Genomic DNA, 56,681 nt, shown 5'->3' on the forward strand with positions numbered 1-56,681 from the left:
GACCAGATCTTGGCTGAAACGGGCCACACGGTGGGCCTGAAAGAGATCGATCTGCACATCAACAAAGGTGAGATCTTTGTAATTATGGGGCTGTCTGGCTCCGGGAAGTCGACCCTGATCCGTCACTTTAACCGCCTAATCGAGCCCAGCGAGGGCGAGATCTGGGTGGATGGCACCGACGTGATGAAGCTTAGCCAAGGTCAGCTGCAGGAGTTTCGCCGACATAAGATGTCGATGGTATTCCAGCGCTTTGGCCTGCTGCCACACCGTAACGTGCTGGATAACGTGGCCTATGGCTTGGAGATCCAAGGCATTGAAAAGGCCCATCGACAGAAAGTCGCGGGAGAGTGGCTGGAAACGGTGGGGCTCAATGGTTATGCCGCCCAGTACCCATCCCAGCTCTCCGGTGGTCAGCAACAGCGGGTGGGCTTGGCTCGCGCCCTAGCAACCGATGCTGAAATCCTGCTGATGGATGAGGCCTTCTCGGCGCTAGATCCACTGATCCGCAGTGAGATGCAGGACCAGCTGATTGAGCTGCAAAGTAGCCTGCACAAAACCATCATCTTTATCACCCATGATCTCGACGAAGCGCTGCGCTTGGGCGATCGCATCGCCATCCTCAAAGATGGCGCCTTGGTGCAACAGGGTACTCCCGACGAGATCTTGCTACACCCGGCCGATGACTATGTGGAGGCCTTCGTCAAAGACGTAAACCGGGCCCGGGCGCTGACGGTGGAAACCGTAATGAAGCCGCCGGTTAGCCGGATCACCGCCGAAACCTTGGGCGAAGCCTTGAGTCAGATGAAGCGTCTGAAGGATGACTATGCCTATCATGTGACCGAGGAAGGCTATCAGGGGGTACTGACCCAAGAGGGGCTGGAGCAGGTGAACAAGTCGCTGCATCAGCAGGAGATCTCTGAAGAGGTCTACGAAGATGTGCCAGTGGTATCACCCGATACGCCGATTGAGCAGATCGTTGGCGATACCATCGAGAGTGATTATTCGCTGCCTGTGGTGGATGATGACGGTAACCTAAAAGGCTTGGTGGCGGCTGAGAATGTGGCAGAGGTGTTTGCTGAGCCAGAGTCCAGCGATATCGAGCCTACTGAGGCAGCCAACGAGGAGGAGCCGGAGCCAAAAGCTTCCTAAGCGTGTTGTCTTCAACCTGTTTATGCCTAGCGTAAACAGGTTGATTGCTAACGTTGTTATCAGTAATTGACCACTCTCACCCCTTCTCCAATCTTGTTTAGATTCTTTACTCAAAATAATCGACGATCACGCACACATGCTTGGGAATATCACTCTATAATCGGTGCCAGCTTCAGCTATAGTTGATGCTCTTTTGATGGAGGCAGTAATGGAAAAGTGGTGCATTGGCTTGATGCTCGCGGTACTGGCTGGTACGGCACAGGCATGTGAAAAAGTAACAATTGCGGAAATGGGGTGGAGCTCGGCCAGTGTAGTCGCGCATATCGATCAATATGTCTTAGAACATGGCTTCGGCTGCGAGGTGGAGTTAGTCGATGGCGATACCTTGCCCACCGCGGTGTCAATGCTGACCCAAGGCTTCCCGGATATTGCCCCGGAATACTGGTTGGGCTCGATGAAAACCGCCATCAATAAGGCGGTGATGGACCAGCGGCTACGCTATGCAGGCGACACCCTATCGGATGGCGGTGAGGAAGGCTTCTGGGTACCAGCCTACCTGGTTGAAAAGCACCCGGAACTGGCCACCATCGACGGGGTTATCAAGCATGCCAAGCTGTTTAGACCTGATGAGGACGCCAATCCCACCTTCCATAACTGCCCGTCTGGGTGGAACTGCCAGGTCAGCGGCGCCAACCTGTTCAAAGCGCTACAGCTTGAGCAAGCCGGGTTCGAGTTGGTTGAAGCTGCCTCGGGCACCTTGCTTGCCGACTCTATCTCTTCGGCCTATCAAGAGCAGCGTGGTTGGTTGGGTGTCTATTGGGCGCCGACCGCGGTATTGGGCGAGTATCCGATGGTAAAGGTCGACTTTGGCAGCGGTATCGATGAGAAACACTTCCAGGATTGCATTAGTCGCAGTATTTGTAATGAGGCGAAGCCGACCATGTATCCGCCCACGCCAGTGCTTACTTTAACAACCGGCAGTTTTGCCGAGCGTGAACCGGCTGCGTTCACCTATCTTGAGCAACGCAGCTACAGCAACCCCCAGATGAACCAGTTACTGGCATGGATGGAGCGCAATCAAGCCAGCAGTGAGCAGGCCAGCCGCTACTTCCTCGAGACCAACCCAGAGCTGTGGCAGGCGTGGTTACCCGCCGAGGTGGCTGATGCACTGCGGGCAAGCTTCAATTAAGCCAGAGCGGGTGCTATGTTGAGGCTTTAATCGTCACCATCCTTATCTGAGATGCTGAAATCGAGGTTTGCTAAAGCTATTGGCGTGGTCGTGCTGTTGCTAATTGCCGCAGTTTTGCTCGGCCCGAGGGTTGATCTCGCTACAACAAGCTCGCGCCCAGCTCTGCCGGTTGACTTAGCCACCCACATTGCCGAGTCGGAAGGCCGCTATCACGATATCGTTGCAGGCACGGAAAAATACCTACATTGGCACGGCGAGTCACACGCCCAACCCCCGCTGAGTGTGGTCTACCTGTATGGCTTTTCCGCCTCTCGCCAAGAGACTGCGCCACTGAGCGAGAACCTTGCCAAGCAACTTGCTGCCAACCTGTTTGCTACCCGCTTCACTGGCCATGGGCGCGAACATCCTGATGCTATGAGCGAGAGCAGTGTGCAGCGCTGGCTGGAAGATGGCTATGAAGCGCTCGCCATTGGTGAGGCGATTGGCGAGGGCGTGGTGCTGCTGGGGGTATCCACTGGCGCTACCATCGCCACTTGGCTTGCCACGCAAGCGCCCGAGCAACTGGCCGCCTTGGTGCTGATCTCGCCCAACTTCGGTCCCGCTGACCCCGGTGCACGTGCCTTGCTGTGGCCCTGGGGCGAGCAGTTGGCCAAATTAGCGACTGGCGAGCGGCGCAGCTGGCAGGCGCAGAATGCCTTACAGCATCGCTACTGGACCACCTCTTACCCCACCGAGAGCCTGTTGCCGATGATGGGGCTGGTAGAGCTGATAACGCCTGAGCTGCTTGCCAGCGTCGAGGTACCAGTGCTGGTTATCTACTCGCCGTTGGATCAGGTGGTGGACCCGCAAGCCACTGAGCGAGCCTTTCAGCAACTGGGCTCGCCAATTAAACAGCTAACCGCTTATACCGATGCACGCGATCCCGGGCAGCATGTGTTAGCGGGCAGGGTGCTCTCACCCGACTCAACCGAAGCGGTTGAACAGATCATTGAACAGTTTCTTCACCAAAAGGTAAGCTTGGTAACCGCCCTTAACGCCGATTAGGACTCATTGAATGGCAGAGATAACCCTTAGCCCGCAGCGTCGTGCGGCCCTGCTTGAGAAGATAAGCAATTACATGGATCAGGAACTGGAGCGCCCAGTCGGCCAGTTTGAAGCGGAGTTTTTGCTCGATTTTATTAGTCGTGAGTTGGGCCCTAGCTACTACAACCAAGGCCTGCACGATGCCCAAGCGGTGGTGCGACAGCGGATCGAGCTGGTGTTGGAAGATATTGAAGCCCAAGAAGTGTATCCGGACTAAAGGAGCAACGATGAAAACCATAGGCATACTCGGTGGAATGAGCTGGGAGTCGACAGTCACGTACTACCAAGGACTCAACCGCGCGGTTAAACAGCGTTTGGGCGGGCTTCACTCGGCCAAGTTGGTGCTGCTCAGTGTCGACTTTGCTGAGATTGAAAGGCTGCAGCATCAAGGCGAGTGGCAACAACTCGGCGAGTTGCTGGCAGCCAATGCTCGTCAGGTGGAAGCGGCCGGTGCCGAGGGCCTATTGATTGCCACCAACACCATGCACAAGGTTGCAGAGCCCGTCGCTGCAGCTATCGGCATTCCCTTGCTGCACTTGGCAGACGCCACCGCCGAGCATCTGTTGACGCAGGGTATCCGCCGCGTTGGGCTGCTCGGCACTCGCTTTACCATGGAACAAGCCTTTTACCGTGAGCGGATCGAGGCCCGTGGCATCGAGGTCGTGGTGCCGGATGCGGCCGAGCGCGAACTGGTGCATCGGGTGATCTATGACGAGCTATGTCATGGGCAGATTGTTGATAGCTCCCGCCAAGGCTATCTGCGGATTATCGATAACCTGGCCAAGCAGGGCGCACAGGGCGTGATTCTGGGCTGTACCGAAATAGGCTTGCTGGTGGATGCTCAGCACACCGCCGTGCCGCTGTTTGACACCACGGCCATCCATATCGAACAAGCAGTGAACTGGGCGTTGGCCTAGTGTCAGCGGCTATGGTGTGACGGCCACAAGAAAGAGAATACGAAAGATGCATCAATCACCCACCCGCATTGCGGCGCTCTTGCTGGCTTTGCTGGCATTTGCTGGCAACTCTTTACTCACCCGTGCAGCCTTGCTGGAGACCCCCATCGATCCGCTCAGCTTTAGCCTGCTTCGCTTGTATTCCGGTTGTATCACCTTGTTGGTGCTGGCAAGGCTGCGTAGAGGGCGTTCTTTACCAGAGCAGTCCCATGCTGGAAGCCGCTTGGGCGGTGTTGGGCTAATCGCTTACATGCTGTTATTTACCTTTGCTTATCGGGAGATGTCGACCGCGGTGGGCGCGCTACTGCTGTTCGCTAGCGTACAGATAAGCCTGTGGTTTTGGAGCCGCCTGCAAGGCGAGGGCTACACTCGCCGGGAGGTTGACGGGGTGATCATCGCCTTTGCCGGGCTAGTGCTGTTACTCGCAAAGGGTTGGAGCACCCCTGCGGTGATACCAGCTCTGCAAATGGTGGTGGCGGGGATTGCTTGGGCAGGTTATACCCTTGCGGGAAAAGGAGCGGGCGAGCCGTTGCTGATGAGCAGCGGCAACTTTATTTTGGCCTCGCTGCTCAGTTTGCTCGCATTGCCGCTCTATCTGGTGACACCGATGCAACTGGATACCTTGGCGGTCGGCTATGCCTTGCTATCCGGTATGCTCTGCTCGGCGATTGGCTATGCCCTGTGGTACTTTGCGATTGCGCCGATGCGCGCATCTCTGGCCGGAGTGCTGCAGTTAAGTGTACCGCTGATTGCCGCGCTGATGGGCGCGGCCTACCTGCAAGAAGCCTTGTCGCTTGAGTTGTTGCTGTCGATGCTGGTGGTGCTATTGGGGATCTTGTTGGTTATGAATCCGCGATTAAAGCGCGGGTGAGCGAAGCACGAGAGGCCCCTAGGTGGTGGCCTCTGTGCTGGCTTGCTTGAACATCGCTATCGCATCTAGGCGCGCTTGTTTGTGATCGACAATCGGCTGCGGGTAGGGGTTCTCGGGCTGCTGAGCGGCTAACCACTCATGGGGTTGATGAATGTGTTTCGCTGGTACCTCCGCCAGCTCCTCAACCCAGGCCTTGATAAACGCACCTTCAGGATCGAAGCGCTGTCCTTGGGTGGTTGGGTTAAACACCCGAAAGTAGGGCGCGGCATCCGCACCTGTACTGGCCGCCCATTGCCAACCTCCGTTATTCGCTGCCAAGTCGTAGTCAATGAGCAACTGGCTGAACCAGCTCTCGCCCACCCGCCAATCGATGTGAAGATCTTTAGTCAGGAAGCTGGCAACAATCATCCGTAATCGGTTGTGCATCCAGCCGCTGCGTTTCAGGCAGCGCATTGCGGCATCGACGATGGGGTAGCCGGTCATCCCTTCTTGCCATGCGCTCAAACCTTGCGGGTTTTGCTTCCAGCGCACTTTTTCGGTGTCTGGCTTAAAGGCCTGACGGGCACCCAGTCGCGGATACTCGTAAAGCAAGTGGCGGTAGAACTCGCGCCAGATTAGCTCGTTTAACCAAGCAAAGCCGGGTTGGCTGCGCTCAGTTGGCAGTTGTCCTAGGTGCTGACTGAGTGCTTGTAAACACTGGTTAGGACTTAAGCTGCCCACCGCAAGGTAGGGTGAGAGTTGACTGGTTGCGCTGACACTGGGGAAATCGCGAGCCCGTTCATAGTCCTCTAAGTACTCAATGCAGAAGCGTTCCAAGCGCTGCTGTGCCGCGGCTTCGCCTGCGGGCCAGTCAATCTGTTCGGCCACACTGGGGAAGGGAGGCGTACTGGCTTGCTGTTCATCGCACGCTTCGGGGGCGGGGAAGCAACTGTAGCCGCACAGGCGCAGTTGCTGTATCCAGGCGCGGCTAAACGGCGTGTACACGTGGTACATCGAGCCGTTAGCGGTGCGAATACTGCCATGTGGTAGCACGCAATCGCCATTAAACCGTTGCAGCGGGACGGAGAGGTGCTGCTCCACGTCGTGGTCACTTCGGCGGCTCTCTATGTCTATCGCATAGTTGGCGAAGTAACCATTAATCATATTCAGCTGGGCGTGCTGCTCCATAACTTCGGGCAAGCGTTGCTTGGTTTCGCAGGTGAGTACCGAGAACGGTATGCCGCGCACCGCCAATGAGTAGGCCAGTTGATTGACACTCTCTTGGACAAAACGTTGTTGGTTGTTGCTGGGAGAGCGCAGCTCCTGACAATCGACGTAGACAGCGCTGATGCGGTCCGCGTGTTGAAGGGCTTGATAGAGTGCTGGGTTGTCAGTAACTCGCAGGTCTTTCCTGAACCAAACTGTGCCGTGCTTCATCTTGCTACTCCTTAGTGTATGAGTGCACTACGTATCCCTATGCCCGGTTGGTTTACTCAAACGTCTCACGATAGCGAGACTGTTCAAAGAGTATACAACCGCTCTACTCCTTTAGTGTGATTCCAAAATGACAGAGTGCCAGTGTTGACGGCTGTTTGCAGCGAGCAGCGCACTAAATAACTCCACACATTTGGTGGACCAGACCTGCAAAAAGCGAAACTGCTTACTAACAGTAGAACGATCATGCTGTTGCAGATAATTAACTAGTGAATCACTCTGAATTTAGCCCTTTCAATAATTGTTATCCACTTGGATATTTTGGTTAATCAATTACCTAAATGGTATGACCATTAAACATATTAAATAATCTCTCGACCAGTGTTTTTAATAACCATTCATTATATTGATTGAAATATTACTAATGTAGCGAGTAGAGTGTATTTTAATTTCAATAGATAATTTTAAAACCAAAAAATAATAAGAAACCAGTTTCATTAAAGGGTTTCGTTTAGCAGCTATAACTCTATCTTATTGAATTATAAGTTTTTAGATAAATGTTAATGGCTGTGGTGCTCTAGAGTGGCGCTTCATATCGGTGCAGGGCCCGTCAACTAGATTAGCTGTTCTATCGAGCTAGGGTGTCATTGAATGATCTCCGCCTCGCAACATATCGGTAACATAAGGTAGTTAGCTTCTGAACTTCAAGGTATTGACAATATGTGAAATAGATCATATTGATTTATATCTCACCAGAAAGGGAAAATATCTGGTGGGTGTTGTAAGTGACATTAAATAATAACTAGCGACATGGAGTGGACGAATGGATAGCAAACGAGTGGCGGTTATTACCGGTGCCCTGGGTGGCATTGGTAGCGCAACCTGCAAAGCCCTGGTCGAAAGTGGTTTTTTCGTGGTAGCTCTTAGCCGAGGGCGCACTGAGCAACAAATCAACGATTGGTTAGATGAACAGCAAATTGATCGAGCCAGCGTTAGCTTCAAATTTCTCGATATCACCGATAGCCAAGCCTCCGCAGAAGTCATCAAAGAGATCTTCTCAGAGTTCGGTAGTGTCGAATTGCTAGTCAATAACGCAGGCATCACCCGTGATGGCCTGTTTCGCAAGATGAACTTCGATAGCTGGTATCAAGTACTGAATACCAACCTGATTAGTCTGTACAGCGTTACGCAGCCTGTGTTTAAGGCGATGTGCGAGCAGGGCCATGGTCGAATTATCAATATTTCGTCCATTAATGGCCTGAAAGGCCAGTTTGGTCAGGTGAACTACTCTGCAGCTAAGGCCGGTATTATCGGCTTCACCAAGGCGTTGGCCCTGGAAGGGGCGGGCAAAGGGGTAACGGTTAATGCCATCGCCCCGGGATACACCGCGACACCGATGGTGACAGCCATCAAGGATGAGGTGTTGGAGCAGATTACCTCTCAGGTGCCGATGAAGCGCCTGGCCTTGCCGGAAGAGATCGCTGGTGCGGTCACCTATTTGGCGAGTGGGCCTGCTGCCTATATCACTGGTGAAACCTTGTCGCTTAACGGCGGCCAATACATGCATTAGTTACAGGAAGGACTATGAAGAAAGTACTGATCGTTGCTGCGAAACGTACCCCCATCGGAAGCTTTGGTGGCGCTCTTAAGTCGGTTGCTGCACCTAAGCTGGGCGCGGCCGCTATTCAGGCTGCCTTGGAGCAAGCGGGCCTCAGTGGCAAAGATGTCGATGAAGTCATACTGGGAAATGTTATTGCCGCCGGCCAGGGCATGGGCCCCGGTCGCCAAGCGTCGATCCTTGCAGGCGTGCCCCAAGAAATTCCGGCTTACACCGTGAACATGATTTGTGGCAGTGGCATGAAGGTGGTGATGGACGCGGCCGCTCACATCAAAGCGGGTGACGCGGAGGTGGTAGTAGCTGCGGGTGCAGAAAACATGTCGCAGATCCCCTACTTGATGAGTGCCAAGCTACGCGATGGCCACAAGATGGGGAGCCTGGAGATGGAAGACGCGCTGATCAAAGACGGCCTCACCGATGCCTTTGGCAAGAAGCACATGGGCCTGCTCACCGAGCAGATCCCCCAGACCTTGGGTATCACCCGTGAACAGCAAGATGCTTTCGCGCTGAACAGTCAACAACGGGCGGTAGCTGCAGTGGAGTCTGGTCGTTTTGCCGATGAGATTGTGCCAGTGGAAGTGGTGAGCAGACGGCAAACCAAAGTGGTGGATACCGATGAGTATCCGAAAGCCGATGCCACTATCGAAAAACTGGCAGGTTTGCGCGCAGCCTTCACCAAAGAAGGCACCATCACCGCCGGTAATGCCTCGGGTCTTAATGACAGTGGCAGTGCGGTGATTCTGGCCTCAGAAGAGGCGGTTGAGCGACTCGGCCTTACTCCGATTGCTGAGCTGGTGAGTTACGCCCAAGCCGGTGTCGACCCTGAGTTTATGGGGCTAGGTCCGGTTCCTGCTATTCGCAAGGCACTGCAAAAAGCTGAGCTAAGTTTGGCAGATATGCAGCTGCTGGAGATTAACGAAGCCTTTGCTGGTCAGGCGCTTGGAGTGCTCAAGCAACTGGAAGAGGAACATGGCCAGTCACAGCAAGAGATGATGGAGCGCTGCAACATGAATGGCGGCGCCATCGCGCTAGGTCATCCTCTTGGGGCGTCAGGAAACCGCATCTTAGTTACCTTGTTGCATGAGATGCAAAAGCAGGGAAGTCGCTTGGGGTTGGCTTCTTTGTGTGTAGGGGGTGGTATGGGTACCGCCGTAGTAGTGAAACGTGTGTGATGTAACGGAAGCTGCGACTTCCACCTTTAAAACTTAAATGGAGTTAGACCATGTATAGCGAACTATTTAAAACCTTTACCGAGCAAGGCGAGAAAGCTTTCGCTCCAATCACCAACTATAACAAGCTGGTAGTGAAAAACATTGAAGAGCTGACTGCCCTGCAGCTAGCCGCAATGAAAAGCTACTCTGATGCAGGTGTTGAGCAGCTGAAAGCTGCCTCTGAGATCGCTGACGTACAAGGCCTGGTTGATTTCAACGTGAAGCAAGTTGAAGCCATGACTAGCCTTGGTCAGCAAATGATCGAAGACGGTAAGAAGCTGGCTAAACTGGGTCAAGACTTCAAGAGTGAGCTAGACGAAATGGCTAGCGAAAACCTAGAGAAGGCTTCTCCAGTAGTATAAATAGCATTAGGCTCCATCCGGTATGGCTTCCCGACTTCCCCTTTACTGAGTTAGTCGGGAGCCTCTATCTGTTGGGGCCTTCTTGATTTGAGGGACCAACTAGTAGGAGGCGCGCATGCCGTCAACGGAAAAATCATACGGCGAGTTCTTCGAAAAGCTCTGCGAATGTAATGCTCAGCTATTTAAGACCTTTCAAGAAAAATCAACCGTAGATAACCCTTTACACAAAGCCATGCTGCAGGTGAACGCCAAGGATCTGGGCGCCTTTATGGACGAGGCTTCACGCCAGCCAACCAAGGTGATGCAAACCCAGATGAAGTGGTGGCAAGACCAAATGCAGATCTGGCAAAGCTCATTTCTAAAAGCATCAGACCCCGAAATCGGCGACGTTATTAAGCCCGAGAAAGGTGACAAGCGCTTCAAAGACCCAATGTGGAGTGAAGACGCGATGTTTGATGTGATCAAGCAATCCTACTTGCTGCTGGCCAACAATATGTTGGACATGATTAAAAACACCGCAGGTTTGGATGATGATGTTAAAGCTCGCTTGACCTTCTTCACTCGCCAAATGGTTAACGCCGTTGCGCCGACCAACTTTATTGCAACTAACCCAGAGCTGTTGCGACTGACCATGGAGCAAAACGGTGCCAACCTGATTAAGGGAATGGAACAGTTGCAGGAAGACCTGCAGACCAGCGCTGAAGTGCTGCGGGTGCGAATGACCAACAAAGATGCCTTCGATGTCGGTAAAGACCTAGCCAGTACGCCCGGTGAGGTGGTGTTCCGCAATGAGCTATTAGAGCTTATCCAATACCACCCGAAAACTGATAAGGTGAAGCTACGGCCGATGCTGATCGTGCCGCCCTTCATCAACAAGTACTACATTCTGGACCTGCGCCAGAAGAACTCATTGGTGAATTGGTTGGTCGAGCAGGGCCACACAGTGTTCTTGATCTCCTGGCGTAACCCGGATGTATCAATGGCCGAGGTGGGCTTCGAAGATTATGTGACTCAGGGGATTATCGAGCCTCTAGAGAAAATCGAGCAGTTGACCGGCGAAGCCCACGTTAATGCCTTGGGCTACTGCATTGGCGGTACGCTATTATCGATTGCCATGGCTTACATGGTCAGCAAGCGTATGAAGCAGCGGATCAAGAGCGCCACCTTGCTAACCACCATTTTGGACTTCTCGCAGCCGGGTGAGATCGGTGTGTTCATTAACGAGCCGATCGTCAGTGCCCTCGAGATGCAAAATAATGCCATGGGCTTTATGGATGGCCGGGCACTAGGCGTGAGCTTTAGCTTCTTGCGGGAGAATAGCCTCTACTGGAATTACTATGTAGATAACTACCTCAAGGGCTTGAGTCCGGTGGACTTTGATTTGCTGCACTGGAACAACGATTCCACCAATGTGACCGCAGCTTGCCACAACTTCATCATCCGTGAGCTGTATCTGGAAAACAAACTGACCACGCCAAAAGAGATCAAGATCCATGGCACCGGCATTGACCTAAGTAAGGTCAAAACACCGTGTTATTTCTTGTCGACCCGCGAAGATCATATTGCGGAGTGGAAGACCACCTACAAAGGTAGCCACCTACTCTCTGCAAACGTTACCTTTGTGCTAGGCGAGTCAGGCCATGTGGCAGGCGTTGTTAACCCTCCTGCAAAAGAAAAATATGGCTACTGGGAAGGTGGCAAGCGCGTGCTGGACTCCGATGAGTGGTTCAACACCGCTGAACACCATGATGGTTCGTGGTGGTTGCACTGGGCCGAGTGGTTGAATAAGCAAGATGAGAAGTCTGAAGATGTCGAGGCTCGACAGATTGATAAGGCGAACTCCTTGCAAGCCGCGCCAGGTAGCTATGTGCTGCAGCAACTGCCGATTATGCCGGTAACCGCTGACGCAGAAGAAGCCGAAACGGCTTAGATAGTTAGTTGCAAAGAAACAGAAAGGGGCTTTGCGCCCCTTTCTTATTATGTAGTGATTGCTTAAAACGGCTTATAGCACCAAACCACCGTCGATTTTGAGCGTTTGTCCGGTGATAAAGCTGCTTTCATCGCCAGCCAAGAAGGCTACACCGTTAGCGATATCTTCCGGTTGACCCAAGCGCTTCAGGGGGGTTTTGGAAACAATGGCATCGAGGATCTTTTCAGGTACCTCTTTCGCCATAGGCGTTTCAACAAAGCCGGGCGCGACACAGTTGGCGCGAACTTTGGCGCCTTTGCGGGCGAACTCTTTTGCCCAGCCTTTGGTCATCGAAATCACTCCGCCCTTAGTGGCGGCGTAGTTTGACTGGCCGACGTTACCATCAGTACCGACAATCGATGCGATGGTGATAATTGAGCCAGCATCGTTTTCCATCATCAGTGGTGCGACCGCGCGGGTCATAAAGAACACGCCTTTCAGGTTCACGTCCAATACCAAATCCCACTCTTCTTCGCTCATGTTTTGAATCAAGTTGTCGCGGGTGATACCAGCGTTGTTGACCAACACATCTACTCGGCCGTAACGCTGTTTTACAGTTGCGATGAAGTCGTTGATGGCACCTGCGTCGGTGACGTTAAGCTGAATGGGGTGCACGTTGGTGAAACGTTGTTCCAGCGCTTTAGCGCCGTCAATGTTCATGTCTACGGCGAAAACGGCTTCGGCCTGCTGAGTGGCGAACTTGGTGACGATGGCCTCTCCGATTCCTCTTGAGCCGCCGGTGACGATACAGATTTTGTTGTGCATGAATACCTCTACTGCCTACTACCAGAATGCTTGCGTAATCCCTCGATTGAAGGAGGTGAAAATCAGGGCTGAGTCTAGTTGATAAACTTTTGACTTAGACAGGGAAAGCGAAGTATTCGAGTGAAAAATGCTGGTTAACTAGCGATTTTGAGTAAAAGCACAAAAATAATTTGCAGAATAACGTGTTCTAAGCACATTGTGCGGAGCTATATTTTAATGCATTGAAATATAAAGAAAAAACCCAGGCTGTTGGCCTGGGTTTTAGAGAGGGGTTAGTCTTCCAGACTATCGAGGCGCTCTAGCACTTGATCTAATAGTTCGCTTAACTCGTCGACTTTGTCATTATCGATATCAGCGCGCATCTTGTCATAGCACTTTTCCACCTCTGGGCTGAGGTCGTCGAATAGATCCCGTGCTGGCGCTGTCATACCAACCACAAAGCGGCGTCGATCCTCTGAGCCCTTGCGCTTGTAGATGTGCCCGGCTTGCTCCAGCCGGTTTAGAATGCCGGTCATACTTGGGGTCAGGATATTACAGTACTCGGCGAGTTGAGAAGGCTCTAGCTCTTTATATTCGTAGAGTGCTCGCAGAACTCGCCACTGTTGTTCGGTCAATTCATACTGTAAAAACAGCGGACGAAAATAGCCCATTAGCTTGTCGCGGGTACGTAACAGCTTGAGCGGTAACGAGTCGTTAAACTTTCTCATGGGTTGGGATTGTCTCTTCGGTACATACATTAAATATACTTAAGTTCTGGCGTACTGTTTAGTTATTGTTGCTGATTCTGTAACCAGATCATGTAAATGAAGCCCCATTCTACCAACTATAGTAGAGTAAGCAGTTGATTTAATGCAGATATTAAGTAGAGATCTGAGCGGCTAGTGGCAAACCGTTCGACCGCAATCGCTGAACATCGACGTTATCCACTTAGTCCCTACCTAATGCGCATGACCGAACAGGTGCCGGTTGAGGTTGGGCCGCTGTGCAATAGGGCTGCGTAGCAACTTGGCTTGATCGGAGAAGCGAAACGAGCCGTTGATTAGCAGCTCTTGCAGAGATGGCCATTGATCGGCGCTAAAGCATTGCGAGGGGATCCGATAGCCGCCGTCTATTTCGCTTTCCGCCAGATCGATGTACAGATGCTCAACGCTATCTAAGCGACAGGAAAGCAGGTTACTCACCGTGAGCTGGCTAAGGCAGACATCGGTAATGCCGCCTTCGTCGCATAGCGCCACACTTAACTCGCGTAGCTGGGGCAGATGGCAGGGGCGCGCCAGTTCGAAGTGTCCGTGTATCGCAAGAGCCTGCAAGTTGGCCAACTGTTCCAGTAGCGCGCTGAGCTCACCGAGTTGGCCAAACTCGCCCACCGTGTTTTGAAAGTGTTCCACTTCGCCAAGGCTGAGGCCTACCAAGGCTGGCCACTCTCTCTGCTGCATGGCCTGTACAAAAGCGGCGTAGTTGCGGCCGCCACCCAAGGCGTCAGTAGAGCTGCCAAAGCGCAGCCAGGCTATCTGTTTAGCCCAAGGACTGCGGCAGAATGCTTGAAAGATCCCCAAACCCTGCTCGCCCAACCAAAAAGCAACGTGGCGGACATTATCGAGTTGCGAGAGGGTGGGTGGTTGATAGCCGTCGCGCAGCTGAGTTCCAATAATCAGCTCCCCATCCGGCGAAACACAGCACGCGTTTTGCTCGAGTAAAACGCTAAGTTGCTGGTCAAAACTCAGGCTTGAATTGGGGATTTCGACTGCAGCCACTGACTACTCCTTGGATAAAGTTCTGGCGGGGCCATTCCAGTTGGCGCTTCGTTCCCGCTTGGCTTTGCCTACTGTGCCATCACCCAAGGGGGAACTGCAAGTCGCGCTGGCATTTCAGTGACAGAATAATCATTTTTCTTGGTAGTCGCTGATTTTTGTCGGACGTTTAGCGGAGTTAGCCGCACGATCGGGGGAAAATCAATCAGCAGCACAAACCACTTGTTGCAACAATGCACGCAGCCAGCGGCTTTTCTCGTTGGCGACCTTGTGGTTCAGGGTGATGGCGGCAATGGCGAAGTCACTGACCGGGATGGGGGGCGCAGCATACTCCAGAGCGCGCGTTTGTTGGGCCATTAGTCGTGGGATTATGCAGATTAAGTGACGCCCCTTAATCAGCCGGGCCAAAGTCAGGAAGTTGCTGGCTGTTGCCACCACATGTCGTGTCAGCCCCAGTGATGCTAATTCTCGATCTACCTGTGAGCTAAAATCGCCCGCGGGGCTAAGTAGTACTTGCTCGATGCCAGCAAAGTCCTGTGGTGACATCGAACCTGATAGCGATAGCATTTCGGGGTCGTACAGGCAGACATGCTGCTCGGTGTAGAGGTGCTCAGAGCTATAGCCTTTGGCCAGTGGCGAGATGCTGCCGATGACCACATCGAGCTTGTGCGCTTCAAACTGCTGTTGGTAGTTGCTGCGGTTAACATTGATAAAGCTTACCCGACAGTGAGGCGCCTGCAGGCGCAGTTGATCGTAGATCATCGGCGCAAACACCTGCTCGGCGTAGTCGGTCAGGCCAACCCTGACTACTCCTTGGTAGCTGGCGGGCTCAAAGCGCTCTTGTTGCAACACATCATTGCTGATCTGCTGAAGAATCTGCTCGATAACTGGCGCTAACTGATCGGCCTTGTCGGTGGGTTGCATTCGATAGCCGCGCCGTTCAAACAGCGGATCGGCAAATAGCTTGCGTAGCTTTTGCAGAGTATGGCTCATCGCCGACTGGCTCACATAGCTCTTGGTTGCAGCACTGCTGACACTGCGGGTGCGGTAGAGGGTGGTAAATGCGACCAACAGGTTCAAGTCGACCTTTCGCCAATCGATTTTGCTCACAATTAATCCTGTTTCACTAATAGTAGTAATTAAAACTACCAATTTGATTCATGAGTGTCGATTCGCCAAGATCGCCAGCATAGTCATCCATGTTGGTGTTGTTATGTTTACCCTGTTTAAAACCTTCTTTTTGCTCGGCTGGTTCAGTTTCGGTGGCCCGGCGGCGCATATCGGCTATTTTCGCCAAACCTTCGTGCAGAAACTGGGCTGGTTGAGCGATGAAGAGTACGCCCAATTGGTCGCGCTCAGTCAGTTTTTGCCGGGGCCGGGCTCAAGTCAGGTCGGCTTTGCCATCGGCTACCGCAAGGGCGGTATGTTGGGGGCGTGGTTGGCGTTCCTCGGCTTTACCCTGCCTTCGATTATCATCATGTTGCTGCTGTCGGTACTGAGTCATCAGATCGCCGGCGCGCCGCTGTTCGAAGCCGTGGTTCATGGCTTGAAGCTGCTTGCTGTGGTGGTAGTGGCTGATGCCACCTTGGGGATGTTCCGCAGTTTTTGCCAACAGCGTCTGGCGGTGGTGTTGTGCGTGTCGACGGCCGTTGTCCTGTTGGTGTTCCCCTCACTATGGGCGCAGATGGGGGTATTGCTGGTGGCTGCGCTGGTTGGGTGGATTATGCTGCAATCTGACTCCACAGCGTCTTCCGAGCAAGCTAAGTTCAAGCTAAGCGCGCTGCTGCTGTTTGTCGCCTTGCTGTTGGGTATGCCGCTGTTGGCCAGTTTGCATCCCGGGGTAGAGCTGTTCAGTGAATTCTATCAAGCCGGTTCGATGGTGTTTGGTGGTGGTCACGTGGTGCTGCCATTGCTGCAGAATCTGGTGGGCGATCAGATCTCCCAAGACGCGTTTTTAACCGGTTACGCCGCCGCCCAGGCCGTTCCCGGGCCAATGTTTACCTTTGCTACCTACATTGGTTACGAGTTGTTGCCAGCGGCTCCGCTAGCCGGTGCTCTGATCGCCACCTTTGCGGTATTCCTGCCGGGGTTCTTACTGGTGATTGGCGTGATCGGCAACTGGCAGAGCCTGGCGCAGAAACCGCGCGTGGCCGGAGCACTGAAAGGTGTAAACGCCTCGGTAGTTGGTCTGCTGCTGGCTGCACTATACACCCCGGTGTTTGATAGTGCGGTAAGCTCAAACCTGGATATGGCTCTGATCGTGGTTGGGATGTTTATGCTCAAACAGTTGAAGTTGCATATCGCGTGGGTGATAGCCTTTTTTGCACTATGCGGTGGGGTATTGTTCTAGTCAACGCGCTTCGGCAATCGACAGTTAGTCAAAAGCCCATGTAGTCTCAGAGACCGCCCGGGCTTTTGTTTTTGTGTCAGCAAGTGCGTTTATCCTCGCACTATCAACCTTATGTTAAGGCGCTATTCACAGGCTTATCCACATTTATAGAGGTGTTAGCAAGCCAGGCCCGCAGCCATTCCTGAGGCCCAGGCCCATTGGAAGTTGTAGCCACCGAGCCAGCCCGTTACATCCATCACCTCACCAATAAAGTACAGCCCCGCTACTTGGGTGGATTCCATGGTTTTTGAGCTGATTTGGGCGGTATCGACCCCGCCGAGCGTAACCTCGGCGGTGCGGTAGCCCTCGGTGCCATTCATCACCAGCTGCCAGTTATTCAGCGTGGCGGCAATCTCATCGCGCTCGCCATGGCCAAGCTGATTGAGGGCTTTGCCTAGCTGGGTCTCATCAAACAAGGCTTCCACTAAGCGCTTGGGCAGCCACTGGGCGATGGTGTTGCGCAGGCTTTGTTTGGGGTGCTGGCTGAGAACCTGCTCCAGCAGAGCGGGGGCATCTTGGCCGGGAAGCAGGTTGATATGAATGGCTTCGCCGGGCTTCCAGTAGTTGGAGATCTGTAACACTGCGGGGCCAGACAGGCCGCGATGGGTGAACAGCAGTGCTTCGCTAAACTGCTTGCCATTCTCGGCGGTGATAGTGGCCGGGACTGCGATACCCGATAAGGCCTCGAAGCGCAGCTTGGTGTCGGCATGCCAGGTGAACGGCACCAGACCGGCGCGGGTTGTGGTAACCGTGTGGCCAAACTGCTCGGCGAGTTGATAGCCAAACGGGGTCGCGCCAAGTTTAGGCATTGATAGCCCGCCGGTTGCCACTACCAGCGAGTCACATTGCAGATCGCCGCTGCTGGTTTTCAGGGCAAACCCTTGCTCATCTCGTGCGCTTATCTCAAGTAACTCACAGCGCATCCTCAGCTTAGCACCAGCCCACTCACACTCAGTCAACAGCATATCCACAATCTGTTTGGCGCTGTCGTCGCAAAACAATTGGCCGTGGTCGCGCTCGTGATAGTCGATGCCATGGCGCTCAACCAGTTCAATGAAATCGCTGGAGGGGTAGCGAGCTAGCGCCGATTTTACAAAGTGGGGATTGCCACACAGGTAGTTCTCTGGGCCGACACTGAGGTTGGTGAAGTTGCAACGGCCACCACCGCTAATCAAGATCTTGCGGCCAGGCTTTTTGGCGTTATCGAACACCAACACCGAGCGGCCCCGGTAACCGGCTTGTGCGGCACACATTAGCCCTGCGGCGCCAGCGCCAATGATGATTACGTCAAAGTGTTCAGTCATATCTACCCCCAAAATCAGGCGCCATTGTAATGACTATACTGAGTTGTGTCACCGCTGGTTACTGTCGCAACAAAGAGGCACGGAAATGCTCAATACCCCTTCAGCTAAACCTTGGTTGTTAACCTTACTGCTATTCGTCTCACACTCTACCTTGGCTTTTGCGGAGCGCTTGGTGCTGGTTGGCTCGGATACGGTATATGCCTACCTGCAACCACATACTTGGGAGATCGAGCAAGAACTGGGCATCGATATTGTAATCCGAGCCGGTGGCGAGCATGTCGGGATGGCAAAGCTGGATAGCCACTCTCAAGATGTGTTGGCAATGCTATCGCGTCCCCTGACTGAGGAAGAGTTGGCCAATGGCTTTCTGCAACATCACTTTGCCGAAGATGATGTCGCTGTGGTTGTTAGTGATATTAATCCGGTGGGGCAGGTAAGTTTGCGAGAGCTGCAGTCACTATACCAAGGGCAGATAACGTGGCATGCATTAGGCCATACAGTTCCGGTTTCGTGGATGAGTTTAGGGGAGCAAGATAGCACTTCGCAGTTTATGCATCGGTATCTAGGCGGTGAGGCATCTTTGTCAAATCATCACGCCGTATTCGCAGGGGTTGAGCAGCTTGTTCAGCAGGTGTCGCGAGTATCCGGAGGCGTGACGTGGATGGCACATGCCCAAGTCGTTTTTCGTCGCGATGAGAACGTAAAGATGTTGTCGGTTGAAGGGCATAAGCCGGGTTACCAGGATTATCAGCTGCGGCGTCCTTTGCAGCTGGTGAGCCGTCAGCCTTTGACGCCGAAACAGCAACAATTGGTGGAGTGGCTGCGTAGTCACCCACTACTCGAGCACCATATTCAATCTCATGGCGATTCTGCTAAAGGTGTAACGGAACTCCATAACGCTGACCATCATGAGGCGCATGGTGATCACCACCACTGAGGGGCTCTCGTTCAATAAAGGCGCTGACCTACCCCTTGAGCAAACGGCCGGGCGCGCAAGCTGACACCACTGTAGGGAAAAGGCTGACTGAGTCGTGGCTGGATTGATGGATTGAGTGGATAGCTAAAGCCATCGTAGCGCAGCGCCACGATTCCCGGGTTGGCACCACCCCCAGATACCTGAAGCAACAGATCTTGCCAGCCGTTGTGGCTGTTCGCCGAGATCATCAGCGGGCTGTGTACCAAGGTGGTTCGGCTAACAAAGCGGTGATGGTCGTCTTGTTGCTCGAAGGTCAATAAGGTGCAGCCGCCGCTGCCGCACCAGTTGATATACACCAGCAATTCGGCCACCCCGTTGCCGCTGAGATCATACTCCCACCACTGATAACGCTCACCCTTGGGCGTGGTTCGGTGCAGTTCAAAGTAGCGCTGCAAGGCCGCCTCCACCTTGGGGTTGGCTGCACTGCTGGCATCAAGCGTGGTAAGGCTGTCAGCCTTGGCCTGTACCGGCAGTGCAGGATGGGCGGGTAAGGAGGCCGGCGCTTGTGGCTCGGTGGCGAAGGGCAGCAGCGCACAGCCGTTTAGCTCGCGCTCAGGTGTTTGCAGGGTGGCTTGGTAGGCAAAGTAAGCGCCGTCCATGGTGCCACGACAGGCCCCTTGGCTAATCTGTAGCTGATACTGCTGGCCGCGCCAGTACATGCCCTGTTGGCTAACGCCTTGGTCGAGTAAGGGATCGCTTGATTCGCCGTTGATGCTGGTTAAGCGAAGTTGTGACGGGTCAACCGTGACTCGCCAGCCCGGCTCATTGCCCATGGCGGTAATACGGCTTCGCTGTTGTTGGCAGCCGCGGCTTTCTGGGGCGATATGCTGCCAGCTTAACGCCCTGAGCTGCTGCTCCTGCCATACGCCCTGTACTTCCACATAGGGGTGAGTAAAGCGCGGAAACTCCGCTAGTAACTGTTTATCTTGGAGGGTTAGCGCCAATAAGTAGCGCTGCTCATCACACCCTTTGACGACAAAATCGCTACCTTGCTCGACCAAGATGCCCCTGACCAAGGTTTGATCATTGCTGCTCACCGTCTCAGTGGCCAGTGCTGAGGAAGCTAGAATAAGTAGGGCTGCGTTGAGCGATAGCAGCAAACGAGGCAGTTGAGGCAGCATGGTCATTCCCTTAATCCGTTAAAGGTTGAACGTGGCCTCCAAGTAGTTGGCCACACCATCATTATGGTTACTCGTGGTTTGCGGGAGATGCGGCAGGCGCTGCTTTAAGCGTTCAGAGGCATTTGCCATAACCACTCCGGTACCCACAACTTGCAGCAGCTCGACATCGTTCATGCCATCGCCAAAGGCGATGCAGTCTTGAGCGCCTAGCTGTTGTTGCTCTAACAAGAACTGCAAGGCGGCGCCTTTGCTGACCTCTGGCGACATCACCTCGAGACAGTTGCTCATCGACGCGGTGACACTGATAAGATTGCCAAACTGCTGCTTAAGTGCTTGTTCTAATGATAGCAATTGTTCTGCTTCGGCAACGAAAAACAGCTTACTGATATGATTGCCGGGGTGGGATGTCAGCGCGCAGAGTCGATAGACGAAGCCCGACTCTTCGGTGTAGGCCAGCGCCAAAGGATTCTCTTGCTCGACCAGCCACTCATCCTCACAGTAGGCGTTGCGTAGTACCGGGAAATCCGCGCTAAAGGTCAGTAGTTCGTGGAACAGCGAAGGCGCGAGATCGGCGCGATGGATGATCTCGCCTTGAGGGTTATGCACCCGCGCTCCATTGGCGGTGATTAAGTACATTGGAAAGCCGATTTGCGCGGCAATATGCTGTACATCGCAGTGATGGCGGCCGGTGGCAATGGCAAAGTGATGGCCCTGCTGGTGCAGGCGGCGGATGGTGTCGCGATTGCGCGCGCTGAGTTGGTGGTGTTGGTTTAGCAGCGTGCCGTCAAGGTCGCTGACAATAAGACGTTGCATCGAGATCTCCAAACAGACATCAGCGGCTTGGGGGATCGGCAAAGAACTGGCTGACTCTCTCCAAGGCGTGGTTTCGTAGTTCGTCACGTTCGAACAGTATCTCATGGCGGGCTTGCTTGATCACCACCACTTGCTCGCCACGGGCGGCGCAAAAGGCGTCTTGCTCGGCGGCGGTGACGACGCTATCCAGCTCTGCCTGTAAGACCAGCAAGGGGATCTGGATCTGGTCGGCCTGCTTGATGGCCTGACTCATCGTCTCAAAGCTTTGCGCTAGCCAGCGGCTGCTTGGCCCACCTAAGCGGATCAGCGGGTTCTGCTGATACTGCGAGTACATATTGTGATAGCGCTCAGGGCAGCGGCTCAGTTCGTTGTTCTGGTAAGGCTTCTCTTTATAGGCGCCTTGCCCCGGGGCGTAACGTGGCTTTTGCTTAAACAGGCGACCCAGTGTAGACAAGGTCTTGGCCAGTACTTTGGCAATGGGTTGTGGCACACCGCCAGTATTGATCCCAAACATCGGTGCGCACAGCACTGCCGCCTCGATATGACCGGGGTAGAGCTGTAGATAGCGGGCGGCAATACAGCCTCCCATTGAGTGAGCGAGCAGCACTTGCTGTTGATAGGCGACGCGCTTGCTCTGCTGCTGGATGATCTGGTGTAGGTCGTCGGCGTAGTAATCGAATTTGGCGACGTCGCCGAGTTCTTGCTGGTCAGATTCTCGCTCTGAGAAGCCTTGGCCACGATGGTCGACAATCAAACAGTCGTAGCCTTGCTGAGCAAAGTCGAAGGCCAGCTCTTGATATTTGATGGCGGCTTCACTGCGCCCCGGTGAGATCACCATTAACTGCTGGCTGGGGAAGGGGGCACTGAGCAGGTAGTAGTTGATGCTAAGGCCAGCTTGTCCTTCGATCTGGTATTGCTGACTGTGTTGCTGCCAGTAGGGAAGAATCGAGGTTTCATAGGCCTCGGGCAATGCGCTGGCTTGGGTAAACGGCTGGGCGCTCAAGGTTAGCTACCCATCCGCGATAATGCCACCAACATCGGGATCACCAACAGTGAACATAACTCCATTCGGATCAACCAGATAACCGCGCCGTGTTGGCGGTAAGAGATCATCGATGGACTGCCCTGACGGATGGCTTTACGCCAGCGATAGAAGGTGGTGGTGGGATAGAGCGACAGCAAAACTACCACAAAAAACACCAACATCTTCAGGCCGAAATAAGGGTTATCCAGGTAGTTGGCGGAGACTTCTTCAAAGATCACGATGCGCATCGCGCCGGTGATGAAAATCATGATGGTGGAAAAGGCGTGCAGAAAGTCCGCCATAAGCAGCTTTTCGACATCGTCTTCACGCATTCCCTGGCGAAACAGAAACGCTTCAGAGCATAGAGCACCGGCAAGCAATACGATGGCTATCACGTGAAGTCCGGCATTGATCGCTTGAAGCAGCATTATTCAGCAGCTCTCATCGGTGGGGGGTGTCCTTTGCAAGCGTTGTCAGCGAAAACGCGATGTTACTGCAATTCACACTATCATGCCATAGGCGAGCTTGGTAGCCTACAAGTAGTTGAAAAGGAAAGCTTATGCAGGGAAAAAACGGGGCCTATTGGTTGTTGCTGTTACCGCCATTGTTCTGGGCCGGAAACTTTATCGCTGGGCGGCTGGTGGCTGACTCAGTGCCTCCCATGGCGCTGTCGTACTGGCGTTGGGTGCTGGGCATGTTACTGGCGCTGCCCTGGGTGGCCGGCGGGATGTGGCGCCAACGTAGGGTTATTGCTAAGCATTGGGGCATCTTGTTACTGCTGGGCACCTTGGGCGTTGCCAGTTTTAACTCTTTGGTTTACTTAGGATTGCAGAACACCACCGCGACCAATGCCTTGATTATCAACTCCACCATTCCGATGTTTATCCTGCTGTTTAATTGGGCCTTGCTCAAGGGCGGTTTGGATAAGCGTCAGTTGCTGGGGATGCTGCTGTCCTTCCTTGGGGTGTTGGCGCTGTTGGTAAAAGGCGATTGGCGTTCGCTCAGCAGCTTGCAGATTAATGCTGGCGACCCCTGGATCGTGCTGTCCTCGATGGTGTGGGCGGGCTACTCGTTGGGACTACGTTTTAAACCGGCTGCGCTAAGTGGTGGGAGTTTTCTCGGGGTTACCTTAATCATTGGCGTGCTAGTGCTCAGCCCGCTCTACTGGTGGTGGATACCGCGCACACCATTCGCGCTGAGCCCACTGAATATCGGCGCGCTCAGCTACGTGGCGGTTTTTCCTTCGCTACTGGCCTACATGGCATGGAATCAAGGGGTGAAGGTGCTTGGCGCGGCCACCGCCGGGCAATACATCCACCTGATGCCCTTGTTTGGCGCAGGGCTGTCGCTAACCATCCTCGACGAGCAGCTGGCATGGTTCCACGCCCAAGGCGCGGGCCTGATTGCCCTTGGTTTGGTGATGGCCTTGTATCGTTCGGCGCGCTAGGTGTGGAATATCAGGCAGTTAGCCAGATAGTGATTTACTTCGGGTGAAAACTCACAAACTGGGTGCCTTGCACGGTGAGCTCTCCCTGTGCGCCCTTTTCTAGCTCGCGGAATATCCCGCGTTGGATCTCGAAGCGGCGAACCGGGCGTTCCTCCAGCTCGGTAATGGTGGCATCGAGCTTGTGGAGCGGTTGTTGTTGGTTCCAGCGATTGAGTTGGGCCTTTCGCCAAAACTGGAACGCTGACAAGGATAAGATCACGATAAGCGCTAACAGCCACCACCACGGCATAACAATTCTCCTGTTAAAAATTCATCCATAGTATAGTTGTCATTAAGGAACTGTCTGAGTGACCACAAGCTACCGATTTAGCAAGATTTTTTAGGTTTCTCGGGGAATACAGAATGTCTGGCTGAAAGTCCTCAGCAGGGAGCGTTGGATGTGGCAAGCGAGTAGCAAATCGAAGTGGTTGATCGTGCCGTTGGCCTCGCTGTATTTTTTTTCCTTCCAGCTTCAAGCATCGGTGACAGCGGGCTGGCAGGCTCTCAGTTGGGGAGGTTGCCCACAGCTAAGGGTAGGCGAGTTCGTTCTGGATCAATCGAATTGGACGCTCTCCTCACTGGATATTGACCTGAGCTGCAGTCAAGATAGCGCCTCCGATAGCGCCCCTCCGTCCCCCGAGCAGCTCGATGCGCAGCTGCAGCAGGCCATCGCCACCCTCGCGCAGTTGCCACTGCCCAAGCAACTCAATGTGGTTGTTAGCGATTGGCAGGTTACCAGCCCGGGCCTTCCACTACTTTCAGGCACTGCCACGCTGCAGCGGGACCACGACAGCTGGTCCCTGCAGCTAGCCGAAGATAGCGGTAGCCATCTTGAACTCACCCTGCAAGCGCCCACACCGCCAATGTTGCGCGCTACGTTCTCTAGCTCCCTGTTAAACGCGCTTGGTATTGCTGAAATCATCGATCAACACTATCCCGCCGTACACTCACAGCCTTTGCAGCTAAATGCCAGTTTGGCAGAAGGACTGTGGCAAGCGGAGCTGGCGCTGGGTGATCTCAGCGCGCAGCTCGAACTGGAGATGACCGCACCTTGGCTGATGCACACCCGGCTCTCGGCTGTCACTTTGCCGAATGACGTGCTGCTACCTGCCAGCCAATGGCAATTCACTCCCGATCTTTGGCAGCTCGGGATAACGGATTGGAGCATCGAGGCGCAAGGGCGCTGGCAGCTGGCTCCACTGGCACTGAGTGGGCGTTTTGCGGCGAAGCAACTGCAGCTACCACTGGCTGATTTGGTGCCGGGGGCCAGTGACTTTCGTTGGCTTAGCGGGCAGGCCAATGGCCAGTTCGCCTATCAGCCTGAGTCGCTCACACTCTCCACCGATGTCACGGCGCTCAACGCGTTATTGGGCGATAAGCCCATCAAGGACGCTGCACTCAGCGGCTATCTTGAGTACCAATCCGCTCAAGGCTGGCAGCATCAAGGAGAGTGGTGGGTTGACGAGATAGATATTGGCCTGAGCCTACGCTCGCTGCAGGGGAGCTGGCAGCAGCCTTGGCAAGCAGAACCTCTGGCGATCGAGGCCCTGCAGCTCAGCCCGCTGGCGTTTCAGTTGCTCGGTGGTGAGGCGGTGGTGAATTTGCTCTCGTTGGTGCCGACCTATAAAGGACAGTTGGTGTTCAGCGGTGTTTCGCTGCCGAGTCTGAGTGGCTTGTACCCGGATATCGGCTTGCTGGTGGAGGGGGAGCTGGCGGGCAGTTTGCCGTGGCAGTGGCAAGGGCAGGGCGTGTCGGTGGAAGGCGGGAAGTTGTTCGTTGAGCGCCCGCCGGGGCGGATTAAGATCAACCACGCTGCCTTGGCGAGCCTTAAGCAGCAGCATCCCGGGCTGGACTTCTCGCTGAGCTTGTTAGAGGATTTTAATTACAGTCAGTTAGGGGCCGAAGTGGACTTCAGCCCAGAGGGCGATCTGGATATGCGGGTGAACCTTTATGGCCGCAATCAACAGGTGTCGCCAAGGCCGGTAGAACTCAACTACCATCATCAAGAGAATATGTACCAGTTGCTGCGCAGCTTGCGTATTGGCGACCAACTATCAGGACAGGTGCAACAATGGATAGATACCGTAACAGGTTCTGCTTCCTCGCCCTCACCGTGATGTTGTTTGCGTGCACCCCCCGCGTGGAGGTGGCCGTCGACAAACCGATCACAGTGAATTTAAACGTGAAGATCGACCACGAGATCCGGGTCAAGGTCGATCAACAGCTGGACGAACTGTTCAGCGAAGACAGCGGACTATTTTAGGAGAGCATGATGACGTGGAATAAGTGGTTAATTGCATTACTGCTGAGTGTCAGCTTCTCAAGTATGGCGCTGGATTTGGCCGATGCGAAACAGCAAGGCTGGGTGGGCGAGCAGCGTAACGGTATGCTGGCGGTGCTCAGCAATCAGAGCGGCGTAGCTGCCTTGGTGGCTGATGTGAACAAGAAACGCGAGAGCCGTTATAAGAAGATTGCCGCCGACAACAACCTCAGTGTTGAGCAGGTTGGTCAGCTAGCGGGCAAGAAAGCGATAGAGCGCAGTGACCGCGGGCATATGGTGGAAGCCGCCGACGGCCGCTTTATCGCTAAGCCCTGAGTTAACTCGACTCGCGCAACACAAAGCTGGGGGAAACCATTACGCCTTCAGCTTGTTCCTGGCAGACTCGCTGCGCGCCCAGCTCTCCCATCTCGTTGAGCGGCTGGGCCACAGTAGATAGCGCTGGGTGCGATAGCTGCGCATAGTAGTTGTCATCGTAGCCCACTATCGCCAGTTGCTCGGGCACCTTAATACCTAATTGGTTGGCAGCGCGAATCGCGCCTGCCGCCATATTATCGTTACAGCAGAACAGCGCGTCGGGGGCAAACTTGGGCAGAAACTCCAAGGCCTGCTGATAGGCGAGTTGCTCTTGCATCTCGGCGTTGAGGATTGCGCCTTGCTCCAGGCTGACTCCCTTACCGCTTAACTCATCCAGAAAGCCCGCCATGCGCTCATTCACATCGGGAATATGCTCCGCGCCGCGCAAGCAGGCGAGCTTCTTATAGCCGCGCTCCAGCAGATGACGCGCTACCATGCGGCCGCCTAGATCCTCATCCACCCAGATGCACTGGGATTCCAGCTCAGGAATGCGGCGACCCAGCACCACCATGTTCTTGATCTTGCCATTAAGCTCCAGCAGCATCTCGGTGTTAAGCCGTGAGGTAAGCACGAGTAAGCCGTCGATCTGGCGGCACTGCAGGAAGTTAATGGCTTCCAAGGTTTCATCGTTGGAGTGGCCGCCAGCGGTGACAATCAAGTGCTTACCTAGTCTGCGCAGCTCATGCTGTACCGCATGGATGATCTCGCTATGGTAAGGGCCAGATAGGGTCTCAACCACCATCCCAATACAGTTGGAATGACGTCGCGCCAAGGATTGGGCAACTGCATTGGGATGATAGTCGAGCTCGTCGATGGCGGCTTGGATCTTACGCTTGGCCTTGTCGGAAACGTTGGGGCTGCCATTGAGGTAGCGCGAAACCGTACTGCGCGAAACGCCAGCATGCTCAGCAACTTTGTAGATGTTTACCACGTATTTTCCTTGACTGTCTGCCTTGGGCAGGCGCTGTTATGGTTATCGTTGTGTGTCGGGCGGTAAGCAAAGCTCCGCTAAACAGGTGGAACTGCAATCACCTAACTATGCAGATTGGTATACCACCGCTGTTGTGAAAAAGCATCCGTTGCTCTGGCGGTTTCATCGGCACCATCGCGAAATTGAGAGGGCTCTCACTGCTGCTGCAGGTAGCTCTGCAACTCATGCTTAATGGCGGTCAAGCATGCCTGGCACTGCGCGATCAGTTCGGGATGCTGCGCCGGGTCGCTGTGTTTGCTTTGCTCTAACAGATAAGTGAGGCGGGGGCTGCATACCACCGCGGCCAAACCTTGCAGTTGGATCCGTTGGGCCACCTGAATCTCACCCAGGTCGCTGGCCTGATTGAGTAGCTGCTGCTCTTGGGCGAGCCCCTCTAACACTTGGGCCAACCAGTCGGCCAGCAGGGCCGGTTGTGAGTATTGCGCGAACAGCTTGGGCCAGTCGAGCAGGGTATCGGAATGACTCATGACTGACTCGGGGTGTAGATCGGTCCGGGAAATGGCGTGACCGAGCCCTGCTCTTGGATCTTGGCTGGTCCGGCTTTTTCTACCGCATCAATGCGCAGGATGCTGTGCATCGGCACAAAGGTGCGCTGCACCTTGGAGAACTCGCTTTTGAGTTTTTCTTCGCTGGGGTCGACCAACAGTTGGGCGTGGTTGTCGAAGACGAAGTCGGCCAGTTCAATAAAGCCGAACAAGCTGCTCTGGGTGACTTCTTTTACGTAGACCTCGTAGCGTTTATCGCCGAGGTTGAACAATACTCGATAGACCTGATCCATGGTTACCACTTGTGGACTAAACGTTATCTGACGGGGGCGTTGGTGCATTGTATACAGGTGGGGGTGGGGAGAGCAGCAAATTTTGGTCAGTGTGAACAAAAAAGGCAGCCGAGGCTGCCTTTTTCTCTATTCTTCATCTTCGTGGTTGGGATCGCGATACTGTGACATTTCTTGTGGATCGATCCCAAGCTCTTCACAGGCATCGATAAACGAAGCACCGGTGTGGCACATCAGGATTTCGATTGCAGGTAAGAGCGAATGAGCATCTGCCATATTGCTTTCCTTTGCACTAATTGTTGACCGAATTCCCTCTGTTGAGGGCCGTACACTTTGCCATAGCAAACTGCGTTTGTTTAGTGAGTTCTATCACAATATAGCAGAAGAGCTACCCGACTTTAGTGGCAGAGCCGCTCCGGGAAAACTTTGTAAGTCGGCGTCTCAATCGATACACTGCATTAAATACAATCACTTAAAAACAACAGTAATGGCTAATCTTTACCCCATGCTTAAACACTTGCATATGACGTTTGCTTTGTTAAGTGTGATCGGCTTCACGTTTCGCTGGGTGCTGGTGTTATGTAACTCGCCCATGCGCCAACAGCGTTGGCTGAAGGTGGCACCGCACATCATCGATACGGTGTTGTTGGTTTCGGCCCTGATGTTGTGCTGGATCCTCCGCCAGTATCCCTTTGTCAGCCTATGGCTAAGCGCCAAAGTAGGCTTCTTGGTGCTTTATATCTGGCTGGGTTTGGCGGCGCTGAAGTGGGCCAAGACTCGCGCTAAGCAGCTACTTTATGGCTTGGCTGCGCTGCTGTGCTTTGCCCAGATCTTGGCGATCGCCTTCTCTCGCTCACCGATGGGGCTGTTGGCCGGTGTTTGAGTTACTGCTACGCCCCTTATTGCATAACCTGTGGCGGCTTTCCTCGCTACTGAGCTTCCCGTTGATCGCCTACCTCTACTGTCAGGTAAATGAGCTGAGCTTTGCCGATCTCGACCAAGGCAGTAACTGGCACAAAGGCGCAGTGGTGGGCTTGTATCTGCTGTACTTGCTGGTGTGGTGGAAGCTCAATCCTCGTGTCGGACGGGTAAGTCAGCAAAAGCTCTAGCTCAAGCCCAAACCCAAGCAAGTGCTGGCCTAGCTGTAGCGCCAATAACGCGGCAGCAGCAGTACTACAAAGGTCAGCACTTCCAAGCGGCCGAGCAACATGCCAAAAGACAACAACCACTTGGCCAAATCGGGCAACTCATGGAAGTTATGGTCTGGACCAATCACTCGCCCAAGCCCTGGGCCAACGTTGGCCACGGCAGTAACCGCGCCGGAGATGGCGGTCACCGGATCAAGCCCAATCAGCGCTAGGCCGGCCGCCAATAAGATAATGGTAAAACCAAAGGCCATCAAAAACGCAATTACCGAACGAATCGTATCCTCGCTGACAATCCGTCCGTTATAGCGCTGAGGGTAGCAAGCGCGTGGGTGGATCAATTGATTCAATTGGCGCTGTAAGATCCCCCAGGCAATCTGAAAGCGGAACAGCTTAACCCCGCCCGAGGTGGAGCCGGAGCAAGCGCCGCAGACCATCAAGAAGGCAAACAGCACCGTGGTAAAGCTGCCCCAGTGGCTGAAGTCGGTCAGACCAAAGCCGGTGGTGGTGACGATGGAGATAATATTGAACACGCTGATGCGGATCGCCGCTTCCAGTGGAAACTTGCCTTCCAGCCAAAGCCACAAGCTCATCATGGTGCCGACCACCACGACCAACCAGATAAAGCCTCGCACCTGAGTGTCGTTAAAGATCTTACTGATTTGTCGCTGACGAAGCCCGGCGATAATCAGCAAGAACGGCATGCCGCCAAGGAACATAAACAGGCTACCGACCCAGTGACTAGCATGGGAGAAGTGGGCCATCGACTCGTCCGAGGTGGAATAGCCACCTGTGGAGAGGGTGGTCATGGCGTGGTTAGTGGCGTGAAACCAGCTCATGCCGCTGAATTTATAGGCGAGGGTACAGGCTAAGGTCAGGCCCAGGTAGAGCCAAACCATATTGGCTGCGACGTGCTTGGTTTTGGGGTTGCCTTTGTCTGACCAATCGGAGGATTCGGTTTGGAACAGGCGCATCCCGCCGACGTTTAAGAACGGCAGAATTGCCACACTCAGCACGATAAAGCCAATCCCGCCGAGCCACTGCAGCATCGAGCGCCAAAGCAAGATGGTGTAGGGCATATCATCGAGCCCCTGCAGCACGGTGGAGCCAGTGGTGGTTAGTCCCGACATCGCCTCAAAGCAGGCGTCGGTCCAGCTAATGCCGTGGTAAAACGCCAGCGGCAGTGCGCCGAACAGCCACACCAGCAACCACACGCTGCTGGTAAGCAGGAACATCTCGCGCACTTGCAGATGAAAAGGGCGTTTGCGGCCAACATGAATCAGCAATAATGCGACGGTTTGGGTCAGCAGAAACGCATAGAAAAAGTCGACGTACTCTGGCTCGTTATGCCAGATACCAATCGCCACTGGGGCGAGCATTGCCAGTGCTAGCTTAGAAAGTACCAAGCCAAACACTAGCGCGAGGGGGAGTAAGCGGTCCATCACTTTGCCCAGAGTTTAAAGGAAGAACGGGCTCGGCTGGAACAGTCGTTCGACTTCGGGGATAAACTTCTTATCCACCAAGAACATCACCACGTGGTCATCCTGCTCAATCACGGTATGGTCGTGGGCGATAATTACCTCATCGCCCCGTACAATTGCACCAATGGTGGTGCCGGGGGGCAGTTTTAGCTCGCCAATGCTGCGTCCCACCACCTTGGAGGTGTTTTCATCGCCGTGGGCGACCGCCTCGATGGCCTCCGCTGCTCCGCGTCGTAGCGAGTACACGTTGACGATGTCGGCCCGGCGAACATGGGTCAGCAGTGCCGAGATGGTAGCTTGCTGTGGCGAGATCGCGATATCGATGGCGCCACCTTGCACTAAGTCCACATACGCGCCGCGTTGGATCAGCACCATTACCTTCTTAGCGCCCATGCGCTTGGCCAGCATCGCTGACATGATATTGGCTTCGTCGTCGTTGGTGACCGCGATAAACACGTCCACCTGTTCGATATTCTCTTCGCTGAGTAGCTCTTGGTCTGAGGCGTCACCGCAGAATACGATGGTGTTGTTGAGCTGCTCAGCCAATTGCTCGGCGCGGCGTTGCTTACGTTCAATCAGCTTAACGCTGTATGAGCTCTCCAAGCGCTTGGCCAATGCGGCGCCAATATTACCGCCGCCGACGATCATGATGCGGCGATAGGCGCGCTCCAGCTCTTGCAGCTCGCTCATTACCTCGCGGATATGGGCGCTGGCAGCAACAAAGAACACCTCGTCATCGGCCTCGATCACGGTGGTGCCTTGCGGGCGGATCGCCCGGCCCTGACGGAAGATAGCGGCTACCCGCGCTTCGACATTGGGCATATGGTCTTTCAGCAACGACAGCGCGTTGCCCACCAATGGGCCGCCATAGTAGGCTTTGACCGCCACCAAGCCGACCTTACCGTGGGCGAACTCCATCACCTGCAGTGCGCCGGGGTAGTCAATCAAGCGGCTGATGTAGTTGGTCACCAGCTGCTCTGGCGCAATCAAATGGTCGAGCGGGAAGGCCTCGTCATTGAACAGTGCCTCTTTCTCGGCCAGCAGCTCTTCAGAGCGGATCCGAGCCACCTTGTTGGGGGTGTTAAACAGGGTGTAAGCCACCTGGCAGGCGGCCATATTGGTTTCATCGCTGTTGGTCACGGCGACCAGCATATCCGCGTCTTGTGCGCCGGCTTCGCGCAGCACATTGGGATGGGCGGCATGGCCGGTCACCACCTGCAGGTCGAAGCGGTCTTGCAGATCGCGTAAGCGTTCGGAGTTGGTATCAACGATGGTGATATCGGATTTTTCGCCGACCAGATTCTCAGCCAGCGTTCCGCCGACCTGACCTGCACCAAGAATAATAATTTTCATTGCCTAACAACGCCTTAGAAAGTTGTCGAGGTTAGTTTGCGGGCATCTTGCGCGAAACGCAACCAGCGCTTGCTGATTGCGTTTCATCTGTCTATTCGCCTTGCTTGCGCAGTTTGGCGTAGTAGAAGCCATCCATGTGCTGTTCGCCGGGGAGTAGCTGCCAACCGGGCTGGGTGACGCTCTCGCCATCTGATACGGGAACCAGTTCGGCATCGTCGGTTTCTGCCAAGAAGCGCGCCACTTGCTGGGCGTTCTCCTGCGGCAGTACCGAGCAGGTGGCATACAGCAATACACCGCCGGGTTTAAGTTGTTGCCACATCGCGCGCAGGATCTTGCCCTGTAGGGCTACCAGCTCATCGATATCCGAGGCGCGGCGCAGCCATTTAATATCTGGGTGGCGACGAACCACGCCTGTGGCCGAGCACGGCGCATCCAGCAAGATGCGATCGAAGGGCTCGCTGTTCCACGTGTCCGGCTGGCTGGCATCGGCACACAGCAGCTCGGCTTGCAGGCCAATCCGCTGGAGGTTCTGTTCGACCCGTTGCAGTCGCTGGGCATCGGCGTCGATGGCCATCAAGTGGGCCAGCTCAGGCTGTAGCTCGAGGATGTGGCAGGTCTTTCCGCCGGGGGCCGCGCAGGCATCCAGTACCCGCTCGCCCGGTTGGGCATCTAACAAACTGGCGGCCATCTGGGCGGCGCCGTCTTGCACCGAGCTATGGCCTTGCTCAAAGCCCGGCAGCTTACCGACCGGCTGAGCCTTGTGCAGGCGGATGGCTTGGGCAGCACGCTCACACAATGAGGCCTCAATCCCCTGCTCTGCCAGCAACTGCTGATAAGCGCTGGCGCTGTGATGTTGCGCGTTTACCCGCAGCCACATCGGTGCTTGCTGGTTGTTCGCTGCAACAATGTCTTGCCATTGTTCTGGGTAGGCCTGCTGTAGCTGCTTACGCAGCCAGCTTGGGTGGCAATCTTGCAGCTTGTCGTTCTGCTTAAGGGCCGCTACTAACTCATCTTGCTGGCGCTGGGCGCTGCGTAGCACGCCATTAATCAGCTTCTTGAGGTGAGCAAACTTCAGGTCGCGGGTAGCTTCAACGGTTTCTGATAACGCAGCATGGGCCGGAATGCGCATGTAGAAAAGCTGGTACACGCCAACGATCAACAGGAAGTGGGCGCTGCGCGATTTGCCGGTGAGGGGGCGCTCCATCAGCTGTTGGATCACCCACTCCAGGCGCGGTAGCCAGCGTAGTACACCGAAGCAGATCTCTTGCGCCAAGCCATGGTCTTTGGCTTCGACCTGACCGAGCAGCCGCGGCAACACGGCACTTAGCGATTGGCCTTGATCAACCACCTGAAACAGGGCTGATGCCGCCGCGGCGCGCGGGCTGAGCTGACGTGGCTTACTCGCCATCGGCTAGCTCCAGTTGCGTGCCCGGGGTGAACCATTCTTTACGGGCGTTAAGCAGATCGGCGGCCGCCATCGCCTTCTTGCCGGGGATCTGCAGGCTTTCCAAGCGCAGCGCGTGCTGGCCGGTGGCAACGATGATGCCCTGTTTGTCGGCACTGATAATGGTGCCGGGGGCTGCGTCGCCTTGATACTCCGCCACGCTGCTTTGCCACAGCTTGACGTTCTGGCCTTGTAGGGTGAAGTAGCTCACCGGCCACGGATTAAAGGCGCGTACGCAACGTTCGATAAATGCAGCGTCGTGGCGCCAGTCGATGCGCGCTTCCTGTTTGCTAAGCTTTTTGGCGTAGTTGGCTTGCTCATCGTCTTGCTTAACCGCTTGGATGCTGCCGTCGCTGATACCTTCAAGGGCTTTGAGTAGCGCGACCGGACCGGTTTCAGCCAGTTTTTCATAGAGGCTGGCGCTGGTGTCGCTGCTCTCGATGGGTAGGCTGTCTAGGAGTAGCATATCGCCGGTATCTAGGCCTTCATCCATCTGCATGATGGTGACGCCGGTATCTCTGTCGCCCGCCCAGATAGAACGTTGAATGGGCGCAGCCCCGCGCCAGCGCGGCAGTAGCGAGCCATGCACGTTGATACAGCCCAAGCGCGGCGTGTCCAGCACCGTTTTAGGTAGCAGCAGGCCGTAGGCCACCACCACCATCAGATCGGCATTCAGCGCGGCCAGCTCATCTTTGGCTTCCTGAGATTTAAAGTTCTCGGGTTGGTACACCGGTACATTGGCATCGACTGCAAGTTGCTTAACCGGGCTGGCTTGGAGCTTTTTACCGCGACCAGCCGGGCGGTCTGGTTGGCTGTAGACAGCGATGACGTCGTGGTCTGAGTCGAGCAGGGCCTGCAGGTGGCGAGCAGCGAAATCCGGAGTACCGGCAAAAATAATTCGCAATGGGGTCACGATGTTCTCCAGATTAGGCGCGTTTGCTGCGGCGGGCAAGCTTCTCAAGTTTGGCGCGAACCCGCTGGCGCTTGAGTGGGCTCAGATAATCGATAAACAGTTTGCCTTCGAGGTGATCGAGTTCGTGCTGAATGCAGATTGCCAGTAGGCCATCGGCGTCAAGTGACTGCTCGTTTCCATCGGCGTCGAGGTAGTTCACGGTCACTTGCTGAGCGCGCTCAACTTGGGCACGGTACTCGGGGACTGACAGGCAGCCCTCTTCGTTGAGCTCAACCCCATCTTTGGCGACGATGGTTGGGTTGACCAATGCCAGACGTTGGTCGCGTGTTTCACTCACATCGATAACCACGATGCGTTGGTGAATGTTGACCTGTGTCGCAGCCAGCCCTACTCCTTCCTCGGCATACATTGTTTCGAACATATTTTCGATAGTAATTTTCGTATTATCGTCAATACTTTTAACAGGTTGCGCAATAGTTCTCAGACGTTCATCGGGAAAGCGCAGTACTTCAAGGACGGCCATAGCTAATGTTTTTTGCTCGATATAGATAAGAATTGGGTAATTTTAGTCATTTATTAAGCCGAATTACAGCCTTGATAGGCAATGGGCAAGGATTGCACATGAAAACAGTCGTATTGGCACTGGTATGTCTGCTGAGCGCAGTGAGCGCATGGGCCGATCAGTTGACCTTAAAGCCGGATTTCCCCGACCGCTATGTGGTGAAAAAGGGCGACACCCTATGGGATATCTCGACGCTCTATCTTAACTCCCCATGGAAGTGGCCGCGGCTGTGGCAACATAACCCGCAAATCGACAACCCCCATTTGATCTACCCCGGCGATGTGCTCACGCTGACCTTTATCGATGGCGAGCCGCGTTTGGTGCGCAAACCGATGCTGCACATGTCGCCCACCTCGCGACTCAAGCCCAAGGAGCAGCCGATTCCCACGCTGCCACTGTCAGTGCTTGCGCCGTTCTTAAGTCGCGACCATGTGATTGATAGCGACTTGCTGGAAGGCCTGCCCTATGTGCTGGGCGACAATGATGCCCAGACCCGCATCGCCATTGGCCGCCCGGTGTATGCGCGCGGTGAGGTCGAGCTGCAGCGTTACTATGGGGTGTATCGGGTTGGCGAGCCCTATGTTGACCCAGAAAGCGCTGAGGTGCTCGGCCATGCGGTGACGTTTTTGGCGATCGGCCAGGTGGTAGCTGCCCACCATGATCAGATCAGCGAGTTTCGGGTGATCGATATCCGCCAGGAGATGCGCCAGGGCGATATCTTGCTGCCTCTGCCGGAGCAGGACCAGCTACCCGTTTACTTTAGCCCACGCCAGAAAGACCTCAGCAGCGATGGCTTGATTGTGGCCTCGGCCAACGACAACTCGGTGTTTAGCCGCTACGACGTGGTACTCATCAACAAAGGGGCACGCGACAGTATTGAGGCCGGAGACATGTTCTCGATAGCCCAACCGGGCAAGTTGATTGTCGATAAACCCGCACGCAAGAGCTATCAGCAGTCGGCGAATGCGTTCGATAGGTTGTTCAATGACGACCAGCAGCTGGTCGCCCTACCCCGCGAAAAGGTTGGAGAGCTGATGGTGTTTAAGGTCTACGACAAGCTAAGCTTTGCGATTATCACGGAGAGCAAGATCATCATGTATCCGCAGTTTTTGGTCGAGAGCCTATAAGTGAGCAAGTGGCTGAGCGTTGAGCAAGGCCTGATTCTGGACAGCATCCCACGTTTGGGATGCGCCACCCTGCAACGCGTGCTCGATGGCCGCCCGCCCCAGTACTTGTTCGAGGCCGATGATGCGGCGCTAGCTGAGCTTGGGATGAGCGATAAACAGCGCCGAGCCCTGCAAAACCCACCGATGGCGCGGATTGAACGCTGCCTTGAGTGGCTCGAAGCCCCCGAACACCATCTCTACAGCTGCTTTGACAGCGACTACCCCGAGCCCTTAAAGCACATCGCCAGCCCGCCGCTGCTGCTCTTTGCCAAGGGCCAGCCCGAGTTAATGACGCGCCCACAACTTGCCATAGTGGGAAGCCGTCATGCCAGCTGGAGCGGCCAAAAACAAGCAGAGCGCTTTGCCAGCGAGCTGGCCCAGCAAGGGCTGACCATCACCAGCGGCTTGGCCTTGGGGATTGATGCAGCGGCGCATCTGGGGGCGCTTAACGCCCGGCCCGATGGCACTATCGCAGTGGTCGCCACTGGGCTGGATTTGGTCTATCCCAAGCGCCACTTAAAACTGGCCCATCGGATTGCTGAACAGGGGTTGATTCTGAGTGAGTTTTGGCCGGGGGTATCGGCCAAGGCGCAGCACTTTCCACGGCGCAACCGGATTATCAGTGGGCTAAGCTTGGGCGTATTGGTGGTGGAGGCTAGTTTGCCCAGCGGCTCACTGCTGTCCGCCAACTATGCGGCCGAGCAAGGGCGTGAGGTATTCGCCATTCCGGGCTCGATTGATGATCCGCTGCGTGCCGGCTGTCATAAGCTTATTCAGGAAGGAGCCAAACTGGCGGCTGATCCGGTCGATATAGTGGAAGAGCTGCTGGATTTTTCACCAATCGAGGAGGAAGTAGCAACAAACCCGGATCTGGAAGAAAACAAAGCATTGCCAAATGCAGGTTTGTTAGATAGCGTTGGATATGAGGTTACACCTATCGATCAGGTGGTAGCCCATAGTCAACGCCCTGTTGATGAGGTTCTGGCTCAATTGGTTGAGTTAGAAATACGAGGTGTAGTGGCCGCAGTGCCAGGTGGTTACGTCAGACTGAGGAGGAACTAACATGTTTGATATCCTCATGTATCTATTTGAAACCTACATCCATAGCGATGTGGAGTTGATGATGGATCACGATGAGCTTACAGAGGAGCTAAGTCGCGCTGGTTTCCACAAGGAAGAGATATACAAAGCTCTGGATTGGTTGGAAAAGTTAGCTGCCCTTCAGGACAGCGATACACAACCCTACCTCAATCCCTCTGAACGCCCTTCATTGCGCGTTTATACCGAGCAAGAGATGGCGCGTATCGATGTAAGCTGTCGCGGTTTTATTCTGTTCTTAGAACAGATGCAGGTGTTGAACGCCGAAACCCGAGAAATGGTGATCGATCGTGTGATGGAGCTCGACGGCCCTGAGCTGGAGCTGGAAGACCTGAAATGGGTCATCCTGATGGTGTTGTTCAATGTTCCCGGCAGTGAGAACGCCTACCAGCAAATGGAAGAGCTGTTGTTCGATTTAGGCGACGGCGCCGTTCACTAAGCATATCGCTTAGCCCACATAAAGCCGATTAGGCTTACGTGATGCGTTAGATTCGCCGGGATCCCCGGCGAGCAGGTTCGTTTCACCTAGTTTCCAGCCAGGGTCGGCGTTACACTTAGCCCATTCAAGCTGGGAGTTGGCCATGTCTAAAATTGACCCGAAGTTGTTTTCAGCCCACGAGCATGCCCTCGAGAAGGCCTATCAGGTCTGCCCGAAATGTGGCGGCGAACTGGTGCATCGGCAGAGTAAAGCCGGTCCCTTCCTAGGGTGTAGCCAGTACCCAAGTTGCGATTACAAGCGCTCGCTGCACTCCAACGACCATTCCTTGGAAAAACGTCTGCCCGGCACCGAGTGCCCGGAATGCGGTGAGGAGATGATGCTGCGCCAAGGCCGCTATGGCATGTTTATCGGCTGCAGCAACTTCCCTGAATGCCAGCATATCGAGTCTGCCCAGCCCAAAACCGAAGAGACCAAGGACATTCGGTGCCCCTCCTGCAGCAAAGGATCTATCGTGGCGCGCCAGTCACGTTATGGTAAAACCTTCTACGCCTGCGATGCCTACCCCAAATGTCGCTATGCGGTGAACGACAAACCACGCGCAGAAACCTGCCCGGATTGTGGCTGGGAGTTGCTGGTGGAAAAACAGTATGCGGCTGGCATGTTTAAGATCTGTCCGCAGAAAAGTTGTAACTATAAAGAAAAAATCGACGACTGATTTTGGCGGGTGCAGTCCAGCATCCGCTCTTCCTCTGTTAACACACATCATTTGAGTGTCATCTGCCCATAGCTGTACAAACTATGCACAGCTATGGCTTGGCGGCGACTTGTCAAAAATGGCTGATGTCACAGCTCCGCAACAATGGTTAAGAAGTTAATGATCTCGGTCAATCGCTGGTTATTAAAAATTGACCTTTGGTTATTTAACGGTATAAATATCGCCCTAATGGAATATTACTAGAGGATCAGATTGGAATTGATTCATAACGCAACATGAATATTTGAGGGCAACAATGTTCTGGATCCACTTACTTTTACTGCTGACCGTGATTTTTGTCGGTATTCGCTACGGCGGTATCGCGTTCGGTCTGCTTGGCGGCTTGGGCGTATCTGTCATGACCTTTGTGTTTGGCATTACTCCTGGTCAGCCTCCTATCGGCGTAATGCTGATCATCTTGGCGGTAGTTGCTGCCTCAGCAACCCTTGAAGCCACCGGCGGCTTGAAGCTGCTGGTACGTTTTGCAGAGCGTCTGCTGCGTAAACACCCTGAGCACATCGTCTACCTTGGCCCACTGTGTACCTACACCCTGACCGTTCTAGTGGGTACTGGTCACTCGGTGTACCCGCTGCTGCCAGTTATCTACGACGTATCTTACAAAAAAGGTATCCGTCCTGAGCGCCCAATGGCGATGGCCACGGTTGCCTCGCAGATGGGTATTACTGCTAGCCCAATCGCGGCTGCTGCTGCGGTGGTTATGGCCACTGCGGTAGATAACAACCTGGACATCAACCTGATTAACGTATTAATGGTTACCATCCCAGCAACCCTGGGGGGCCTGTTGATCGGTTGTACCTGGAGCTTGAAGCGCGGTAAAGATCTGGACAAAGACCCAGAGTTCCAAGCGCGTCTACAAGATGAAGAGTTCCGCAACAGCCTGGTAGATCCAGAGCAAGAAGGCAACGCACAAGACAACGCCAAGCAAGAGCAAACCGCTAAGCGTGGCCTGAGCGTATTCCTACTGGGTATTCTGTCGGTGGTTATCCTAGCCCTGTTCAGCAAGCAATTGCTGCCAGAAGGCGTAGGCATGTCGGTAGCAATTCAGTTCATGATGCTATCTGTGGGTGCGGTTATCCTGCTGGCGACCAACATCTCGCCAAAGCGTATCGTTAGCTCGAACGTGTTTACTGCTGGTATGAGCGCGGTGATTACCATCTTCGGTATCGCCTGGTTCTCTGACACCATCATCGGTCACCACAAGCCCTACATCATTGAGATGGTAAGCGGTATGGTGAACGTATACCCATGGACCTTTGCCATCGCCATGTTCGTGATTTCAGCCTTCCTGAAATCGCAGGCTGCAGCGTTGACCGTGGCGCTGCCACTGGGCTTTGCACTGGGTATCGACCCGGTAGTACTGATTGGTGTGCTACCAGCGTGTTACGCTTACTTCTTCTTCCCATTCTACCCAAGCGATCTGGCAGGCATCAGCTTCGACCGTTCAGGTACTACCCGTATCGGTAAGTACGTACTGAACCACAGCTTCATGCTACCTGGCTTTATCGGTGTAGGTTCGGCGACCGTACTGGGTTACTTCATCTCGATGATGGTTAACTAGTTCAGTATTGGTTTGAAAGCCGTTCGTTAAGAAGAGTGAGGGGAGCGTGATGCTCCCCTTTTTCGTTTTTTTTATCCGCTGCGCTGGCTAGCTGGCGTGCTGCGCCCGCAACTGCTTCGCCGCGGCTACCATGTTCTCCAATGCGGGCAATACCTCTTGCCACTGACGGGTTTTCAGGCCGCAGTCAGGGTTGACCCACAGACGCTCTAGCGGGATATGCTGAGCGGCTTTTTGCATTAGCTCCACCATCCATTCAGTTTTGGGCACGTTGGGGCTGTGGATATCGTACACGCCCGGGCCAATCTGGTTGGGATAGGCGAACTCTTCAAACACTTCCAACAGCTCCATATCCGAGCGTGAGGTTTCGATGGTAATCACATCGGCGTCCATGGCGGCGATGGAGGCGATGATGTCGTTAAACTCCGAGTAACACATGTGAGTGTGGATCTGGGTAGTATCGTTCACGCCGTTGGCGCATAGCTTGAACGCGTCCACTGCCCAATCCAGATACTCCTGCCATTGTGCTTGGCGAAGCGGCAAGCCTTCACGCAGCGCCGCTTCATCGATCTGTATGATGGCGATGCCGGATTGCTCCAAATCCAATACCTCTTGGCGGATTGCTAAGGCCAGTTGCTGACACACCTGACTGCGCGGCAGATCGTCACGCACAAACGACCAGTTAAGCATGGTGACCGGGCCGGTGAGCATCCCTTTCATCGGCTGTTCGGTCTGGCTTTGCGCATAGCGGGTCCACTCGACGGTCATCGGCTCAGGGCGTGATATATCGCCAAAGATAATCGGCGGCTTCACACAACGAGATCCATAGGATTGCACCCAGCCGAGTTGGCTAAAGGCATAGCCGTCGAGCTGCTCACCGAAGTACTCAACCATATCGTTGCGCTCGGCCTCACCATGCACCAATACGTCCAAGCCAAGCTTGTGCTGCTGCTCAACATCATGATTGATCTGCGCTTGCATTGCTTGCTGGTAGTCGTGCTGGTCTATATTGCCTTGCTTAAAGTCCCGGCGTAACTTGCGGATCTCGGCGGTTTGAGGAAACGAGCCGATGGTTGTAGTGGGGAACAGCGGCAGTTTGAGATGCGACTGTTGCTGTTCGCTGCGCAGGGTGTAGCTTTGGTGGCGCTCCAGCATCGCCGGGCTTACGTCACTACAGGCCTGCTTAACTGCGGCGTTGTGCACCCGTGTTGATAAGGTACGCGAGCTTAGTGCGTAGGCGTTGTTCAGCAGGATTTCAGACACGCTGCTACGCCCTTGGTTGAGGGCCTTACCCAGCACTTGCAGCTCTTCGAGTTTTTGCTGGGCGAAGGCCAACCAGCTCAATAGCTCGTCATCGAGTTTTTGCTCCTGAGCCAAGTCGACCGGTACATGCAGTAGCGAGCAGGATGGTGCCAGCCATAAGCGATCGCCTAGGTCATTGGCCAGTGGTTCCAGCCATTCCAGCAGGGCATTCAGATCGCTCTTCCAGATATTGCGCCCATCAATCACCCCTAATGACAACACCTGCTCGCTGGAAAGTTGCGATAGTAGCTTAGGTACTTCGGCCTTAGCGCGCACGGCATCTAAGTGGAAGCCTTCAACCTTAAGTTGTGGCAGCAGGGCTAGGTTGTCTTGCAGCTCACCGAAGTAGCTGGTGAGTAGTAGTTTCGGGCGAGTGTTGCTATCGGTTTGGTAGGCATCCACCAGTGCTTGCTGCCACGCGCTATCTAGCTCTGTCACCAAGATCGGTTCGTCGATCTGTACCCATTCGACGCCGTGTTGTTTTAGCTCTCCCAGAAGCTGTTGGTAGACGCTTAGCAGTTGTGGCAGCAAGGCGAGCTTATCGCTGTCATCTTTGCTCTTGCCCAACCACAAATAGGTCACTGGACCGAGTAGTATCACCTTCTGAGCCACTTGTTGCTGCTTGGCCTGCTCGACTTGAGCAAGTAACTGGGCACTGTTCAGTGAGAACTGGGTGTCAGCGCTAAACTCCGGCACCAGGTAGTGATAGTTGGTATCAAACCACTTGGTCATCTCGGCGGCAGCCAGAGTTGATGAGGCATCGTCCTGCGGCGCCCTACCCCGGGCTGAGCGAAAGTATTGCTGATGCCATTCTCCACCGAGCTTGGTGACGCGCTTAGGCAGATTACCCACCAATAAGCTGGTGTCCAGTACATGGTCGTACAGCGAGAAATCCCCTACCGGGACCAGATCCAAGTCCTGCTGGCGCTGCCAGTTTTGGTTGCGTCGTGTCGCCGCCTCATCGAGTAAGGCGTTGAGGTCTGATTCGCCGCGCCAGTAACGCTCTTGAGCGAATTTTAACTGTCGGGCTTCGCCAATGCGCGGGAAGCCGAGGTTGTGTAAGCGTGCCATGTTAATCCCTTGTCGTATTCGTCAGTTGTGTGCGTTTTGATAGCTTGTTGATGGCAGTCTAGGGCTTTGAAACGATGAAAAATAATGGTAATAATTCAATAAGTAATGAATTTGGTTCATGAGAAATGATTGAGCGACAACACCTGCAAATCGTGAGAGAGATCGACCGCTGCGGCTCATTGACGGAAGCTGCCGATAAGCTTTTTCTGACGCAGTCGGCACTGAGCCATGCGATGAAGAAGCTGCAGCAGCAACTCGGTGTGGCGCTGTGGCACAAACAGGGGCGCAAGTTGCAGTTCACCCCAGCGGGGAAAGAGCTGCTTAAGCTGGCTCGGCGCTTGCTACCCCAGCTGGAGCACAGCGAGCTGCGCCTGCAAGCGATGGGGCGCGGTGAGCAGGGCCAGTTGCGCATCGGTATGGAATGCCACCCCTGCTATCGCTGGTTACTCACCGTGGTGGAGCCATTTTTGGCGCGCTGGCCTAAGGTGGATGTGGATGTTAAACAGCAGTTCCAGTTTGGCGGTATGGCAGGGCTGTTTGCCCACGACATCGACCTATTGGTCACCCCCGACCCGATTGAACGCAAGGGCCTGAGTTTTACCCCGGTATTCCACTATGAGCAGGTGTTGGTGGTGGCCCAGGCGCATCCGCTGGCGGGTCTACCCCATGTAACACCGGCTAAGCTTAATAGTGAGGTGCTGTTTACCTACCCGGTAGAAGAGGCGCGGCTCGATGTGTTCAGCGGGTTCTTATTACCCGCAAACTGTCGCCCGAAACGACATAAGACCATTGAGGACAGCGACATTATGCTGCAGTTAGTGGCGGCGAATCGCGGTGTGGCCAGCCTACCGCGCTGGATGGTCGAGCAAAGTGCCCAGCAGGGGATTGAGGCAGTGCCTTTGGGTGAGCAAGGTTTGTATAAGCAGATCTATCTGGGCATCCGCAGTGAGGATGCCCAGCTAGATTATGTACGCGACTTTATCGAACAAGCCGCGGGTTAGCGGCTTAGGCCTCGACGTCGAGCTCTTTAAGCTTGCGGGTCAGGGTGTTGCGGCCCCAGCCGAGCAGGCGAGCTGCTTCTTGCTTGTGGCCGTGGGTGTGCTCTAACGCGGTGGTCAGCATAATCCGCTCAAAGTCCGGCATGGCTTCGCTAAGAATGTCGCTTTGTCCGGCCAGCAACTGCTGACTCACCCAGGACTTAAGCAGCTGGCGCCAGTTACTCTCGCTGTTTTCTGCCTCGCTTTCCGCTTCGGTTTTACTTAGCTCCGGCGGTAAGTCGTTCGGTAGTACCTCTTGGCCACTGGCCATTACGGTTAGCCAGCGACAGACGTTCTCTAGCTGGCGCACGTTACCCGGCCACGGCAGCTGCATCATAAAACGCTGGGTGTCTTGATGGAGCATCTTGGTTTCAACGTTCAACTCTTTGGCAGCTTGCTCAAGAAAATGCTTGGCTAAGGCGGGAATATCTTCACGGCGCTCGTTCAGCGCCGGTAAGTGAACGCGGATGACGTTGAGGCGATGGAATAAATCTTCACGGAACTCGCCGGCTGCTACCTTTTTCTCAAGATTCTGGTGGGTCGCAGCAATAATCCGCACGTCCACCTGCACCGGACTGTGGCCACCCACCCGATAGAACTGGCCATCAGCAAGCACCCGCAACAAGCGGGTCTGGATATCCAGTGGCATATCGCCGATTTCATCAAGGAACAGGGTGCCGCCATTGGCTTGCTCGAAGCGACCGTGCCGCACGTTTGCGGCGCCGGTAAATGCGCCTTTCTCGTGGCCAAACAGCTCCGACTCAATCAAATCCTTAGGGATGGCCGCCATGTTTAGCGCGATAAAGTTGCTGGTGGCGCGGGGGCTGTGCTTGTGCAAGGCGTGGGCAACCAACTCTTTACCGGTACCGCTTTGGCCGTTGATCAGTACGCTAATCGACGAGCGTGACAGGCGGCCAATGGCGCGAAATACTTCCTGCATCGCTGGCGCTTCACCGATAATCTCTGGGGCATCGGCCTGTTGGCTCTGCTGCTGGTTAGCGCTGCGCTGCTCTTTGGCCACGCTTACTGCGCGGGTGGCCAGCGCCACTGCTTCGTCGATATCGAAGGGCTTGGGCAGGTACTCGAAGGCGCCACGCTGGTAGGCGTTGACCGCGCTGTCCAGATCCGAATGGGCGGTCATAATAATCACCGGCAGATCCGGGTAGCGCCCTTGGATCTGTTCGAGCATGGTCAGTCCGTCGATACCGGGCATGCGGATATCCGAGATAATGACTTCTGGCTGCTCGTAGTCGAGTTGCTGCAGCATCATTTCTGCATCAACGAAACTTACACAGGTATAGCCCGCAGCTTTGAGGGCTTTTTCCAGCACCCAGCGGATCGAGCTATCATCATCTACTATCCAGATACTTGCAGTCATGGTGCATCCTTAGCGTCGCAGCGGCAGGTGAATGGTGAACTCCGTGTGACCGGGCCAACTCGCGCATTCAATCTTGCCTTTGTGCTGATTAATTAGGTTTTGTGCAATCGACAACCCCAGACCGGTGCCGCCTTTACGGCCAGTCACCATGGGGTAGAACAGGGTGTCGAGTAATTCTGTGGGGATCCCCGGGCCGTTATCGGTAATTTTCACCTCGGCGGCCAGTCGGTAGCGCTTTCCTGCAATGGTCACTTGATGGGCAGTACGGGTACTGATGGTGACCTTGCCACCTTCGGTTTTCAGCGCCTGGATGGCATTCTGCGCAATGTTTAAGAAGGCTTGCTGCAGTTGCTCGTGGTCCATCTCAAAGTCAGGAATACTGGGGTCGTAGTCGCGTTCTATTTCTATGTTGGCCGGAAGATCCAAGGTGAGCAGCTGGCGCACCTTCTCCAATGCCGAGTGCACGTTGTGCATCTCATGCTGGCCGGGGCGCTGTGGCCCAAGTAGCCGGTCTACCAGATTACGCAGGCGATCGGCTTGCTCAATGATGATGCCGGTAAACTCGCGAAGCTCTGGATTAACCAGCTCCTTTTCCAGCAGCTGGGCGGCGCCGCGCAAACCACCTAAGGGGTTTTTGATCTCGTGGGCCAGACCACGCACCAACTCCTTTGCTGCCTGCTGTTGGGCGTGTTGGTAGAGCTCTTGGGAGATCTTTTTTTGCTGACCAATGGCGCGTAGCTCCAGCAAGATCTGCAGTTCATTGTTTTGGCTGGGGACGGGGGTGGCAGACAGCTCGACCAAGGCGTGGCGCTGATCAAACACCAAGGTGACTTCGTTGTCGGTGAAGCTTTGACCGGATTGCAGTACGGTACTGATTTTACTCAAGTCCAGCGAGCTATGGGTAATGTGCTCCTGCAGCAAGGTGTGCTCTAAGGGATTGGCGCTTTGACCGAGCAGGTGTTCCGCAGAGGCGTTGACATAGCAAATCTGAAATTGGGTATCGAGCAAGATGATAGCGGTGATCTGGCTATCCAGAACCAAACGCTCTTGAATCGTCATAGACGTTACTCTCCTCCTAAGATGCCCCAATTTGGTGCAGCTGCACTTAGTTTAACCACTTTAACGGAGAGTCTGCAATCAGCCTCCCCCGAGAGGTGCAATAACAGGGCGTTGTTGCGTAGCTCGGTGCATGTACACGGTGATGGCTTGAGACGATGCAATTTTCTTGCCCGTTGTATCAACCAGCTCTACCGCTAGTAAATGCTCGCCTCGCTCAACATTGGTGAGGCGGAACTGTCCATTTTCATGCAGTCGCCCTTGGGGATCCCCATTGAGGAGCAAGCGATAGCGTAAGCTCGAGGGAGCGGGAGGATTGGTGGTGGCGCGCACAATAATAGTGCCTTGGTTATCGCGGAGTGTTTGCTGATCTTGCGGTTGAACAATGCTGACTTGATATTGCACTATTGTGGCAGCATCACTGCCGGTTGGGGGGCGTGGCACCGCAATGGGGCCTTCGCTGATCGGCGGGGTGACATCTACGTCGATTTGCGTAGCGCCCTCTCTGGGCTGATCGCTGTAGTGCAGGTTGCCCTGTTCATCGGTCCATTGATACACGGTATCAGCGGCAGCACTTAAGATAAGCAATAGCCCCATTGATACGATGGTTCGCAACATAGCAGTCCCTGCCGGATAGTCTCAGATAACTTTACGTTGGAAGAATCGCCCACAAAAGGCAATAAAAAACCCGCCATATGGCGGGTTTTTTGAAGCTTCGCTGATAAATCGGCGATTAAACGCTGTAGTACATTTCGAACTCAACTGGGTGAGTGGTCATGTTAAGGCGCTCAACTTCTGCTTTCTTCAGCTCGATGTAAGCATCGATTGAATCGTCAGAGAATACACCACCTTCGGTCAGGAAGGCGCGGTCTGCGTCTAGTGCAGCCAGGGCTTCTTCGAAAGAAGCAGCAACTTGTGGGATCTCAGCCGCTTCTTCAGCAGGCAGGTCGTACAAGTCTTTGTCCATGGCATCGCCAGGGTGGATCTTGTTCTTAATACCGTCAAGGCCAGCCATCAGCATTGAAGCAAAGGCCAGGTATGGGTTCGCAGTTGGATCTGGGAAGCGAACTTCGATACGGCGTGCTTTAGGCGATGGTACCACTGGGATACGGATAGAAGCAGAACGGTTACGGGCAGAGTAAGCCAGCATTACTGGAGCTTCGAAGCCAGGAACCAGACGCTTGTAAGAGTTGGTAGAAGCGTTAGCGAAAGCGTTGATGGCTTTAGCGTGCTTGATGATACCGCCGATGTAGAACAGAGCAGTTTCAGACAGGCCGCCGTAAAGGTCGCCAGCAAACAGGTTAACGCCGTCTTTAGCCAGAGACTGGTGACAGTGCATACCGCTACCGTTATCGCCAACTACTGGCTTAGGCATAAAGGTCGCAGACTTGCCGTAAGCGTGAGCAACGTTGTGAACAACGTACTTGTAGATTTGGATTTCGTCAGCTTTTTCAACGATAGAGTTGAACAAACAAGCGATTTCGTTCTGACCAGCAGTTGCCACTTCGTGGTGGTGAGCTTCAACAGTTAGGCCCATCTCTTCCATAACCAGACACATTGCTGAACGCAGGTCTTGTGAAGAGTCAACAGGTGCTACTGGGAAGTAACCGCCTTTAACGCCTGGACGGTGACCGGTGTTACCTTCTTCGTAAGGCTTGTCAGAGTTCCAAGATGCTTCTTCAGCATCGATTTTGTACATAGAACCAGACATGTCAGTCTTGAACTTAACATCGTCAAACAGGAAGAACTCTGGCTCTGGGCCGAAGAATACTTCGTCAGCGATGCCGGTAGAGCGCATGTACTCTTGAGCGCGCTTAGCAACAGAGCGAGGGTCACGGTCGTAACCTTGCATGGTTGCTGGCTCTAGAATGTCACAACGGATGTTAAGAGTTGCTTCTTCAGTGAATGGGTCCAGAACCGCAGTAGCTGCGTCAGGCATCAGAATCATGTCTGATTCGTTAATACCTTTCCAACCAGCGATAGAAGAACCGTCGAACATTTTACCTTCAGAGAAGAAATCTTCGTCGATTTGGTGATGCGGGATCGATACGTGCTGCTCTTTACCTTTAGTATCGGTGAAACGCAGATCAACAAACTTAACTTCCTGCTCTTTAATAAGTGCTAAAACTTCAGCTGACATGTTTTAAACCTCCAGTGTCATCAAAATAGATGGCTCGAACTCAATTATTCTGTAATAGCTAACAAGGTGCTTGGCATAAGCAAGCTAAAAACATGCCACCTTTTATTACTCTGATTTTATTGAGATTGTCGAGCCAGATGTCCAATTTAGTGCAGTCGAGCGCACCAATTTGGAAAGCTTATGCACTCTAATGGTGCAATGCGATTGGGCGCTGCGCAAATATGATACTCGAAATAAGTATTAGAAAAATAGTGCTGCTTTTACTGAACAAAAAAAGCGTGGTACTTACTGCTAGCGGCTTGTGCCCAAGGTGGGTTTTCTGCCCCTCGCGGGCTTGCTGACAAAAATCGCTTAAAAAGAAGACGTTGATCACAATTGCCGCTATACTCCGCCCTCAATAATGCACCGTGTCCGTCACGGTAGAAACCAGCGGGGCCCTGCATTGGGGTAGCCCATCATATTTAGGCGAACAATTTATGTCTGTCCAACTAGAGAAACTGCGCAACATTGCGATTATTGCGCACGTTGACCACGGTAAAACCACCCTGGTAGACAAACTACTGCAACAATCCGGCACCTTGGAAACCCGCGGTGATGCCGAAGAGCGGGTGATGGATTCCAATGATCTGGAAAAAGAACGTGGTATTACCATTCTGGCGAAGAACACCGCCATCGAGTGGAACGACTACCACATTAATATCGTAGATACTCCGGGACACGCTGACTTCGGTGGTGAAGTAGAGCGGGTTCTGTCGATGGTGGATTCGGTTCTGCTGCTGGTGGATGCCCAAGAAGGCCCAATGCCGCAAACCCGTTTCGTAACCCAAAAAGCCTTTGCTCAGGGTCTGAAGCCGATCCTGGTTATCAACAAGATCGATAAACCGGGTGCTCGCCCTGATTGGGTAATGGACCAAGTCTTCGACCTGTTCGACAACCTGGGTGCGACCGACGAGCAGTTGGACTTCCAAGTGGTTTATGCCTCAGCTCTAAATGGCTGGGCCAGCATGGACGAAAGCGAGCAGGGCGAGAACATGGAGCCGCTGTTCCAAGCTATCGTTGATAACGTTGCTGCACCTGATGCCGATCCAGAAGGCGAGTTCCAGATGCAGATCTCGCAGCTGGACTACAACTCATACGTAGGCGTTATCGGTGTTGGCCGTGTGACCCGTGGTAGCGTGAAGACTAACCAGCAGGTAACTGTGGTGGGTGCCGACGGTAAAACCCGTAACGGTAAAGTCGGTCAGGTTCTGGGTTACTTAGGCCTTGAGCGTCACGAAACCGATCAAGCACACGCGGGTGATATCATCGCGATTACCGGTCTGGGTGAGCTGAAGATCTCTGACACCATCTGTAGTCAAAACGCCGTTGAAGCGCTGCCTCCACTGACTGTGGACGAGCCAACGGTGACCATGACCTTCCAAGTGAACACCTCTCCGTTCGCCGGTAAAGAAGGTAAGTTCGTAACCTCGCGTAACATCCTGGAGCGTCTGCAACAGGAACTGGTACACAACGTAGCGCTGCGCGTTGAAGAGACCGATGATCCGGATAAGTTCCGCGTATCTGGTCGTGGTGAACTGCACCTAGGTATCTTGATCGAGAACATGCGTCGTGAAGGTTTCGAGATCGCGGTATCGCGCCCTGAGGTAATCCTGCGTGAAGTGGACGGTCAACTGGAAGAACCTTACGAGACCGTGACCATCGACGTGGAAGAAGAGAACCAAGGTAGCGTGATGGAGCAGATCGGTCTGCGTAAAGGCGAGCTGACCGACATGGCGCCAGACGGTAAAGGCCGTATCCGTATGGACTTTATGGTACCTAGCCGTGGTCTGATTGGTTTCCAAACCGAGTTTATGACGCTGACCTCTGGTACTGGTCTGCTATACCACACCTTCGATCACTACGGCCCACACAAGGGCGGTACCATCGGCCAGCGTAACAACGGTGTGCTGATCTCCAACGGTGCAGGTAAAGCCTTGACCAATGCCCTATTTAACCTACAAGAGCGCGGTCGCCTGTTCATTGGCCACGGTGTTGAGGTATATGAAGGCATGGTGATCGGTATCCACAGCCGTGATAACGATCTGACCGTGAACCCGCTTAAAGGTAAGCAGCTGACTAACGTACGTGCTGCCGGTACCGACGAAGCGCAGGTTCTGACTCCGCCGATCCTGATGACTCTGGAACAAGCGCTGGAATTCATCGATGATGATGAGCTGGTGGAAGTGACCCCAGAGAACATCCGTATTCGTAAGAAGCACCTGACCGAAGCGGATCGTAAGCGCGCCTCTCGCCCAGCTAAATAAAGCTTGGAAAAGCGTCGCACATAGAAAAGGCAGCCTCGGCTGCCTTTTTAGGTTTTGGCTTCAATCCTTTATACAGGTTGTTCGCGCAGCCGGCCCTCGGCAATCTTCTGCGCTTCCTGACGCACACAATCGCGCAGGGCATTCACCCCACTTTCAGCGCGCCAGATAAACGATAGTGGCCGCTCCATATTCAGCGGTGGTACTTTTAGTGGTACCAGCTTACCTGCAGCGATCTCGCCGCTCACGTCTTGGTAAGGCAGGCAGGTCAGGTAGTCGCCGGCGCTAACCAAGCGCTTAATCAGCTTAACGCTGTCGTACTCACGCCAGATATCCAGATCATCGATATGGCCGTGTAGGGCGCTCTCAAAGATCTTACGCACCCCCGAGCCGGATTCACGTAACACCCATTTGGCCTGTTCCAATTGGTTAAGACTGATCCGCTTAAAGCGGGTATAAGGGTGTTCCGGCCCAGCCACAATGGTGAGGTAGTCGCGGCACCAGACTTCTTGATGGATGCGGTTGTCGTTGCACTGGCCCTCGATAACCCCCAAGTCATATTGATAGTTGCGTATCCCCTCGATTACTTGCTCGGTGTTGCGGGTATCCATGTTCACCCGTACCTCTGGGTATTCCCGGTCGATATTGCTGATCACTTCTGGGAACAGGTGCTCGGCGGCGGTTAGGCTCACCCCGATATTGATGGCGCCGCTGATGCATTGCTGCTGAGCAAAGCCGAACTCGATCTGCCGTGAGTTAAACAAGATGCTTTCGGCGCGCGGACGCAGCCACAGGCCCCAACTGGTTAGGCTCACGCCCTTGGAGTGGCGCTCGAACAACTTGTGCCCCAGTGAGCGCTCTAACTGGTTGAGCGCCATGCTGGCAGCCGATTGGGTCATTGCCAGCGATTCTGCCGCCTGGCTAACGTTACCCGAGAGGGCTGTTGCTTCAAATACCGCAAGTTGCTTTAACGAAAAACGCATAGTAATGGGGCCTGATAGTCGATTTTCGATGATTCAGTACAATTTACGAGCGAGTATCGCACATTTGCCATCAGAGAAATTGATACCAGATCAAAGCAAAATGAATTGTTAAATTAAGATAATTCCAAGTAACATCTGGCGAAAATTTGATATGACAACATTTATTGCTGCTGTTTTGCTGAGTCCAGCATCCCGATGCCCATCGGGGAATTTTAAGTAGAGAGAGACAGTGTTAGATACGATCTTAGTTCGCGACATCATGGCGCGGGCTTCTGTATGTCTGCCATCCGATGTGTCACTAGGCGAAGCCCTGGAGACCTTGGAGCAGGCGCAACAGGAGTGTGCCCCAGTAGTGAACAGCGATGGAGAGCTGCTCGGTATTTTTTCTTTGCAAAACTGGCTGGTAGAGCTTTGGTGTCAGGACTACACCCCGCTCGCCAACGACCTCAAGGTGACTGAGCTGATGAGCAGTGACTTTGAAAGCACCAAACCTGGTGACAGCGTGCTGCAACTAGCTGAATTTATGAGCATTGCGCACGAACAAGTCTATCCAGTGACCAGCGACGGCATGCTCACCGCTACGGCAGCAGCACTGCTACCGCTGCGCGAGCGAGCCAGACGCAGCGCCACATCCCGACCCGCCAAGGTGATGGTTGTGGAGCACGGCAAGTTGATGGGCGAGATCACCCGTCAGCAAGTGGTTGCGCTGTTGCGGGATAAATTAAATTGATAGGACAGTGAAAACTGGCCACCTTCATACGTCGTGACTCGGCCTGGTGAGCATACCGCCGCCAGAATCGCTGTGTTTCGGCGCCTGATGAGCGCAAGTTCACGGGCATTCTTGTTTAACTTTTACTAATAGTTGGTTGAAAAATAATGGAACAGCTGTTGCACGTTTCAGCGTTTAATCATTTCTTCCTGGCGATGAGCATCGTCATCACCATGGTACTGGTGTCCCGTGCTGTGGTAGCCGGTACTAAGTACTCGTCGTTGTTGTTAATTGTGGTATTCGGCCTAGCCATGGGCTCGCTGCTGGTCCACAGTGGCATGGCTGGACCGGGCCTGGCTGAGTTCCCAGCAATCTTGCTGGTGGGCCAGACTACCGTGATCGCCCTGATTGCCTCGTTCTTCGTGGGCGGTCAGGAGATCAACCGCCTGCTGTCGAAAAAACAGCATAGCGATGACCACTTTGTACCTTCGCAAGAAGAAGCCATTGTCGGTACCAGCAGTACTCAGCTGGTATACATCATCCGCGCCTTCTTCCTGCTAATCGGTATCGAAGCCACTTACGTGCTGCTCTCTGGCCGTGCGCTTAACTTCCCATTGGGTGACTCTTACCTGCTGTTGGCCTACATCAGCCTGGTAGTGGCGATCATCTTCATCGATAACAAGGCGAAGTTTGCCAGCAAGCAGGTGTATATCCGCAAAGGTCTGGCTGAGATTGTCGCGATTGTATTGGTGCTGAAGGCCTCGCTGTTCTTGTCGTCGATGGTAGAGTCGGTGATTGCACTGCCGCAGATCTTCTTTGCGATGATCCTCTCATCGGGCTTGGGCGCATTGATGCCTAAGTGGAAGCTGGGTCCGACTATGAACGCGCTGCTGTTCGCCGGTATCCCAGTGGTGCTGGCTGCCAGCTTCTTGGTGGGTGGCTCGCACATGATTGAAGCATTCAGCCTACCGGGTCTGCAAAGCGTGATGCTGTTTGGCTTCTCGGGTCAGATCTTCTGGATGTTCGGCGGTCTGGCACTGCTTATCTTCCTGGGCCAAGCGAACCACGTACGTAACTTGGCGCCGGGTATGGCGGGTGGTCTGTCTCACTCGGGTCTGACCGGTGCGTGTAACGCCGGTGACTTCGGTGCCACCGCGGCATCGCGTGCGCCAATCATGATTAACGTACCGTTTATCGGCCACATCTTCGTATTTACCATCTTGGCGGCGAGCGCTGAGCGCGGCAGCATTATGCTGCAATGGACCTTACCGCTTATCGCGGCAGGTATTGCTTTTGTTGCGCTTGCTCTTAAAACCTTGCGCGGTGCTAACGGTGAAGCAGCTACTGAAGTAAAAGGCCTGATGCAGTTCTCGCTGGGTTGGCAGATCATTGCAGTGTTCGGTAGCTTCACCGCGCTGAACGTTGCAGGTATGTCGCTGGATCACGTATCCATGTCGGCGTCTTCGGCAATGTCGCACTTCGGTCTGTTTGCCGCTATCCAGAACGGTATGTTCGGTGACAGTGCTGCAAGCCTGATTACCTTCACCTTCGCGATGACCTTCCTGGTTCACCCGCTGGTATTCGGTCTGTTTGGCCGCGCCACCGAGAACCAAGGTCGTATGGCTGAGAAAGTGGTATTTGGCCTGGCGGCAATCGGTTTGACCGGTGTGCTGTACTCGCTGTTTACCATCTAAGCTTAACTATCGTAGATAGTGCTAAGCCAAGCCTTCGGGCTTGGCTTTTTTGCATCTGCAGCGCGGCCTAAGCACTCAGATTCTGCGAATCACGTCCACTAGTCCGATAGCAATGCTTACCCGCTCGCTTCGCTTCATAGAGCGCATCGTCGGCTTGGATGAGCAGGCGGTCTATGTCCTTGCGCTTCTCATCGCAACACAGGCCCATACTAATGTTGATGGTAATGTTTGTGTCGCCCACGGCCAGCGGTTGCTTGGCTAGATGGGCGAGCAGGGATTGCGCTAACGCACAAGCATGTTGGATGTCTGGGCAGGGCCATATCATCGCAAACTCATCGCCACCCATACGGGCAAACAAGGCATCGTCGGGCTGTTGCTGTTTGAACTCATTGGCGATATGGCATAAGGCTTGATCGCCAATTGGGTGTCCGTAGTTGTCGTTGATCTGTTTGAAATCGTCGATGTCGAACATCAGTACCGCGATAGGACTATGCTGTTGGCGCATCGGTTCAAACTGACGCTCCAAGGCTCGCCGATTGAGGATGCCGGTCAGCTCATCGGTATTCGCCATGGCGAACAAGCGAGACTGGTAGTGGTGAATATCTCTGATAAACAGATGACCGGTGATGGCCAGTAATACACAGCTGGTGATGAATACACTGACTAGCATCTCATTTTGTTCTTCTGAGCTAAGTATCACCATACTGCGACCTTGATAGCTAAACACGATCAACGCGAAGCACAGCGCAAGCAGCATGACTAACCAGCGGGTGAGTTGTTGTGGCTTGGGCCAAAACAAAAAGGCCACCGGAAAGGTGATTAGCAAATGCCAGTAAACCCCTGAGCCCATACCGAAGATGTAGGTAGAAGTCAGGGTGATATCGAGGCTGAATATGGTGAAAATCCACAACTTGGCAAATTCGTGCCAGCGCAGGTGATTCCAAAGCAGGGCGGTGAAATAGGCGAGCGCCAACATCCCTAGATAGACCGAGATAAACAGGGGGCTGATGTCGAAACTGAGCGCCTGAAAGATGCCATTAATCGTTGTCAGTGGCACAGCCCAAAGCGCCAACAAGTTTACGATGCGGGTTGGATACTGGTCTTCGTGCGCTTGTTGCGTCGTGCCGATGGCTAAGATGCGTTCAACGTGGGCTAACAGAAACAATCCTTGCTGGCTTAGCAGTTATGTTAACTAGTGTAGACCTTGGTTAATGCTCTCATAGCAATGCGATAAACTGGTAGGCTGGCGTTTCATAAGGATGGGCACTCAGCAGTGCTTGCTCGACAGCATCTTTGAGGGCGGCTTCGAGTACTAACTCCACTTTAAATTCGGTGAGCACTTCCACTTTGCCTTGTTGGCCAATGAAGGCATCAGCGCCAGCCAGTGGACGAAACTGTCCGCGACCTTCGGTAACCCAGCAGCAACTGTCGTAGTTGCCAATGCGACCGGCACCGGCGGCGAATACCGCCTGCTTAGTCGCCTCAAGATGGGATTCGGGAACAAAGAACTCAAGTTTGATCATGGGGGCTCCTAAAGTAGCGGGCTAATCAGGTGAACAAAGTTCTCGGTGATGCGCCGGTGTAAGGGCCGCTTACGCCAACGCAACAGCTCAACCAACTCGCTACGTGCGCGGTAGCTCTGGATAATCCGGCACAGATCGGCGCAGTACTCTTGATCGTCGATGATGCTAGTCACCTCAAAATTGAGGGTGAAGCTGCGCATATCCAGGTTGACCGTGCCAACCAGCGCGACACTGTTGTCGATCAGCAGGCTCTTGGTATGCAGTAGCCCATCATTAAATTGATAGATCTTCACCCCCGCTTCCAACAGTTCCTGATAGAAGGAGTGGCTGGCATAGCGCACTAAGCGAGAGTCGTTACGCTTGGGCAGGATCAGTTGCACATCCACCCCACGCAGCGCGGCGCTGACCAGTGCGGTGTGCAGGCTTTCGTCGGGCACAAAATACGGCGTTGTAAGGATGATCTGGCTGCGCGCCACATAGATGGAAGTGAGCAGCAGGCGCAGGATATGTTCACCGAAGATACCCGGACCAGAGGGCAGCAGTTGCACGGTTTGGTTACCCGCAGGAGCAATCGAGTTTAGCTTGCTGAAATCTTCCAGCACACTGATGCCGGTTTCCATCTCATAGTCGTAGGCGACGATGGCATCGAGGTTAGCCGCAGCGGGGCCTTTGATGCGGATCATCAGGTCGACCCACTGGCCGAGCTGAGGGTCGCGATTAAAAAAGCGTGGGTCCACCAGATTCATCGAGCCGACGTAGGCAATCCGGTAGTCGATGGCGACAATCTTGCGGTGCAGCCGCAGATCAATCCGTTGCAGCAGCATCCTCAACGGGTTGGCGTGCAGCGCCTCGACCAGTTTTACGCCATGCTGGCGCAGCTGCTCGCTCCAGGGCGAGCGCAGAAAGTTACGCGAGCCCACCGAGTCGACCAGCAGAATCACTGCCACCCCGCGCTGGACGGCGTCGCACAGGGCTTGCAGGCACTGATCGACTAGCCCGCCGGTCTCTACGATGTAGAACTCGAGCAAGATCCGCGATTCGGCATCATCGATATCCTGTTTTAGCCGCTGTAGTGCCTGCAGCGAGTCATCGTAGTTTTCCAGCTTGTTGCCGGTGGTAATCGGCAGCCCCAGCAGGCCTTGGGTGAGGCGGTTGAGTGGCTCGGCGGTGGGTGATTGGGCGGTTTCTGTGGTGAAGGCCGACTGGCGTGAACGGTTGATATTGAGCTTGTACTTGCGCTCCATATTGCGGGCGCGGCGGGCACGAAAGCGACCCAGATAGCGCTCACCAAAGGCTTGGTAGCAGACTACTCCCAGCAGTGGAATGGCATAGATAAGGAGTAACCAAGAAAGGGTGACCCCAACCGGACGGCGTTTAAGGATGACCTGCACGGTGGTTGCGCCAACCATCAGGGCGTAGGCTGCGACAACCAGCCAAGAGAATACGGTTGAAAACACTCAGCCTCCGCACTAACCGTTTGATAGCCAGAGTCTACTGGCTAGGCTTTAAGGCTGACAAGTATTGTGTTGCAGATCTGCCTTAGCCCAGCAGATCGTCGGCCACTTTGTAGCTGGGATCTTCGATATAGTTTACCTCGATAAGATCGCCGGCCTTGCGCAGCAGGCGCTTGCAGTCGGGGCTTAGGTGTTTGAGGTGCAGCTGCTTGCCTTCCGCTAAGTAGCGCTCTGCCAAAGTGTCGATGGCAT

57 protein-coding genes (2 of these 57 only partly in view) are annotated in these 56,681 nt (G+C 54.3%); 27 read left to right on the top strand and 30 right to left on the bottom strand.

The features are described from left to right. The 6 genes from G462_RS0101820 to G462_RS0101845 form a co-directional block, all read left to right on the top strand. Positions 1-1,149: the 3' portion of a quaternary amine ABC transporter ATP-binding protein gene (locus G462_RS0101820; protein ID WP_026957459.1), read on the top strand. Its footprint begins 96 nt before the window's first position; 1,149 of the gene's 1,245 nt are visible here — the last part of the coding sequence; its start codon lies beyond the left edge, outside the window; its stop codon occupies positions 1,147-1,149. Between the two features lie 208 nt (positions 1,150-1,357). Next, on the top strand, positions 1,358-2,338 hold the full coding sequence (locus tag G462_RS0101825; protein ID WP_026957460.1) for a glycine betaine ABC transporter substrate-binding protein: 981 nt from the start codon (positions 1,358-1,360) through the stop codon (positions 2,336-2,338). A 90-nt stretch (positions 2,339-2,428) separates the two neighbouring features. Beyond that, complete coding sequence (locus G462_RS21485) at positions 2,429-3,382, top strand: alpha/beta hydrolase (protein WP_169720127.1); 954 nt, start codon at positions 2,429-2,431, stop codon at positions 3,380-3,382. A 10-nt stretch (positions 3,383-3,392) separates the two neighbouring features. After that, entirely contained in the window at positions 3,393-3,638 is a 246-nt protein-coding gene (locus G462_RS0101835) for a DUF2164 domain-containing protein (protein ID WP_026957461.1), read from the top strand. A gap of 10 nt (positions 3,639-3,648) precedes the next feature. Next, the gene (locus G462_RS0101840) at positions 3,649-4,338 is read left to right on the top strand and encodes an aspartate/glutamate racemase family protein (protein ID WP_026957462.1); all 690 of its coding nucleotides are present in this window, start codon (positions 3,649-3,651) and stop codon (positions 4,336-4,338) included. Between the two features lie 46 nt (positions 4,339-4,384). Then, on the top strand, positions 4,385-5,248 hold the full coding sequence (locus tag G462_RS0101845) for a DMT family transporter (RefSeq protein ID WP_051326465.1): 864 nt from the start codon (positions 4,385-4,387) through the stop codon (positions 5,246-5,248). Positions 5,249-5,266: 18 nt separating this feature from the next. On the opposite strand, the gene phrB is transcribed toward G462_RS0101845, so the two are convergent. Next, positions 5,267-6,664, bottom strand: a complete 1,398-nt coding sequence (phrB, locus tag G462_RS0101850) for a deoxyribodipyrimidine photo-lyase (RefSeq protein ID WP_026957464.1) — start codon at positions 6,662-6,664, stop codon at positions 5,267-5,269. A gap of 820 nt (positions 6,665-7,484) precedes the next feature. Here phrB and G462_RS0101855 point away from each other — a divergent pair. From G462_RS0101855 to phaC, 4 genes are all read left to right on the top strand, one after another. Then, entirely contained in the window at positions 7,485-8,231 is a 747-nt protein-coding gene (locus tag G462_RS0101855) for an SDR family oxidoreductase (RefSeq protein WP_026957465.1), read from the top strand. A 14-nt stretch (positions 8,232-8,245) separates the two neighbouring features. Further along, complete coding sequence (locus G462_RS0101860; RefSeq protein WP_026957466.1) at positions 8,246-9,451, top strand: acetyl-CoA C-acetyltransferase; 1,206 nt, start codon at positions 8,246-8,248, stop codon at positions 9,449-9,451. Between the two features lie 50 nt (positions 9,452-9,501). Next, the gene (locus G462_RS0101865; RefSeq protein ID WP_026957467.1) at positions 9,502-9,852 is read left to right on the top strand and encodes a phasin family protein; all 351 of its coding nucleotides are present in this window, start codon (positions 9,502-9,504) and stop codon (positions 9,850-9,852) included. Between the two features lie 115 nt (positions 9,853-9,967). Beyond that, positions 9,968-11,782, top strand: a complete 1,815-nt coding sequence (gene phaC / locus G462_RS0101870; RefSeq protein ID WP_026957468.1) for a class I poly(R)-hydroxyalkanoic acid synthase — start codon at positions 9,968-9,970, stop codon at positions 11,780-11,782. 72 nt (positions 11,783-11,854) lie between these two features. Here phaC and fabG read toward each other — a convergent pair whose 3' ends face one another. The 4 genes from fabG to G462_RS0101890 all read right to left on the bottom strand — a co-directional run bounded on the left by fabG (position 11,855) and on the right by G462_RS0101890 (position 15,447). Further along, the gene (fabG, locus tag G462_RS0101875; RefSeq protein ID WP_026957469.1) at positions 11,855-12,586 is read right to left on the bottom strand and encodes a 3-oxoacyl-ACP reductase FabG; all 732 of its coding nucleotides are present in this window, start codon (positions 12,584-12,586) and stop codon (positions 11,855-11,857) included. Between the two features lie 272 nt (positions 12,587-12,858). Then, entirely contained in the window at positions 12,859-13,293 is a 435-nt protein-coding gene (gene hpaR, locus G462_RS0101880) for a homoprotocatechuate degradation operon regulator HpaR (RefSeq protein ID WP_026957470.1), read from the bottom strand. Between the two features lie 231 nt (positions 13,294-13,524). Further along, positions 13,525-14,340 (bottom strand): hypothetical protein, encoded by an 816-nt coding sequence (locus G462_RS0101885; protein WP_026957471.1) that lies wholly within the window; start codon positions 14,338-14,340, stop codon positions 13,525-13,527. 198 nt (positions 14,341-14,538) lie between these two features. Beyond that, positions 14,539-15,447 (bottom strand): LysR family transcriptional regulator, encoded by a 909-nt coding sequence (locus tag G462_RS0101890; RefSeq protein WP_026957472.1) that lies wholly within the window; start codon positions 15,445-15,447, stop codon positions 14,539-14,541. A gap of 103 nt (positions 15,448-15,550) precedes the next feature. On the opposite strand from G462_RS0101890, the gene chrA reads away from it, so the two are divergent. Next, positions 15,551-16,687 (top strand): chromate efflux transporter, encoded by a 1,137-nt coding sequence (gene chrA / locus G462_RS0101895; RefSeq protein ID WP_026957473.1) that lies wholly within the window; start codon positions 15,551-15,553, stop codon positions 16,685-16,687. Positions 16,688-16,842: 155 nt separating this feature from the next. Here the strand turns inward: chrA and G462_RS0101900 are convergent, their stop codons facing one another. After that, positions 16,843-18,030: a BaiN/RdsA family NAD(P)/FAD-dependent oxidoreductase gene (locus tag G462_RS0101900; RefSeq protein ID WP_035476441.1), complete on the bottom strand. Its 1,188-nt coding sequence runs from the start codon at positions 18,028-18,030 to the stop codon at positions 16,843-16,845. An 85-nt stretch (positions 18,031-18,115) separates the two neighbouring features. Here G462_RS0101900 and G462_RS0101905 point away from each other — a divergent pair, with 85 nt between their 5' ends. Beyond that, a complete protein-coding gene (locus G462_RS0101905; RefSeq protein ID WP_026957475.1) occupies positions 18,116-18,967 on the top strand; it encodes a substrate-binding domain-containing protein in 852 nt (283 codons plus the stop codon). An 11-nt stretch (positions 18,968-18,978) separates the two neighbouring features. Here G462_RS0101905 and G462_RS0101910 read toward each other — a convergent pair whose 3' ends face one another. The 4 genes from G462_RS0101910 to G462_RS0101925 are packed head-to-tail and all read right to left on the bottom strand — an operon-like array spanning position 18,979 to position 22,392. Further along, positions 18,979-20,127, bottom strand: coding sequence for a hypothetical protein (locus G462_RS0101910; protein WP_026957476.1), 1,149 nt, complete (start codon positions 20,125-20,127; stop codon positions 18,979-18,981). 18 nt (positions 20,128-20,145) lie between these two features. Next, positions 20,146-20,940 (bottom strand): Cof-type HAD-IIB family hydrolase, encoded by a 795-nt coding sequence (locus G462_RS0101915; protein ID WP_026957477.1) that lies wholly within the window; start codon positions 20,938-20,940, stop codon positions 20,146-20,148. Positions 20,941-20,959: 19 nt separating this feature from the next. Further along, positions 20,960-21,943 (bottom strand): alpha/beta fold hydrolase, encoded by a 984-nt coding sequence (locus tag G462_RS21490; RefSeq protein ID WP_035476444.1) that lies wholly within the window; start codon positions 21,941-21,943, stop codon positions 20,960-20,962. Between the two features lie 2 nt (positions 21,944-21,945). Further along, on the bottom strand, positions 21,946-22,392 hold the full coding sequence (locus G462_RS0101925; protein ID WP_026957478.1) for a DUF2214 family protein: 447 nt from the start codon (positions 22,390-22,392) through the stop codon (positions 21,946-21,948). A gap of 131 nt (positions 22,393-22,523) precedes the next feature. On the opposite strand from G462_RS0101925, the gene G462_RS0101930 reads away from it, so the two are divergent. Then, entirely contained in the window at positions 22,524-23,411 is an 888-nt protein-coding gene (locus tag G462_RS0101930) for a DMT family transporter (protein ID WP_026957479.1), read from the top strand. Positions 23,412-23,445: 34 nt separating this feature from the next. On the opposite strand, the gene G462_RS0101935 is transcribed toward G462_RS0101930, so the two are convergent. Further along, the gene (locus G462_RS0101935) at positions 23,446-23,700 is read right to left on the bottom strand and encodes a DUF2500 family protein (protein ID WP_026957480.1); all 255 of its coding nucleotides are present in this window, start codon (positions 23,698-23,700) and stop codon (positions 23,446-23,448) included. Positions 23,701-23,848: 148 nt separating this feature from the next. Between G462_RS0101935 and G462_RS0101940 the strand changes: the two genes are divergently transcribed. Genes G462_RS0101940 through G462_RS0101950 form a run of 3 tightly spaced genes read left to right on the top strand, consistent with a single transcriptional unit; the run spans position 23,849 to position 26,046 of the window. After that, positions 23,849-25,567 carry an intermembrane phospholipid transport protein YdbH family protein gene (locus G462_RS0101940; protein ID WP_026957481.1) on the top strand — a complete coding sequence of 573 codons (1,719 nt, stop codon included), beginning with the start codon at positions 23,849-23,851 and terminating at the stop codon, positions 25,565-25,567. After that, the gene (locus G462_RS21495) at positions 25,522-25,713 is read left to right on the top strand and encodes a YnbE family lipoprotein (RefSeq protein ID WP_051326466.1); all 192 of its coding nucleotides are present in this window, start codon (positions 25,522-25,524) and stop codon (positions 25,711-25,713) included. The genes G462_RS0101940 and G462_RS21495 overlap by 46 nt, the downstream gene beginning before the upstream one ends. Before the next feature lie 9 nt (positions 25,714-25,722). After that, entirely contained in the window at positions 25,723-26,046 is a 324-nt protein-coding gene (locus G462_RS0101950; protein WP_026957482.1) for a YdbL family probable chaperone protein, read from the top strand. A gap of 1 nt (position 26,047) precedes the next feature. Here the strand turns inward: G462_RS0101950 and G462_RS0101955 are convergent, their stop codons facing one another. The 4 genes from G462_RS0101955 to G462_RS24635 all read right to left on the bottom strand — a co-directional run bounded on the left by G462_RS0101955 (position 26,048) and on the right by G462_RS24635 (position 28,127). Continuing rightward, complete coding sequence (locus G462_RS0101955) at positions 26,048-27,016, bottom strand: LacI family DNA-binding transcriptional regulator (RefSeq protein WP_026957483.1); 969 nt, start codon at positions 27,014-27,016, stop codon at positions 26,048-26,050. A 194-nt stretch (positions 27,017-27,210) separates the two neighbouring features. Continuing rightward, positions 27,211-27,543, bottom strand: a complete 333-nt coding sequence (locus G462_RS0101960) for a hypothetical protein (RefSeq protein ID WP_026957484.1) — start codon at positions 27,541-27,543, stop codon at positions 27,211-27,213. Next, a complete protein-coding gene (locus G462_RS0101965; protein ID WP_425393721.1) occupies positions 27,540-27,902 on the bottom strand; it encodes a DUF1820 family protein in 363 nt (120 codons plus the stop codon). The genes G462_RS0101960 and G462_RS0101965 overlap by 4 nt, the downstream gene beginning before the upstream one ends. A 78-nt stretch (positions 27,903-27,980) precedes the next feature. Continuing rightward, on the bottom strand, positions 27,981-28,127 hold the full coding sequence (locus G462_RS24635) for a hypothetical protein (protein ID WP_169720128.1): 147 nt from the start codon (positions 28,125-28,127) through the stop codon (positions 27,981-27,983). Between the two features lie 211 nt (positions 28,128-28,338). On the opposite strand from G462_RS24635, the gene G462_RS0101975 reads away from it, so the two are divergent. Both G462_RS0101975 and G462_RS21500 read left to right on the top strand, forming a co-directional pair. Continuing rightward, complete coding sequence (locus tag G462_RS0101975; protein ID WP_026957486.1) at positions 28,339-28,734, top strand: SirB2 family protein; 396 nt, start codon at positions 28,339-28,341, stop codon at positions 28,732-28,734. After that, entirely contained in the window at positions 28,727-28,960 is a 234-nt protein-coding gene (locus G462_RS21500; RefSeq protein ID WP_035476452.1) for a hypothetical protein, read from the top strand. The genes G462_RS0101975 and G462_RS21500 overlap by 8 nt, the downstream gene beginning before the upstream one ends. Positions 28,961-28,989: 29 nt before the next feature. Here G462_RS21500 and G462_RS0101985 read toward each other — a convergent pair whose 3' ends face one another. The 5 genes from G462_RS0101985 to def all read right to left on the bottom strand — a co-directional run bounded on the left by G462_RS0101985 (position 28,990) and on the right by def (position 34,710). After that, positions 28,990-30,438, bottom strand: a complete 1,449-nt coding sequence (locus tag G462_RS0101985; protein WP_026957487.1) for a TrkH family potassium uptake protein — start codon at positions 30,436-30,438, stop codon at positions 28,990-28,992. Positions 30,439-30,453: 15 nt separating this feature from the next. Further along, positions 30,454-31,830: a Trk system potassium transporter TrkA gene (trkA, locus tag G462_RS0101990; protein WP_026957488.1), complete on the bottom strand. Its 1,377-nt coding sequence runs from the start codon at positions 31,828-31,830 to the stop codon at positions 30,454-30,456. Positions 31,831-31,921: 91 nt separating this feature from the next. Continuing rightward, complete coding sequence (rsmB, locus tag G462_RS0101995; RefSeq protein ID WP_026957489.1) at positions 31,922-33,238, bottom strand: 16S rRNA (cytosine(967)-C(5))-methyltransferase RsmB; 1,317 nt, start codon at positions 33,236-33,238, stop codon at positions 31,922-31,924. Beyond that, a complete protein-coding gene (gene fmt, locus G462_RS0102000) occupies positions 33,228-34,187 on the bottom strand; it encodes a methionyl-tRNA formyltransferase (RefSeq protein WP_026957490.1) in 960 nt (319 codons plus the stop codon). Before fmt ends, rsmB begins: the two co-directional genes overlap by 11 nt. 13 nt (positions 34,188-34,200) lie before the next feature. Then, positions 34,201-34,710 (bottom strand): peptide deformylase, encoded by a 510-nt coding sequence (def, locus tag G462_RS0102005; protein ID WP_026957491.1) that lies wholly within the window; start codon positions 34,708-34,710, stop codon positions 34,201-34,203. A 98-nt stretch (positions 34,711-34,808) separates the two neighbouring features. Here def and G462_RS0102010 point away from each other — a divergent pair, with 98 nt between their 5' ends. From G462_RS0102010 to G462_RS0102030, 5 genes are all read left to right on the top strand, one after another. Next, complete coding sequence (locus G462_RS0102010; protein WP_051326467.1) at positions 34,809-35,876, top strand: LysM peptidoglycan-binding domain-containing protein; 1,068 nt, start codon at positions 34,809-34,811, stop codon at positions 35,874-35,876. Then, the gene (gene dprA / locus G462_RS0102015) at positions 35,877-36,977 is read left to right on the top strand and encodes a DNA-processing protein DprA (RefSeq protein WP_026957493.1); all 1,101 of its coding nucleotides are present in this window, start codon (positions 35,877-35,879) and stop codon (positions 36,975-36,977) included. A gap of 1 nt (position 36,978) precedes the next feature. After that, positions 36,979-37,452, top strand: coding sequence for a DUF494 family protein (locus G462_RS0102020; protein WP_026957494.1), 474 nt, complete (start codon positions 36,979-36,981; stop codon positions 37,450-37,452). A gap of 142 nt (positions 37,453-37,594) precedes the next feature. Further along, entirely contained in the window at positions 37,595-38,167 is a 573-nt protein-coding gene (locus G462_RS0102025) for a DNA topoisomerase family protein (protein ID WP_026957495.1), read from the top strand. A 295-nt stretch (positions 38,168-38,462) separates the two neighbouring features. Beyond that, positions 38,463-39,785: an anaerobic C4-dicarboxylate transporter gene (locus G462_RS0102030; protein WP_026957496.1), complete on the top strand. Its 1,323-nt coding sequence runs from the start codon at positions 38,463-38,465 to the stop codon at positions 39,783-39,785. Positions 39,786-39,872: 87 nt separating this feature from the next. Here G462_RS0102030 and metE read toward each other — a convergent pair whose 3' ends face one another. Further along, on the bottom strand, positions 39,873-42,155 hold the full coding sequence (metE, locus tag G462_RS0102035) for a 5-methyltetrahydropteroyltriglutamate--homocysteine S-methyltransferase (RefSeq protein WP_026957497.1): 2,283 nt from the start codon (positions 42,153-42,155) through the stop codon (positions 39,873-39,875). 125 nt (positions 42,156-42,280) lie between these two features. Here metE and G462_RS0102040 point away from each other — a divergent pair, with 125 nt between their 5' ends. Beyond that, positions 42,281-43,156: a LysR family transcriptional regulator gene (locus G462_RS0102040; RefSeq protein ID WP_026957498.1), complete on the top strand. Its 876-nt coding sequence runs from the start codon at positions 42,281-42,283 to the stop codon at positions 43,154-43,156. A gap of 4 nt (positions 43,157-43,160) precedes the next feature. Here the strand turns inward: G462_RS0102040 and glnG are convergent, their stop codons facing one another. The 4 genes from glnG to glnA form a co-directional block, all read right to left on the bottom strand. Continuing rightward, positions 43,161-44,570, bottom strand: coding sequence for a nitrogen regulation protein NR(I) (gene glnG, locus G462_RS0102045; protein ID WP_026957499.1), 1,410 nt, complete (start codon positions 44,568-44,570; stop codon positions 43,161-43,163). A 9-nt stretch (positions 44,571-44,579) separates the two neighbouring features. After that, on the bottom strand, positions 44,580-45,623 hold the full coding sequence (glnL, locus tag G462_RS0102050) for a nitrogen regulation protein NR(II) (RefSeq protein ID WP_245579521.1): 1,044 nt from the start codon (positions 45,621-45,623) through the stop codon (positions 44,580-44,582). 84 nt (positions 45,624-45,707) lie between these two features. After that, a complete protein-coding gene (locus G462_RS21505; protein WP_051326468.1) occupies positions 45,708-46,244 on the bottom strand; it encodes a DUF4124 domain-containing protein in 537 nt (178 codons plus the stop codon). 115 nt (positions 46,245-46,359) lie between these two features. After that, positions 46,360-47,766 carry a glutamate--ammonia ligase gene (glnA, locus tag G462_RS0102060; protein WP_026957501.1) on the bottom strand — a complete coding sequence of 469 codons (1,407 nt, stop codon included), beginning with the start codon at positions 47,764-47,766 and terminating at the stop codon, positions 46,360-46,362. A gap of 476 nt (positions 47,767-48,242) precedes the next feature. Here glnA and typA point away from each other — a divergent pair, with 476 nt between their 5' ends. Then, positions 48,243-50,069, top strand: a complete 1,827-nt coding sequence (gene typA, locus G462_RS0102065; protein ID WP_026957502.1) for a translational GTPase TypA — start codon at positions 48,243-48,245, stop codon at positions 50,067-50,069. A gap of 68 nt (positions 50,070-50,137) precedes the next feature. On the opposite strand, the gene G462_RS0102070 is transcribed toward typA, so the two are convergent. Next, positions 50,138-51,049 (bottom strand): LysR family transcriptional regulator, encoded by a 912-nt coding sequence (locus G462_RS0102070; protein ID WP_026957503.1) that lies wholly within the window; start codon positions 51,047-51,049, stop codon positions 50,138-50,140. Between the two features lie 229 nt (positions 51,050-51,278). On the opposite strand from G462_RS0102070, the gene G462_RS0102075 reads away from it, so the two are divergent. Both G462_RS0102075 and G462_RS0102080 read left to right on the top strand, forming a co-directional pair. Further along, positions 51,279-51,779 carry a CBS domain-containing protein gene (locus tag G462_RS0102075; protein WP_026957504.1) on the top strand — a complete coding sequence of 167 codons (501 nt, stop codon included), beginning with the start codon at positions 51,279-51,281 and terminating at the stop codon, positions 51,777-51,779. Between the two features lie 146 nt (positions 51,780-51,925). Then, entirely contained in the window at positions 51,926-53,452 is a 1,527-nt protein-coding gene (locus G462_RS0102080; RefSeq protein ID WP_026957505.1) for a hypothetical protein, read from the top strand. A gap of 67 nt (positions 53,453-53,519) precedes the next feature. On the opposite strand, the gene G462_RS23730 is transcribed toward G462_RS0102080, so the two are convergent. The 4 genes from G462_RS23730 to G462_RS0102100 form a co-directional block, all read right to left on the bottom strand. Next, positions 53,520-54,617, bottom strand: a complete 1,098-nt coding sequence (locus G462_RS23730) for a GGDEF domain-containing protein (protein ID WP_026957506.1) — start codon at positions 54,615-54,617, stop codon at positions 53,520-53,522. A 52-nt stretch (positions 54,618-54,669) separates the two neighbouring features. After that, positions 54,670-54,975 carry a YqfO family protein gene (locus tag G462_RS0102090; protein WP_026957507.1) on the bottom strand — a complete coding sequence of 102 codons (306 nt, stop codon included), beginning with the start codon at positions 54,973-54,975 and terminating at the stop codon, positions 54,670-54,672. Positions 54,976-54,983: 8 nt separating this feature from the next. Further along, on the bottom strand, positions 54,984-56,432 hold the full coding sequence (gene cls, locus G462_RS0102095; RefSeq protein WP_026957508.1) for a cardiolipin synthase: 1,449 nt from the start codon (positions 56,430-56,432) through the stop codon (positions 54,984-54,986). Between the two features lie 82 nt (positions 56,433-56,514). After that, positions 56,515-56,681, bottom strand: partial view of a SulP family inorganic anion transporter gene (locus G462_RS0102100; RefSeq protein ID WP_026957509.1) — the final stretch only. It continues 1,387 nt past the right edge of the window; 167 of the gene's 1,554 nt are visible here — the last part of the coding sequence; the start codon falls outside the window, past its right edge — the gene reads right to left on this strand; it ends in the stop codon at positions 56,515-56,517.

Origin of the sequence: Aliagarivorans taiwanensis DSM 22990 (assembly GCF_000429505.1) — a bacterium.
Lineage (GTDB): Bacteria > Pseudomonadota > Gammaproteobacteria > Enterobacterales > Celerinatantimonadaceae > Aliagarivorans > Aliagarivorans taiwanensis.

Bases quoted from the DNA above. Each gene is read 5' to 3' on its own strand.
- G462_RS0101905 (WP_026957475.1), top strand. From the start codon at position 18,116: ATGCTCAATACCCCTTCAGCTAAACCTTGGTTGTTAACCTTACTGCTA.
- G462_RS0101840 (WP_026957462.1), top strand. From the start codon at position 3,649: ATGAAAACCATAGGCATACTCGGTGGAATGAGCTGGGAGTCGACAGTC.
- G462_RS0102010 (WP_051326467.1), top strand. From the start codon at position 34,809: ATGAAAACAGTCGTATTGGCACTGGTATGTCTGCTGAGCGCAGTGAGC.
- phaC (WP_026957468.1), top strand. From the start codon at position 9,968: ATGCCGTCAACGGAAAAATCATACGGCGAGTTCTTCGAAAAGCTCTGC.
- G462_RS0102090 (WP_026957507.1), bottom strand. From the start codon at position 54,975: ATGATCAAACTTGAGTTCTTTGTTCCCGAATCCCATCTTGAGGCGACT.
- G462_RS0101965 (WP_425393721.1), bottom strand. From the start codon at position 27,902: ATGCACCAACGCCCCCGTCAGATAACGTTTAGTCCACAAGTGGTAACC.
- G462_RS0101925 (WP_026957478.1), bottom strand. From the start codon at position 22,392: ATGCTGCTTCAAGCGATCAATGCCGGACTTCACGTGATAGCCATCGTA.
- hpaR (WP_026957470.1), bottom strand. From the start codon at position 13,293: ATGAGAAAGTTTAACGACTCGTTACCGCTCAAGCTGTTACGTACCCGC.
- G462_RS0101845 (WP_051326465.1), top strand. From the start codon at position 4,385: ATGCATCAATCACCCACCCGCATTGCGGCGCTCTTGCTGGCTTTGCTG.
- G462_RS0101985 (WP_026957487.1), bottom strand. From the start codon at position 30,438: ATGGACCGCTTACTCCCCCTCGCGCTAGTGTTTGGCTTGGTACTTTCT.
- G462_RS0102020 (WP_026957494.1), top strand. From the start codon at position 36,979: ATGTTTGATATCCTCATGTATCTATTTGAAACCTACATCCATAGCGAT.
- G462_RS0101825 (WP_026957460.1), top strand. From the start codon at position 1,358: ATGGAAAAGTGGTGCATTGGCTTGATGCTCGCGGTACTGGCTGGTACG.
- G462_RS0102030 (WP_026957496.1), top strand. From the start codon at position 38,463: ATGTTCTGGATCCACTTACTTTTACTGCTGACCGTGATTTTTGTCGGT.
- G462_RS0102040 (WP_026957498.1), top strand. From the start codon at position 42,281: ATGATTGAGCGACAACACCTGCAAATCGTGAGAGAGATCGACCGCTGC.
- G462_RS21505 (WP_051326468.1), bottom strand. From the start codon at position 46,244: ATGTTGCGAACCATCGTATCAATGGGGCTATTGCTTATCTTAAGTGCT.
- G462_RS0101975 (WP_026957486.1), top strand. From the start codon at position 28,339: ATGGCTAATCTTTACCCCATGCTTAAACACTTGCATATGACGTTTGCT.
- G462_RS0101860 (WP_026957466.1), top strand. From the start codon at position 8,246: ATGAAGAAAGTACTGATCGTTGCTGCGAAACGTACCCCCATCGGAAGC.
- G462_RS0102070 (WP_026957503.1), bottom strand. From the start codon at position 51,049: ATGCGTTTTTCGTTAAAGCAACTTGCGGTATTTGAAGCAACAGCCCTC.
- metE (WP_026957497.1), bottom strand. From the start codon at position 42,155: ATGGCACGCTTACACAACCTCGGCTTCCCGCGCATTGGCGAAGCCCGA.
- glnA (WP_026957501.1), bottom strand. From the start codon at position 47,766: ATGTCAGCTGAAGTTTTAGCACTTATTAAAGAGCAGGAAGTTAAGTTT.
- G462_RS21495 (WP_051326466.1), top strand. From the start codon at position 25,522: ATGGATAGATACCGTAACAGGTTCTGCTTCCTCGCCCTCACCGTGATG.
- G462_RS0101865 (WP_026957467.1), top strand. From the start codon at position 9,502: ATGTATAGCGAACTATTTAAAACCTTTACCGAGCAAGGCGAGAAAGCT.
- G462_RS0101935 (WP_026957480.1), bottom strand. From the start codon at position 23,700: ATGCCGTGGTGGTGGCTGTTAGCGCTTATCGTGATCTTATCCTTGTCA.
- phrB (WP_026957464.1), bottom strand. From the start codon at position 6,664: ATGAAGCACGGCACAGTTTGGTTCAGGAAAGACCTGCGAGTTACTGAC.
- G462_RS0101855 (WP_026957465.1), top strand. From the start codon at position 7,485: ATGGATAGCAAACGAGTGGCGGTTATTACCGGTGCCCTGGGTGGCATT.
- G462_RS0101960 (WP_026957484.1), bottom strand. From the start codon at position 27,543: ATGAGTCATTCCGATACCCTGCTCGACTGGCCCAAGCTGTTCGCGCAA.
- G462_RS0101930 (WP_026957479.1), top strand. From the start codon at position 22,524: ATGCAGGGAAAAAACGGGGCCTATTGGTTGTTGCTGTTACCGCCATTG.
- trkA (WP_026957488.1), bottom strand. From the start codon at position 31,830: ATGAAAATTATTATTCTTGGTGCAGGTCAGGTCGGCGGAACGCTGGCT.
- G462_RS24635 (WP_169720128.1), bottom strand. From the start codon at position 28,127: ATGGCAGATGCTCATTCGCTCTTACCTGCAATCGAAATCCTGATGTGC.
- G462_RS0101915 (WP_026957477.1), bottom strand. From the start codon at position 20,940: ATGCAACGTCTTATTGTCAGCGACCTTGACGGCACGCTGCTAAACCAA.
- fabG (WP_026957469.1), bottom strand. From the start codon at position 12,586: ATGCACAACAAAATCTGTATCGTCACCGGCGGCTCAAGAGGAATCGGA.
- G462_RS0102025 (WP_026957495.1), top strand. From the start codon at position 37,595: ATGTCTAAAATTGACCCGAAGTTGTTTTCAGCCCACGAGCATGCCCTC.
- G462_RS0101900 (WP_035476441.1), bottom strand. From the start codon at position 18,030: ATGACTGAACACTTTGACGTAATCATCATTGGCGCTGGCGCCGCAGGG.
- typA (WP_026957502.1), top strand. From the start codon at position 48,243: ATGTCTGTCCAACTAGAGAAACTGCGCAACATTGCGATTATTGCGCAC.
- rsmB (WP_026957489.1), bottom strand. From the start codon at position 33,238: ATGGCGAGTAAGCCACGTCAGCTCAGCCCGCGCGCCGCGGCGGCATCA.
- G462_RS0101910 (WP_026957476.1), bottom strand. From the start codon at position 20,127: ATGCTGCCTCAACTGCCTCGTTTGCTGCTATCGCTCAACGCAGCCCTA.
- G462_RS0102080 (WP_026957505.1), top strand. From the start codon at position 51,926: ATGGAACAGCTGTTGCACGTTTCAGCGTTTAATCATTTCTTCCTGGCG.
- G462_RS0101835 (WP_026957461.1), top strand. From the start codon at position 3,393: ATGGCAGAGATAACCCTTAGCCCGCAGCGTCGTGCGGCCCTGCTTGAG.
- G462_RS0101940 (WP_026957481.1), top strand. From the start codon at position 23,849: ATGTGGCAAGCGAGTAGCAAATCGAAGTGGTTGATCGTGCCGTTGGCC.
- G462_RS0101950 (WP_026957482.1), top strand. From the start codon at position 25,723: ATGACGTGGAATAAGTGGTTAATTGCATTACTGCTGAGTGTCAGCTTC.
- chrA (WP_026957473.1), top strand. From the start codon at position 15,551: ATGTTTACCCTGTTTAAAACCTTCTTTTTGCTCGGCTGGTTCAGTTTC.
- def (WP_026957491.1), bottom strand. From the start codon at position 34,710: ATGGCCGTCCTTGAAGTACTGCGCTTTCCCGATGAACGTCTGAGAACT.
- glnG (WP_026957499.1), bottom strand. From the start codon at position 44,570: ATGACTGCAAGTATCTGGATAGTAGATGATGATAGCTCGATCCGCTGG.